The organism is Caballeronia catudaia (assembly GCF_001544755.2).
GTDB lineage: Bacteria > Pseudomonadota > Gammaproteobacteria > Burkholderiales > Burkholderiaceae > Caballeronia > Caballeronia catudaia.
Genome location: NZ_FCOF02000027.1, coordinates 1 through 57,671, shown reverse-complemented (window position 1 = coordinate 57,671; position 57,671 = coordinate 1). Strand labels below are relative to the sequence as shown.

At 63.7% G+C, this 57,671-nt stretch carries 44 protein-coding genes, 1 tRNA gene and 1 pseudogene (1 of these 46 running past the window's edge); 18 read left to right on the top strand and 28 right to left on the bottom strand.

Annotated elements, in window-relative coordinates:
- Positions 1–939: the beginning of an excinuclease ABC subunit UvrB gene (uvrB, locus tag AWB75_RS24475; protein ID WP_061126624.1), read on the bottom strand. Its footprint begins 1,158 nt before the window's first position; the window shows 939 of its 2,097 coding nt (coding positions 1–939); its start codon is at positions 937–939; its stop codon lies beyond the left edge, outside the window.
- Positions 940–1,346: 407 nt separating this feature from the next.
- On the opposite strand from uvrB, the gene AWB75_RS24470 reads away from it, so the two are divergent.
- A complete protein-coding gene (locus tag AWB75_RS24470) occupies positions 1,347–2,546 on the top strand; it encodes an amino acid aminotransferase (RefSeq protein WP_061126623.1) in 1,200 nt (399 codons plus the stop codon).
- 73 nt (positions 2,547–2,619) lie between these two features.
- On the opposite strand, the gene AWB75_RS24465 is transcribed toward AWB75_RS24470, so the two are convergent.
- On the bottom strand, positions 2,620–2,838 hold the full coding sequence (locus AWB75_RS24465) for a hypothetical protein (RefSeq protein ID WP_061126622.1): 219 nt from the start codon (positions 2,836–2,838) through the stop codon (positions 2,620–2,622).
- Between the two features lie 251 nt (positions 2,839–3,089).
- Here AWB75_RS24465 and AWB75_RS24460 point away from each other — a divergent pair, with 251 nt between their 5' ends.
- Complete coding sequence (locus tag AWB75_RS24460; RefSeq protein ID WP_061126621.1) at positions 3,090–3,653, top strand: hypothetical protein; 564 nt, start codon at positions 3,090–3,092, stop codon at positions 3,651–3,653.
- A gap of 78 nt (positions 3,654–3,731) precedes the next feature.
- Here AWB75_RS24460 and AWB75_RS24455 read toward each other — a convergent pair.
- Both AWB75_RS24455 and AWB75_RS24450 read right to left on the bottom strand, forming a co-directional pair.
- Positions 3,732–5,144: pseudogene (locus AWB75_RS24455) on the bottom strand (LutB/LldF family L-lactate oxidation iron-sulfur protein).
- Positions 5,145–5,155: 11 nt separating this feature from the next.
- On the bottom strand, positions 5,156–5,890 hold the full coding sequence (locus tag AWB75_RS24450) for a (Fe-S)-binding protein (protein WP_061126620.1): 735 nt from the start codon (positions 5,888–5,890) through the stop codon (positions 5,156–5,158).
- 192 nt (positions 5,891–6,082) lie between these two features.
- Between AWB75_RS24450 and AWB75_RS24445 the strand changes: the two genes are divergently transcribed.
- Positions 6,083–6,898 carry an IclR family transcriptional regulator gene (locus AWB75_RS24445; RefSeq protein WP_061126619.1) on the top strand — a complete coding sequence of 272 codons (816 nt, stop codon included), beginning with the start codon at positions 6,083–6,085 and terminating at the stop codon, positions 6,896–6,898.
- A 77-nt stretch (positions 6,899–6,975) separates the two neighbouring features.
- Here the strand turns inward: AWB75_RS24445 and pbpG are convergent, their stop codons facing one another.
- A complete protein-coding gene (pbpG, locus tag AWB75_RS24440) occupies positions 6,976–8,169 on the bottom strand; it encodes a D-alanyl-D-alanine endopeptidase (protein WP_061126618.1) in 1,194 nt (397 codons plus the stop codon).
- Between the two features lie 761 nt (positions 8,170–8,930).
- Between pbpG and AWB75_RS24435 the strand changes: the two genes are divergently transcribed.
- Positions 8,931–9,506: a phasin family protein gene (locus AWB75_RS24435; RefSeq protein ID WP_014190976.1), complete on the top strand. Its 576-nt coding sequence runs from the start codon at positions 8,931–8,933 to the stop codon at positions 9,504–9,506.
- Between the two features lie 171 nt (positions 9,507–9,677).
- On the opposite strand, the gene lpdA is transcribed toward AWB75_RS24435, so the two are convergent.
- The 4 genes from lpdA to AWB75_RS37755 all read right to left on the bottom strand — a co-directional run bounded on the left by lpdA (position 9,678) and on the right by AWB75_RS37755 (position 16,532).
- Positions 9,678–11,729: a dihydrolipoyl dehydrogenase gene (lpdA, locus tag AWB75_RS24430; RefSeq protein ID WP_087086801.1), complete on the bottom strand. Its 2,052-nt coding sequence runs from the start codon at positions 11,727–11,729 to the stop codon at positions 9,678–9,680.
- Positions 11,730–11,803: 74 nt separating this feature from the next.
- Complete coding sequence (gene aceF / locus AWB75_RS24425) at positions 11,804–13,429, bottom strand: dihydrolipoyllysine-residue acetyltransferase (RefSeq protein WP_061126617.1); 1,626 nt, start codon at positions 13,427–13,429, stop codon at positions 11,804–11,806.
- A 79-nt stretch (positions 13,430–13,508) separates the two neighbouring features.
- Positions 13,509–16,202 carry a pyruvate dehydrogenase (acetyl-transferring), homodimeric type gene (aceE, locus tag AWB75_RS24420; protein ID WP_061126616.1) on the bottom strand — a complete coding sequence of 898 codons (2,694 nt, stop codon included), beginning with the start codon at positions 16,200–16,202 and terminating at the stop codon, positions 13,509–13,511.
- 141 nt (positions 16,203–16,343) lie between these two features.
- Entirely contained in the window at positions 16,344–16,532 is a 189-nt protein-coding gene (locus AWB75_RS37755) for a hypothetical protein (RefSeq protein WP_235012217.1), read from the bottom strand.
- Here AWB75_RS37755 and fixL point away from each other — a divergent pair.
- The 7 genes from fixL (at position 16,486) to AWB75_RS24385 (ending at position 26,497) form a co-directional block, all read left to right on the top strand.
- Positions 16,486–19,020, top strand: coding sequence for an oxygen sensor histidine kinase FixL (gene fixL, locus AWB75_RS24415; protein ID WP_061126615.1), 2,535 nt, complete (start codon positions 16,486–16,488; stop codon positions 19,018–19,020). The genes AWB75_RS37755 and fixL overlap by 47 nt on opposite strands.
- The gene (gene fixJ / locus AWB75_RS24410) at positions 19,017–19,652 is read left to right on the top strand and encodes an oxygen response regulator transcription factor FixJ (protein WP_014190971.1); all 636 of its coding nucleotides are present in this window, start codon (positions 19,017–19,019) and stop codon (positions 19,650–19,652) included. Before fixL ends, fixJ begins: the two co-directional genes overlap by 4 nt.
- 221 nt (positions 19,653–19,873) lie before the next feature.
- The gene (locus AWB75_RS24405; RefSeq protein WP_407642160.1) at positions 19,874–21,250 is read left to right on the top strand and encodes a DUF3300 domain-containing protein; all 1,377 of its coding nucleotides are present in this window, start codon (positions 19,874–19,876) and stop codon (positions 21,248–21,250) included.
- Positions 21,251–21,308: 58 nt separating this feature from the next.
- Positions 21,309–22,220, top strand: a complete 912-nt coding sequence (locus tag AWB75_RS24400; protein WP_061126650.1) for a DUF2950 domain-containing protein — start codon at positions 21,309–21,311, stop codon at positions 22,218–22,220.
- A gap of 220 nt (positions 22,221–22,440) precedes the next feature.
- Positions 22,441–23,295 carry a bifunctional methylenetetrahydrofolate dehydrogenase/methenyltetrahydrofolate cyclohydrolase FolD gene (folD, locus tag AWB75_RS24395; protein ID WP_061126613.1) on the top strand — a complete coding sequence of 285 codons (855 nt, stop codon included), beginning with the start codon at positions 22,441–22,443 and terminating at the stop codon, positions 23,293–23,295.
- Positions 23,296–23,463: 168 nt separating this feature from the next.
- A complete protein-coding gene (locus AWB75_RS24390; protein ID WP_061126612.1) occupies positions 23,464–25,587 on the top strand; it encodes a M3 family metallopeptidase in 2,124 nt (707 codons plus the stop codon).
- A 139-nt stretch (positions 25,588–25,726) separates the two neighbouring features.
- Positions 25,727–26,497, top strand: a complete 771-nt coding sequence (locus AWB75_RS24385) for a hypothetical protein (RefSeq protein WP_061126611.1) — start codon at positions 25,727–25,729, stop codon at positions 26,495–26,497.
- Positions 26,498–26,524: 27 nt separating this feature from the next.
- On the opposite strand, the gene AWB75_RS24380 is transcribed toward AWB75_RS24385, so the two are convergent.
- The 8 genes from AWB75_RS24380 to kdpF form a co-directional block, all read right to left on the bottom strand.
- Positions 26,525–27,802, bottom strand: a complete 1,278-nt coding sequence (locus AWB75_RS24380; RefSeq protein WP_061126610.1) for an amidohydrolase family protein — start codon at positions 27,800–27,802, stop codon at positions 26,525–26,527.
- Positions 27,803–27,879: 77 nt separating this feature from the next.
- Positions 27,880–28,575: a nitrilase-related carbon-nitrogen hydrolase gene (locus tag AWB75_RS24375; protein ID WP_087086799.1), complete on the bottom strand. Its 696-nt coding sequence runs from the start codon at positions 28,573–28,575 to the stop codon at positions 27,880–27,882.
- Positions 28,553–29,248: a response regulator gene (locus AWB75_RS24370; protein ID WP_061126609.1), complete on the bottom strand. Its 696-nt coding sequence runs from the start codon at positions 29,246–29,248 to the stop codon at positions 28,553–28,555. Before AWB75_RS24370 ends, AWB75_RS24375 begins: the two co-directional genes overlap by 23 nt.
- Complete coding sequence (locus tag AWB75_RS24365) at positions 29,241–32,018, bottom strand: sensor histidine kinase (protein ID WP_061126608.1); 2,778 nt, start codon at positions 32,016–32,018, stop codon at positions 29,241–29,243. The genes AWB75_RS24370 and AWB75_RS24365 overlap by 8 nt, the downstream gene beginning before the upstream one ends.
- A 703-nt stretch (positions 32,019–32,721) precedes the next feature.
- Positions 32,722–33,306 carry a potassium-transporting ATPase subunit KdpC gene (gene kdpC, locus AWB75_RS24360; RefSeq protein ID WP_061126649.1) on the bottom strand — a complete coding sequence of 195 codons (585 nt, stop codon included), beginning with the start codon at positions 33,304–33,306 and terminating at the stop codon, positions 32,722–32,724.
- A 4-nt stretch (positions 33,307–33,310) separates the two neighbouring features.
- Positions 33,311–35,440, bottom strand: coding sequence for a potassium-transporting ATPase subunit KdpB (kdpB, locus tag AWB75_RS24355; protein WP_061126607.1), 2,130 nt, complete (start codon positions 35,438–35,440; stop codon positions 33,311–33,313).
- Between the two features lie 14 nt (positions 35,441–35,454).
- Positions 35,455–37,263: a potassium-transporting ATPase subunit KdpA gene (gene kdpA / locus AWB75_RS24350; protein WP_061126606.1), complete on the bottom strand. Its 1,809-nt coding sequence runs from the start codon at positions 37,261–37,263 to the stop codon at positions 35,455–35,457.
- A complete protein-coding gene (gene kdpF, locus AWB75_RS24345) occupies positions 37,260–37,355 on the bottom strand; it encodes a K(+)-transporting ATPase subunit F (RefSeq protein ID WP_061126605.1) in 96 nt (31 codons plus the stop codon). The genes kdpA and kdpF overlap by 4 nt, the downstream gene beginning before the upstream one ends.
- A 301-nt stretch (positions 37,356–37,656) precedes the next feature.
- On the opposite strand from kdpF, the gene xth reads away from it, so the two are divergent.
- Positions 37,657–38,439 carry an exodeoxyribonuclease III gene (xth, locus tag AWB75_RS24340; RefSeq protein ID WP_061126604.1) on the top strand — a complete coding sequence of 261 codons (783 nt, stop codon included), beginning with the start codon at positions 37,657–37,659 and terminating at the stop codon, positions 38,437–38,439.
- An 18-nt stretch (positions 38,440–38,457) separates the two neighbouring features.
- Here the strand turns inward: xth and ntrC are convergent, their stop codons facing one another.
- From ntrC to AWB75_RS37195, 4 genes are all read right to left on the bottom strand, one after another.
- Positions 38,458–39,933: a nitrogen regulation protein NR(I) gene (ntrC, locus tag AWB75_RS24335; protein WP_061126603.1), complete on the bottom strand. Its 1,476-nt coding sequence runs from the start codon at positions 39,931–39,933 to the stop codon at positions 38,458–38,460.
- Positions 39,934–40,039: 106 nt separating this feature from the next.
- A complete protein-coding gene (glnL, locus tag AWB75_RS24330) occupies positions 40,040–41,182 on the bottom strand; it encodes a nitrogen regulation protein NR(II) (RefSeq protein ID WP_061126602.1) in 1,143 nt (380 codons plus the stop codon).
- A gap of 129 nt (positions 41,183–41,311) precedes the next feature.
- Complete coding sequence (gene glnA / locus AWB75_RS24325; RefSeq protein ID WP_061126601.1) at positions 41,312–42,727, bottom strand: type I glutamate--ammonia ligase; 1,416 nt, start codon at positions 42,725–42,727, stop codon at positions 41,312–41,314.
- Between the two features lie 67 nt (positions 42,728–42,794).
- Positions 42,795–42,998, bottom strand: a complete 204-nt coding sequence (locus tag AWB75_RS37195) for a hypothetical protein (RefSeq protein ID WP_143746486.1) — start codon at positions 42,996–42,998, stop codon at positions 42,795–42,797.
- 84 nt (positions 42,999–43,082) lie between these two features.
- On the opposite strand from AWB75_RS37195, the gene AWB75_RS24320 reads away from it, so the two are divergent.
- Positions 43,083–43,547: a rhodanese-like domain-containing protein gene (locus AWB75_RS24320; RefSeq protein WP_061126600.1), complete on the top strand. Its 465-nt coding sequence runs from the start codon at positions 43,083–43,085 to the stop codon at positions 43,545–43,547.
- Between the two features lie 9 nt (positions 43,548–43,556).
- Here the strand turns inward: AWB75_RS24320 and AWB75_RS24315 are convergent, their stop codons facing one another.
- From AWB75_RS24315 to hrpA, 6 genes are all read right to left on the bottom strand, one after another.
- Positions 43,557–44,252: a copper homeostasis protein CutC gene (locus AWB75_RS24315; RefSeq protein ID WP_061126599.1), complete on the bottom strand. Its 696-nt coding sequence runs from the start codon at positions 44,250–44,252 to the stop codon at positions 43,557–43,559.
- Positions 44,249–45,067: a competence/damage-inducible protein A gene (locus tag AWB75_RS24310; RefSeq protein WP_061126598.1), complete on the bottom strand. Its 819-nt coding sequence runs from the start codon at positions 45,065–45,067 to the stop codon at positions 44,249–44,251. The genes AWB75_RS24315 and AWB75_RS24310 overlap by 4 nt, the downstream gene beginning before the upstream one ends.
- A gap of 10 nt (positions 45,068–45,077) precedes the next feature.
- Positions 45,078–45,935: an EI24 domain-containing protein gene (locus AWB75_RS24305; RefSeq protein WP_061126597.1), complete on the bottom strand. Its 858-nt coding sequence runs from the start codon at positions 45,933–45,935 to the stop codon at positions 45,078–45,080.
- Between the two features lie 90 nt (positions 45,936–46,025).
- Positions 46,026–47,045, bottom strand: coding sequence for a sterol desaturase family protein (locus AWB75_RS24300; protein WP_061126596.1), 1,020 nt, complete (start codon positions 47,043–47,045; stop codon positions 46,026–46,028).
- A gap of 111 nt (positions 47,046–47,156) precedes the next feature.
- Complete coding sequence (locus tag AWB75_RS24295; RefSeq protein WP_200823024.1) at positions 47,157–48,182, bottom strand: YVTN family beta-propeller repeat protein; 1,026 nt, start codon at positions 48,180–48,182, stop codon at positions 47,157–47,159.
- A gap of 126 nt (positions 48,183–48,308) precedes the next feature.
- Positions 48,309–52,748, bottom strand: coding sequence for an ATP-dependent RNA helicase HrpA (gene hrpA / locus AWB75_RS24290; protein ID WP_235012215.1), 4,440 nt, complete (start codon positions 52,746–52,748; stop codon positions 48,309–48,311).
- Positions 52,749–52,770: 22 nt separating this feature from the next.
- Here hrpA and argA point away from each other — a divergent pair, with 22 nt between their 5' ends.
- From argA to proP, 3 genes are all read left to right on the top strand, one after another.
- Positions 52,771–54,153 carry an amino-acid N-acetyltransferase gene (argA, locus tag AWB75_RS24285; protein WP_061126595.1) on the top strand — a complete coding sequence of 461 codons (1,383 nt, stop codon included), beginning with the start codon at positions 52,771–52,773 and terminating at the stop codon, positions 54,151–54,153.
- Between the two features lie 61 nt (positions 54,154–54,214).
- Complete coding sequence (locus AWB75_RS24280; protein WP_008350541.1) at positions 54,215–54,487, top strand: oxidative damage protection protein; 273 nt, start codon at positions 54,215–54,217, stop codon at positions 54,485–54,487.
- Positions 54,488–55,136: 649 nt separating this feature from the next.
- The gene (gene proP, locus AWB75_RS24275; protein ID WP_061126594.1) at positions 55,137–56,612 is read left to right on the top strand and encodes a glycine betaine/L-proline transporter ProP; all 1,476 of its coding nucleotides are present in this window, start codon (positions 55,137–55,139) and stop codon (positions 56,610–56,612) included.
- A 48-nt stretch (positions 56,613–56,660) separates the two neighbouring features.
- On the opposite strand, the gene AWB75_RS24270 is transcribed toward proP, so the two are convergent.
- Positions 56,661–57,113, bottom strand: coding sequence for a metallophosphoesterase family protein (locus tag AWB75_RS24270; protein WP_061126593.1), 453 nt, complete (start codon positions 57,111–57,113; stop codon positions 56,661–56,663).
- 72 nt (positions 57,114–57,185) lie between these two features.
- Between AWB75_RS24270 and AWB75_RS24265 the strand changes: the two genes are divergently transcribed.
- Both AWB75_RS24265 and AWB75_RS24260 read left to right on the top strand, forming a co-directional pair.
- A tRNA-Leu gene (locus AWB75_RS24265) sits at positions 57,186–57,270 on the top strand.
- A gap of 183 nt (positions 57,271–57,453) precedes the next feature.
- Positions 57,454–57,671: Arm DNA-binding domain-containing protein (locus AWB75_RS24260; RefSeq protein ID WP_143746485.1), on the top strand; the 218-nt coding region annotated here is incomplete at its 3' end.

Sequence of the window (57,671 nt, the reverse complement as noted above, 5' to 3'; positions counted from 1 at the left end):
ATCGAAGCGCGTGCGCTGCTCGAGCCGCTGCGCCTCGACGAGCTTGCCGTCGCCATGAAAGAACTCGAGCCGCTCGCGCAGTTCCAGCTTGATGGTTTCGATCGCGCGCATCACGGTGCCGCGGGGCGTCACGTAATGCGACGACGGATACACGGTAAAGCGCGGGATCTTGTTGCGCACGCGGCCGGTGAGCGGATCGAAGAGCATCATCGATTCGACTTCATCGTCGAACAGCTCGACGCGCACCGCCATTTCCGCGTGCTCCGCCGGGAAAATATCGATGGTGTCGCCACGCACGCGGAACGAGCCGCGCTGGAAGTCGGCTTCGTTGCGCGTGTACTGCATCGCGATCAGGCGCGCGATGACATCACGCTGGCCGAGCTTGTCGCCCGTGCGCAGCGTAAGGATCATCCGGTGATACTCGGACGGATTGCCGATACCGTAGATCGCGGAAACCGTCGCGACGATCACCACGTCGCGCCGCTCGAGCAGGCTCTTCGTAGCGGAAAGCCGCATCTGCTCGATGTGCTCGTTGATCGACGAATCCTTCTCGATGAAGAGATCGCGCTGCGGGACATACGCTTCCGGCTGGTAATAGTCGTAGTACGAGACGAAGTACTCGACGGCATTGCGCGGAAAGAACTCGCGGAACTCGGCGTAGAGCTGCGCGGCGAGCGTCTTGTTCGGGGCGAAGACGATCGCGGGACGGCCTAGGCGCGCGATCACGTTGGCCATCGTGAAGGTCTTGCCAGAGCCGGTCACGCCGAGCAGCGTCTGGAACGAGAGGCCATCCTCGACACCTTCGACGAGCGTCGAAATGGCGCCGGGCTGATCGCCCGCGGGCGGATACGGCTGATAAAGCTGGAACGGCGAACCTTCGAACGTGGCGAATTTCGATTCGTCCAGTTCTTCGGGAGATTCGATGAGAGTATCGGACATGAGAACCTGAAGACCTGAGTCTGCGCCGGGCAAACACCTATTCTAGCGGCTGGCGGAAAACACGCGCGGCGCCGGCGACGGAGAGCGGATCGAATGCAGATTGGGACCGCGCCGCCGATCTCAAGCGCGCGTCTTGCGGCCCTTTTTGCGCGTTCAGACCGGATCGGTCCAAATGACGCTGAAGCGAAAAACCCGCGCCTTCGCGCTCGCAGCGGCGAAAAAGCCCGTGCGGATTCGTTACAATGGGCGACTGCGCTCGACGGCGGCATCGAAGCAACATGGCGATGCGTACCGCATCGGCGCCGCCGAAACCGCCGCGCGGGCATTGCCCCGCATGGTGCTCCCCGCGCGCTCCACTTTGCGAGCGCAATCCTGCCGCACCGTCTTTTTCTCACTGCCGATAGATCATGTCTCTTTTCTCTGCCGTCGAACTCGCTCCCCGCGACCCGATCCTGGGCCTCAACGAAGCCTTCAACGCCGACACGCGCACGACCAAAGTCAATCTGGGCGTCGGCGTGTACACCAACGAGGAAGGCAAGATTCCGCTGCTGCGCGCCGTGCGCGATGCCGAGAAAGCGCGCGTCGACGCCGCGCTGCCGCGCGGCTATCTGCCGATCGACGGCATCGCCGCCTATGACGCCGCCGTGCAGAAGCTGCTGCTCGGCGAGAGCTCGCCGCTCATCGCCGCGGGCCGCGTCGTGACCGCGCAGGCGCTCGGCGGCACGGGCGCGCTCAAGATCGGCGCGGATTTCCTGAAGCGCGTGAATCCGAACGCCAAGGTCGCGATCAGCGACCCGAGCTGGGAAAACCACCGCGCGCTGTTCGAAAGCGCCGGTTTCGACGTGGTCGCGTATCCCTACTACGACGCCGCCACGCACGGCGTGAACTTCGACGGCATGCTCGCGGCCCTCGACGGCTACGCGGCGGGCACGATCGTCGTGCTGCACGCGTGCTGCCACAACCCGACGGGCGTCGATCTCTCGGAAGATCAGTGGAAGCAGATCGTCGAAGTCGTGAAGGCGAAGAATCTCGTGCCGTTCCTCGACATGGCGTATCAGGGCTTCGCGGAAAACATCGATGCCGATTCGGCCGCCGTGCGTCTTTTCGCCGCCGCCGAACTGAGCGCGTTCGTGTCGTCGTCTTTCTCGAAGTCGTTCTCGCTGTACGGCGAGCGCGTCGGCGCGCTGTCGATCATCACGACGGGCAAGGAAGAGTCGGCGCGCGTGCTGTCGCAACTGAAGCGCGTCATTCGCACCAACTATTCGAACCCGCCGACGCATGGCGGCTCGATCGTCGCGGCCGTGCTGGCTTCGCCGGAACTGCGCGCGACGTGGGAACAAGAGCTCGGCGAAATGCGCGACCGCATTCGCGCGATGCGCAACGGTCTCGTCGAGCGCCTGAAGGCGAGCGGCGTCGATCGCGATTTTTCCTTCGTCAGCAAGCAGCGCGGCATGTTCTCGTACTCGGGCCTGACTGCGGCGCAAGTCGACCGTCTGCGTGACGAGTTCGGCATCTACGCCGTCAGCACCGGCCGCATCTGCGTGGCCGCGCTCAATACGCGCAACCTTGATGTCGTCGCGAACGCCGTCGCCGCCGTCCTGAAGTAAGCTGCTCCGGCCATTTCTGTAAACGAAAATGGCGCCTTCGAGGCGCCATTTTTTGTGCGCGTCGCCGGGCGATTCAGAGCGTCTTTTGCGCGGGAAGCACGTCCGGCACAGCGGCTTCGTCTTCGACGAAACCGAGCGAAATTGCGCGGGCGAGTTCCGCGCTCACGTCGGCGACGCCGGTTTGCTCGTGTCGCAACGCCGCGCCGCCACCTTCACCGACGTGCATGCAGAACGTCAATGCGACAGGAAGCAGTATGGCGACCGGCCAGTAGGTCGATATTGTCTTTTTCATGGGACTGCCTTGGTTTCATATGTCGCAGCGGACGAAGACCCACTGACGGACGCTTCGAATGTTACGCAAGCGTCCCAATCTTAAAAAGATATTGAAAAGCAAAGCTTTGTTGCGCTGGCGACAACAAGCGCCAGTTGCTTACTCGCTCGCGTCGGCGCGGCGTCGTCATAAAGGCTTACAAAGTTGTTGGGACAACGCAGCGCCGGTGTTGTCTCATTGGAATAATCGATCAACGAATCGCCCCTACGATCATGAAATCCGCAGTTGCTGGTCTTTTGATTGCCTCGTCCGCCGCGCTCCTCGGCGGCTGCGCGGCGTATCCCGACGCGTCGGCCTACGGCGGTTATCCGGCGGGCGTCTATGACGATCCGGGTTATGGCTACTACGGCGGGCCGCCCGTCGTGCAACCGGGTGTCGTGGTTGGCGGCGGTTATTACAGCGGCCCGGGCGGCTACTATGGTCCCGGGCCTTATTACGGACCTGGACCACGTCGTTACTGGGACGACGGCCCCGGCTGGCGGCGCCAGCCGCCTCAGGGCGGCTGGAACAACAACAGGCCGCCCAATGGCGGCCATGGCGGCCCGCCGCCGCAAGCCGGTGGAGGACGTCCATCTGGCGGTCCACCGCCGCAGCAGGCGGGCGGCGGCGCGCCGCTGCCTAAGGCGGTCGGCGGTCCTCCGATGCGGCCTCCCGCCGCTGCCGCCCCGCCGCCGCCGCCGCCGCCGCCAAATTCTGGCGGCAACCGCGGCAGCAACTACGGCAGCGGCTACGGTGGCGGCCCCAATAAATGGCATACCGGTCCGACCGGAAACTGAGCGGCTCGGCTTCCTCTGCCCGAAAAAACGGCGCTGGAACACGAGTTCCAGCGCCGTTTTCGTTCGTGAACGCGATGCTCAGCCTAGATGCGAATGCTGCGCCTTGTACAACTCCCTGAAGGTGCGTCCCACCGGCGCGGGCATGTCGCGCGTGCTGGTCCATCCTGCGCCGAACGGCAGACGCGAAATCGCCTTCCGGTTGCCGCCCATGCGCTCGAGCACGCGCACCGCGAGCTTCGTGAAGAGCGCATATGCAGCCGGACGTTTCGCGAGATAGCCTCACGCCGCGAGCGCCGCGCGCTCGTTCCACGGCCGCAGCCGCCGCTCCATTTGTTTCTCGCGTAACTTGCGTAACAAATCCGACAGCGGAATGCCGACGGGACAGACGCTGTTGCATTCGCCGCAGAGGGTCGCGGCTTGCGGCAGATCCAGCGCCTTGTCGATACCGACATACGCCGGCGTGAGCACCGAACCCATCGGGCCCGGATACACCCAGCCGTACGCATGACCGCCGATCTTCTGATAGACCGGACAATGGTTCATGCACGCACCGCAGCGGATGCAGCGCAACATCTCCTGGAATTCGCCGCCGATGAGCCCCGTGCGCCCGCCATCGACGAGCACGAAGTACATATGCTGCGGCCCGTCCGTTTCGCCGGCCGCGCGCGGGCCGGTCAGCAGCGAAAAGTAGTTGGAGATCGTCTGCCCGGTCGCGGAACGTGGCAGCAGGCGCATCGCTGTGGCGAGATCGTCGAGCGTCGGCAGCACCTTCTCGATGCCCGTCACCGCGACATGCACGCGCGGCATCACGGTGCACATGCCTTCGTTGCCCTCGTTCGTGACGACGGCCACCGAACCGGTCTCCGCAATCAGGAAGTTGCCGCCCGTCACGCCCATATCCGCCGACATGAAATGCGGACGCAGCACCTCGCGCGCCTCGCGCGTCATCTCGGGGATGTCCGTCAGGCGCGGCTTCTTGTGCGTCTTCGCGAAGAGATCGGCGATCTGCTCCTTGTCCTTGTGCACGACCGGCGCGATGATGTGGCTCGGCGGCTCGTTGTCGTTGATCTGCAGGATGTATTCGCCGAGGTCGGTTTCGATCGACTGCACGCCCATCTCGGCGAGCACGCGGTTCAACTGCATCTCTTCGGAGACCATCGACTTAGTCTTGATGACCTTCTTCACGTCGTGCTTGCGGGCGATGTCCGCGACGAGCTTCGCCGCGTCCTGCGTCGATTCGGCGTACAGCACCGTGGCGCCGCGCCGAGTCGCCTCACGTTCGAAGGTTTCGAGCCACACGTCGAGGTTGTCGAGCGCGCGATTGCGGCGCTCCTTCAACGCGGCGCGAGTCGCCTCGAAGTCGATGTCGCCCACGGCGATCGCTCGCGCGCTCACGAACTTGGTCGAGAGCTTAGTGAGATTCTGCTGCAAGCGCTCGTCGGCGAGTTTCGATGAAGCGCGCGCCTTGAAGTGCATCGTCTGGACTTGCATGAGTCGCTCCTTCAGGCGTTGCTGGTCACGTCGCCCGCAAGCACCTGCGCGATATGCAGCACGCGCGTGCTCGTGTCGCCGGTGCGGCGCAGGCGCCCTTCGATGTTCAGCATGCAGCCGAGATCGCCGAGCACGACGGTATCCACCCCGCTTGCCTTAATGTTCGCGCATTTCTCGTCGACGATCGCCGTCGAGATGTCGCCGTACTTCACCGCGAACGTGCCGCCGAAGCCGCAGCAATGTTCGCAGCCCGCCATCTCGGTCACCGGCACGCCCGCTTGCGCGAGCAGTGCGCGCGGCTGCGCTTTGACGCCGAGCTCGCGCAGGCCGGAGCAGGAATCGTGATACGTCACCATGCCGTCGAACGCGCCCGGCTCCATGCGCGCTTTCGCGACGGTCACGAGGAAATCGGTGAGTTCGAACACGCGCGGCTGCAGACGCGCGAAGCGGTTCATCAGTTGCGGATCGTCGCGAAAGAGATCGCCGTAATGCGCGCGGATCATGCCGCCGCACGATCCCGAGGGCACGACTACGTAATCGAAGTGCTCGAATTCGCCCAGCGTTTTCTCGGCGAGATCACGGGCGAGCGGCCGGTCGCCGGAGTTGTAGGCGGGCTGGCCGCAGCACGTCTGCGACGGCGGCACGATGACTTCGAAACCCGCGCGCTCGATCAGCTTGATGACCGAGAAGCCGATTTCAGGACGCATCATGTCGATGAGACACGTCACGAAAAGTCCGACTCGCATTGGGGGCGTTTTCCTGTTTTGTAGAAGTGATCTGAACGCACGCCGATTATCCGCGAAAGTTCCGCGCGGCGGCGTTCGCGGCAGCGACGCGTGTCCTCAACGCGATCAGTGTTTCTTGGCAGCGTTCGCTTTTTTCACATTATGAGATACAATTGCGGTTCCGCTGTTTGACGCATCAACCGATTTTTCACGATGAGCGATACGAACCCGGAATCCAAGACCTCCATTCAGGTGATCGAGCGAATGATGCGTCTTCTCGACGCCCTCGCCGGCCACACTGATCCCGTCAGCCTGAAAGAACTCGCGCAGAACACCGACCTGCACCCGTCCACCGCGCATCGCATTTTGAACGACATGGTGCTGTGCCGGCTCGTGGACCGGTCCGATCCCGGTACGTACCGGCTCGGCATGCGGCTGCTGGAACTCGGCAATCTTGTGAAAGCGCGACTCTCGGTGCGCGAAGCCGCGATGCCGCCAATGCGCGAACTGCATCGGCAGACCGGGCAAACCGTCAATCTGTCCGTCCGTCAGGGCGATGAGATCGTCTATATCGAGCGCGCCTATTCCGAGCGTTCGGGCATGCAGGTCGTGCGGGCGATCGGCGGGCGGGCGCCCTTGCATCTGACCTCGGTCGGCAAGCTCTTCCTTGCCGCCGACGAAGCCTCGCGCGTGCGCGCCTACGCGATGCGCACCGGCCTGTCGGGTCACACGCAGAACAGCATCACCGATCTCGCGAAGCTCGAACGCGAACTCTCGCACGTGCGCCAGCAAGCGTGCGCGCGCGACAACGAAGAGCTGGAATTGGGCGTGCGCTGCATCGCGGCCGGCATCTACGACGACACCGGGCGGCTCGTCGCCGGCCTGTCGCTCTCCGCGCCCGCCGATCGTCTGCAGGACGCGTGGCTCAAGCAACTCAGCCATACCGCGCTCGAAATCTCACGCTCGCTGGGCTATCGCCCGGAAGAAGCGGCAGTGGAAGCGCAGCAGGCTCAACACGCGCATCGCTGACCCGCGACGCACAAAAAGAAACGGGATTCGTCTTTCGACGAATCCCGTTTGCTTTTACGTCAGCGTAAAACCGGCGCTCAAGGATTCGCGCCGCTGCTCATGTCGGCGCTCATGATGTGCGGCTCGCCGAGCGTATCGAGATACGAACGCAGGCGGCCCGCATCAGCGAAGCGCGAGTACTTGCCATACGAGTCGAGCAGCACGATCACGACCGGGCGGCCGTTCACGTTCGCCTGCATCACCAGGCACTCGCCCGCTTCGTTGATGAAGCCGGTCTTCTGCAAGCCGATATCCCACGACGCATTGCGAATCAGCGCGTTCGTGCTGTTGTACGCGAGATTGCGCTTGCCTGTGAAGACGTCGTAGCTGCGGTCGGTGGAGAACTTGCGAATCAGCGGATATTGATACGCCGCGTTCACCATCTTCACGAGATCACGCGCGCTCGATACGTTCTGGCTCGTGAGACCCGTGGAATTCTCGAAGTGCGTGTCGGTCATCCCGAGCGACTTCGCCTTCGCGTTCATCGCGGCAATGAAGGCCGGACGGCCGCCGGGGTAATAGCGCGAGAGTGCCGCCGCCGCGCGATTCTCGGATGCCATCAGCGCGATGTGCAGCATGTCTTCGCGATTGAGCTCCGAGCCGACCGCGAGGCGCGAGCCGGTGAACTTCTCGTAGTCGCGGTCTTCGTCGGTGACGGCAAGCTCGTCGGTGAGCGGCATGTGCGAATCGAGCACGACCATCGCCGTCATCAGCTTGGTGATCGACGCGATCGGCACGACGGCGCGCGAGTTCTTGTCGAAGAGCGTCTCAGACGTGTTCTGGTCGACGACATAGGCAACGCTCGAGCGCAGCGCGAGGCTGTCGGGCGTGTCATGCAGGCCGAACGCCTGACCAGCGGACGTGGCGCGCGGCTGGAACGCGACCGCGTGCACCGCGCCGCGGCGCGAACGATCCATGCGATAGCTCACGCGATGCTTCTTCGAGGCGCGGGGCGCGTCGTCGCCGTCATCGGCGGCGACTTTTGCGGCCTTCGCCGGCTTCGGTGCCCTGAGCGAGGTTTTTGCCACGCGCGCCGGCTTTTCAGCGTTGGCCGTGGCTTGGGCGGACTTCTTCGTGGTCTTGCTTGCGGTGGCGGTTGAGGTCTTCGCGAGGGCTTCAGCCGGAACCGCTGCGAAGGACGTCGCGACTGCGATGGAGACGGCGAGGGACAATGCGGAGCGCATCGCCACGCCGTGCACCACCTTCAACGACGAAAACATTTCGGTTTTCATTAGTGTTCTGTTGGGCGGCTGGAGAGTACCGCCAAGTGTAGTGAAGCTACGAAATTTAAGCAATATTAAGTACTTATGGGCACTCGTTAAACCGAGTTATAAGCCCTGCATGCTTATTACTGATCGACAACACGCCACGATCGGAAAAAACGATCGTTCCGGGGAAACAGTGCTGCCGACAGCGTGCTCTTCTGCCCGACGACAAAACGCACTATCGGCAAAACTTTCCAAAACTTTAGACAGACTGGGGTATCAGTTCGGACAACACGCAGCGTTTCGAATCGAGGGGATCGGTCTTTCCGGCGCCCGCTTGGTTCAGTTTGGATCGGCAGCCGAAATGTTAACGTTTCTGCCACATTTTGGTGTACGGCAACGTCTTAAAAAATAAGACAGCCATAAGACGAAGTCCGAGTTGCGTCGCGGCAAAAATAGCCCAGTTCGTGCGCGCAACATCAAAGGTTCATCGAGCCGTGCTCTCATTGAACGATGCATCGCATTCGGGGCGACCCACCCGGCGTCGGTACATAGGGTTTCCCCGCACGAATTTCAGCTCGTTGCTTCAAAAGTAAGCCGTTGTTTAACAAGCGTTTTTCCTCATTGTGCGGCGCACAAAAAATGCTTGACAACCATAGGAATATCTCTAAAATGGCCTTCATGTTGCGACGCACCAATCGCAGTTGCACCTAGCCGGCACGTTCGCCGCGCCGGATCTACCCAAACCACGACCCGCGTTTTGATGGGTCGGCCATCAGGAGCCTGAGATGACGCTGTTGACCCCCGAGCAAATCGCCGCTGCACAAAAAGCCAACTTCGACACGCTGTTCGGCCTCACGAACAAGGCGTTCGAAGGCGTTGAAAAGCTCGTCGAACTGAACCTGCAAGTCGTGAAGTCCACGCTGGCCGAAAGCCAGGAAAACGCCCAGCGCGCGCTGTCGGTGAAGGACGCACAAGAACTGCTCGCGCTGCAAGCCAGCCTGACCCAGCCGGTCGCGGAAAAGGTGCTGTCGTATGGCCGTCACCTGTATGAAATCGCATCGGCTACGCAAGCTGAATTCGCCCGCGTCGCGGAAGCTCAGTACGAAGAGCAAAACCGCAAGGTGCAAACGCTCGTCGACAACGTCGCGAAGAACGCACCGGCCGGTTCGGAAACCGCTGTCGCCGTGATGAAGTCGGCCATCACCGCCGCCAACACGACGTACGAAACGGTTCACAAGGCAACGAAGCAAGCTGTCGAAATCGCTGAAAGCAACTTCAACGCTGCCGCTACGGCTGCGACGAAGGCTGCTACGCAGGCTACGGAACAAGCTTCGCGCGTCGCGAAGAAGTCGGTTGCCTAAGTTTGCTGCCGGGTTCCGCCCGGTGTAGTGCAGCACGCATCACGAAAAACCCGGCCATTGCGCCGGGTTTTTTGCGTCTGCGTCCGCCGTCCGCCGCGCGAATAAGCGCGAATAAAAAAGGCGCGCTCCCGTGAAGGAGCGCGCCTTTTGCGCTTTCAGCCAACAGGAAACTTACTTCTTGCGCTGCGGCGGCAAGTCCGTGCAAACGCCTTCGTACAACTCGGCGGCCATGCCGACCGATTCACCGAGCGTCGGGTGCGGGTGGATCGTCTTGCCGATGTCGGTCGCATCCGCGCCCATCTCGATCGCGAGACATACTTCGCTGATCAGATCGCCCGCATTCAGACCGACAATGCCGCCGCCGATCACGCGATGCGTCTCTTCATCGAAAATGAGCTTGGTGAAGCCTTCGTCGCGGCCATTGGCGATCGCGCGGCCCGACGCGGCCCAGGGAAACACTGCCTTGCCGAACTTGATGCCTTCGGCCTTGCACTGGTCTTCCGTCTTGCCGGCCCATGCCACTTCCGGGTCCGTATAAGCGACGGACGGAATCTGCATCGCGTCGAAATACGCCTTCTCACCGTGCGCCACTTCCGCCGCGACGTGGCCTTCGTGCACGGCCTTGTGCGCGAGCATCGGCTGGCCGACGAGATCGCCGATCGCGAAAATGTGCGGCACGTTGGTACGCATCTGCTTGTCGACGTCGATGAAGCCGCGATCCGTCACCGCCACGCCCGCCTTGTCCGCGCCGACCTTCCCGCCGTTCGGGCTGCGGCCGACCGCGAGCAGCACGAGGTCGTAGCGCTGCGGCTCGGCCGGCGCCTTCTCGCCTTCGAACGTCACGTAGATGCCGTCTGCCTTCGCTTCCGCCTTGGTCGTCTTGGTCTTCAGCATGACGTTCGTGAAGCGCTTGGAGTTGTACTTCTCCCAGACCTTCACGAGATCGCGGTCCGCACCGAGCATGAGGCCATCGAGCATTTCGACGACATCGATGTCCGCGCCGAGCGTCGAATACACCGTCGCCATTTCCAGGCCGATGATGCCGCCGCCGACCACGAGCATGCGCTTCGGAATCTGACGCAGTTCGAGCGCGCCGGTCGAATCGACGACGCGCGGATCGTCCGGGAAGAACGGCAGCTTCACCGCCTGCGAGCCCGCCGCGATGATCGCCTGCTTGAACTTCACGACCTTCTTGCCGTCCGGGCCGTTCACTTCCATGTGATACGGATCGACGAAGCTGCCGACGCCCGTCACCACCGTCACCTTACGCGCCTTCGCCATGCCCGCGAGACCGCCGGTCAGCTTCTTGACGACGCCTTCCTTGAATCCGCGCAGTTTGTCGAGATCGATCTTCGGCTCGCCGAAGCTGATGCCGTGCGCGGCCAGTTCCTTCGTTTCATCCATGACGAGCGCGGTGTGCAGCAGCGCCTTCGACGGAATGCAGCCGACGTTCAGACACACGCCGCCGAGCGTCGAATAACGCTCGACGAGCACGGTCTTCATGCCGAGGTCGGCGGAACGGAACGCCGCCGAGTAACCGCCGGGGCCGGCGCCGATCACGAGCATGTCGCATTCGACGTCCGCCGCGCCGGAATAGCTGCCCGCTTGCGGCGCGGGCGTCGGGGCTGCGGCAGGCGACGGAGCCGCTTTCTGAGCCGCAGGCGCAGCGGCGGCAGCACCGCCTTCGAGCGTCAGGATCAGCGTGCCTTCCGACACGTTGTCGCCGACCTTGACCTTCAGTTCCCTCACCGTGCCCGCCGCGGGCGACGGCACGTCCATCGTCGCCTTGTCGGATTCGAGCGTGACGAGCGACTGCTCCTTCTCGACCGTATCGCCCGGCTTGACGTGGATTTCGATGACCGGAATGTCCTTGAAGTCGCCGATATCCGGGACCTTCACGTCCTGCACGCCACCGCCCGAAGCCGGTGCAGCAGCAGCCGGCGCGGGCGCAGCGGCCGGCGCGGGCGACGGAGCAGCAGCGGCCCCCGCGGTTTCGATCATGGCGATAACCGAGCCCTGCGAGACCTTGTCGCCCTGCTTGACCTTCACTTCCTTGATCGTGCCCGCGACATCGGCGGGCACTTCCATCGTGGCCTTGTCGGTTTCGAGCGTGATGACGCCCTGTTCCTTTTCGATGGCGTCGCCGGGCTTGATATTGACTTCGATGACATCGACATCGGAGAAGTCGCCGATGTCGGGTACTTTTAGTTCGACGAGACTCATGTTGTCCCCTAAGAGATGTGCGGATGGAACCTCAGGCTTGCGCCCGAGGTTCCGCCGTCGGCCGGATCAGAAGATCAAAGAATGACGCGACGGAAATCCGCCAGAATCGCCGACAGATACGCGTTGAAGCGGGCAGCGGCCGCACCGTCGATGACGCGATGGTCATACGACAGCGACATCGGCAGCGTGAGGCGCGGCAGGAACTGCTTGCCGTCCCACACGGGCTTCTGATAACCGCGCGACAGGCCGAGGATCGCGACTTCGGGCGCGTTGATGATCGGCGTGAAGTGCGTTCCGCCGATGCCGCCCAGCGACGAGATCGAGAAGCAGCCGCCCTGCATCTGATCGGGCTTCAACTTGCCGTCGCGTGCGAGCTTCGACAGTTCCGCCATTTCCTTGGCGATATCGACGAGGCCCTTCTTGTCGGCGTCGCGGATCACCGGAACGACGAGGCCGTTCGGCGTATCGGCCGCGAAACCGACGTGGTAGTACTTCTTGAAGACGAGGTTGTCGCCGTCCAGGCTCGCATTGAAGTCCGGGAACTTCTTGAGCGCCGAGACCACGGCCTTGATGACGAACGCGAGCATCGTGAACTTCACGCCCGCCTTCTCGTGCTCCTTGTTGAGCTTCACGCGCAGTTCTTCGAGCTCGGTGATGTCGGCTTCGTCGTTGTTCGTGACGTGCGGGATCATCACCCAGTTGCGATGCAGGTTCGCGCCCGAGATCTTCTTGATGCGCGACAGCGGCTTCGGATCGACCGGACCGAACTTCGTGAAGTCGATCTTCGGCCACGGCAGGAGACCCAGCTCGCCGCCGCCACCGCCGGCGGGAGCCGCCGCGGCAGGCGCCGCGCCCTGACCCGACATGACGCCCTTCACGAACGCGGTGATGTCGCCTTGCGTGATGCGGTTCTTCGGACCGGTGCCGCGCACGCGCGACACATCGACGCCGAGCTCACGCGCGAACTTGCGCACCGACGGCGACGCATGGCTCGACGTGCGCGTGCCGTCGCCGGCGGGCATCACGGGCGCCTGCGCGAGCGCGGACGGCGCTTCCTTCTGCGGAGCCGGTTTCGCGGGCGCATCCGGCGGCACTTCCTTCTGCGCGGCCGGTGAGGGCGACGGAGCCGGAGCGGCGCCACCCTCGCCGCCTTCCAGCACGAGAATCAGCGAGCCTTCGGAGACCGTGTCGCCGATCTTGACCTTCAGTTCCTTCACGGTGCCGGCGGCGGGCGAAGGAACGTCCATCGTCGCCTTGTCGGATTCGAGTGTGACGAGCGACTGTTCCTTCTCGACCTTGTCGCCCACTTTCACGGCGATCTCGATGACCGGAATGTCCTTGAAGTCGCCGATGTCCGGCACCTTCACGTCGACGGAACCGCCACCGGCTGCAGCGGCAGGCGCGGGTGCAGCGGCCGGCGCCGGTGCGGGCGCGGCAGCCGGAGCCGGCGCAGCAGCAGCGCCGCCTTCCAGCACGACGATGAGCGAGCCTTCCGACACGCTATCGCCCACCTTGACCTTGATTTCCTTCACGACGCCCGCTGCCGAGCTCGGCACGTCCATCGTGGCTTTGTCGGATTCGAGCGTGACGAGCGACTGCTCGGGCTCCACCGTGTCGCCCACCTTGACCAGCACTTCGATCACGGGGACGTCCTTGTAATCGCCGATGTCCGGCACTTTGACTTCGATCGCTTGACTCATTATTAGTGTCTCCTGGGTTGCACACGGCCTCTTTCCGCTTCGGAAAGAGGCCGCGTCACAACACACGGGGGCGATGCCTTTAGACGGTCATCGGGTTGGGTTTGGACGGGTCGAGGTTGTACTTCCGGATCGCCTCAGCGACGACCTTGCGCTCGATCGTGCCTTCGTCGGCCAGCGCGTTCAGCGCGGCCAGCGTGACCCAGTAGCGGTCGACTTCGAAGAAGTGGCGCAGCGCTTCGCGCGTGTCCGAGCGGCCGTAGCCGTCGGTGCCGAGCACCACGAACTTCTGTGGCACGAACGCGCGGATCTGATCGGTCAGCGCGCGGATGTAATCCGTCGATGCGATCACCGGACCCTTCGCGCCCGTGAGCAGCTTCGTGACGTGCGCGACCTTCTTCTCTTCCGTCGGATGCAGCAGGTTGTAACGCTCGACGGCCTGGCCTTCGCGCGCCAGTTCGGTGAAGCTCGGCACGCTCCACAGGTCGGCGGACACGCCCCAGTCGTCCTTCAGCAGCGCAGCGGCGGCGATGACTTCGTTGAAGATCGTGCCCGCGCCCATCAGCTGGACGTGCGCCTTGGCTGGCGCATCGGACTTCTTGAACGAGTACATGCCCTTGATGATGTCCGAAGCAACGGCATCGCCTTGCGGGATCGCCGGATGCTCGTAGTTCTCGTTCATCACGGTAATGTAGTAGTACACGTCTTCCTGATCCGCGACCATGCGGCGCAGGCCGTCCTGCATGATGACGGCGAGTTCGTAGCCGAACGTCGGGTCATAGCTCACGCAGTTCGGGACCGACGCGGCCCACAGGAGCGAGTGGCCGTCTTCGTGCTGCAGGCCTTCGCCGTTGAGCGTCGTGCGGCCCGCGGTGCCGCCGAGCAGGAAGCCGCGCGAACGCATGTCGCCCGCCGCCCATGCCAGATCGCCGATGCGCTGGAAGCCGAACATCGAATAGAAGATGTAAAACGGAATCATGATCTCGCCGTGCGTCGAATACGACGTCGCGGCCGCGATCCAGTCACACATGCCACCGGCTTCGTTGATGCCTTCCTGCAGAATCTGACCCGTCTCCGATTCCTTGTAGAACATCAGCTGGTCGGAGTCTTCCGGAATGTACTTCTGGCCGTCCTGATTCCAGATACCGATCTGGCGGAAGAGACCTTCCATGCCGAAGGTGCGCGACTCGTCCGGGACGATCGGCACGACGCGCTTGCCGAGCGCCTTGTCCTTCAGAAGGATGTTGAGAATCCGCACAAAGGCCATCGTCGTGGAGATTTCGCGGCCTTCGCCCGTGCCCTTCAGGAGCGGCTCGAACGCGGCGAGCGCCGGCACCGGCAGCGACTCTGCCTTTTCGCGGCGCGCCGGCAGATAGCCGCCCAGGTCCATGCGCTTCTGGCGCATGTACTCGAGTTCCTTCGAGCCTTCCTCGAACGTCAGATACGGCACGTCGGCGATTTGCTCGTCGCTGAGCGGCAGGCGGAACTGGTCGCGGAATTTCTTCAGCGTGTCGATCGGCAGCTTCTTCTGCTGGTGCGTGATGTTCATCGCCTGACCGTGCTCGCCCATGCCATAGCCCTTGATGGTCTTGGCGAGGATGACGGTCGGCGCGCCCTTCGTGCGGGTGGCTGCGTCGAAGGCCGCGTAGATCTTGTGCGGATCGTGGCCGCCGCGGTTCAGGTTCCAGATGTCGTCATCGGACCAGTCTGCGACGAGCGCCTTCAGTTCCGGCGTGTTGAAGAAGTGCTCGCGCACGAATGCGCCCGACTCCGACTTGTACGTCTGGTACTCGCCATCGACGACCTCCATCATGCGGCGCATCAGCGCGCCGGTCTTGTCGCGCGCGAAGAGCGCATCCCAGCGGCTGCCCCAGATGACCTTGATGACGTTCCAGCCCGCGCCGCGGAATTCGCTTTCCAGTTCCTGGATGATCTTGCCGTTGCCGCGCACCGGACCGTCCAGACGCTGCAGATTGCAGTTGATCACGAACACGAGGTTGTCCAGACGCTCGCGCCCGGCCATGCCGATCGCGCCGAGCGATTCCGGCTCGTCCGTCTCGCCGTCGCCGAGGAACGCCCAGACCTTGCGGCCTTCGGTCTTCGCCATGCCGCGCGCCTGCATGTACTTCATGAAGCGCGCCTGATAGATGGCCATGATCGGGCCGAGGCCCATCGAGACGGTCGGGAATTGCCAGAAGTCCGGCATCAGCCACGGATGAGGATACGACGAAATGCCCTCGCCGCCCACTTCCTGACGGAAGTTGTCGAGCTGCTTGTCGGTCAGGCGGCCGAGCAGGAACGCGCGCGAGTAGACGCCCGGCGACGAGTGGCCCTGCACGAACACGAGATCGCCGCCGTGCTCTTTCGACGGCGCGTGCCAGAAGTGATTGAAGCCGACGTCATAGAGCGTCGCGGCAGACGCGAACGAAGCGATATGCCCGCCGACGTTCGTGTCCTTGCCCGCGCGCAGCACCATTGCGATGGCGTTCCAGCGGGTGTACGAGCGGATACGGTGTTCGATGTCCTGATCGCCAGGAATCTTGGACTGCGACGCGACGGGGATCGTGTTGATGTACGGCGTGTTCGCCGAAAACGGCAGATGCTCGCCGTGCACGCGAGCAAATTCGATCTGTTTCTCGATCAGGTAGTGCGCGCGATCAGGACCGACCGCGGAAATCACGCCGTCGAGCGCGTCCAGCCACTCGGCGGTTTCCTGAGGATCGTCGTCCTTGGCGTTGGCGACATATTTGAGAACTTCGTCGGGTACAGCGGACATGCTCGTCTCCTGATGTGAGGAACACTCTCTGAAAACCGCCGGCGCACGCCCGCAAAAAGGCGGGCACTGGCCGCGTGCCGGCAATTCTAAAGAGGGTCGCGATCATGACGCAAGGAATTTTTCAAATCATGAGAGGTCATCTCACCATGCGAAAAATTGCTGCAACGCACCGTCCGATAAGACTTTTTTGTTCAGATGTTTCTCCTCCTTTTCCCGCAATCGAGCCTGCTCAACCGTCTTTTTACGCCATTTAACAATCAGGTGGTGCGTTACAATCGCTTCCATGTTGACCGAACGGCTGATCAAACGCTCGGCGAGGTCCGCGCGCAAGCCGACCGACGCCTCGCCCTCTCGCTGGCACCACGGACCGTGGTGGTCGAACTCCTATTTACTCACGCCGCTCATTTCCATCCTGGTATTTCTGGTGGTGATGAGTCTCATCCTGTGGAGCCTGAACCGGCGCGAGCAGCAGCAGCAGGAAGACACGCTGTATCGCAACGTCGCATGGGCCCAACAACAAATACGCCTGTCAATGACGGGCGCGCAAGAACAGATTCAGGCCCTCGCGCGCGACATCGCGACCGGTCACGGCGACCCGCAAAACTTCCAGACTTCGTCCACGGACATCATGCAGGGGCATCCCGAGATCCTCTACATGAACTGGTACACGAGCGAGCATAAGCCGCGCTGGCCCAATACGCCGTTGCCCGTGCTCGGATCGCGCCTCGCGAAGCCGAACGAAACACAGATGGACGAGGCCGTGCAGGCCGCCTTCGACGAAGCGCGCACCAGCCGCCGCCAAGTCTACTCGCCGCTGCTCTACGACGATCTCGGCAACGGCTATATCACGCTCCAGACGCCCGTCTTCCGCGAGCGCGAGTTTCTGGGCTCGATCGCGGCGGTGTTCTCGATCGAGGGCATCCTCAAGCACGACATTCCGAGCGAACTGTCGGCGAAGTACAAAATCTCCATCACCGACCTGAACAACCGCGAGCTCGCGACGACGTCGAGCCGGCCGCGCCTGCCGCGCGACATGTTCTACGACCTGCCGCTCGATCCGCCAGGCCAAGGGCTGTCGGTGCGCGTGTATTCGTATCCGCAACTCACGAACTTCACTAACAACACGCTCGTTTGGCTCGTCGCCGGTTTGTCGTGCTTCGTGCTGTGGAGCTTGTGGAGCCTCTGGAAGCACACGCGCCAGCGCTTCGAGGCGCAGCAGGCCCTCTATGCCGAAGCGTTTTTCCGCCGCGCGATGGAAAACTCCGTGCTGATCGGCATGCGCGTGCTCGACATGCACGGCCGCATCACGCACGTGAATCCGGCGTTCTGCCGCATGACGGGCTGGGACGAAAGCGATCTCGTCGGCAAGAATGCACCGTTCCCCTACTGGCCGCGCGACGCGTACCCCGAAATGCAGCGCCAGCTCGACATGACCTTGCGCGGCAAGGCGCCCTCTTCCGGGTTCGAGCTGCGCGTGCGCCGCAAGGACGGCTCGTTCTTCCACGCGCGCCTGTACGTCTCGCCGCTGATCGACAGTTCGGGGCGTCAGACCGGCTGGATGTCGTCGATGACGGACATCACGGAGCCGAAGCGCGCGCGCGAAGAACTCGCCGCCGCGCACGAGCGCTTCACGACCGTGCTCGAAAGCCTCGACGCGGCCGTCTCCGTGCTCGCCGCCGACGAAGCCGAGCTGCTCTTCGCGAACCGCTATTACCGGCATCTCTTCGGCATCCGTCCGGACGGCCACCTGGAGCTCGCGGGCGCCGCATTCGACGGCGGCTCGCAAAGCTCGTCCGACACCATCGACATGGTCGATACCTACGCCGGCCTTCCCGCCACCGCGCTCACCGAAAGCTCCGCGGACGCGCAGGAAGTCTACGTCGACGGCATCCAGAAGTGGTTCGAAGTGCGCCGCCAGTACATCCAGTGGGTCGACGGCCATCTCGCCCAGATGCAGATCGCGACCGACATCACGCAGCGCAAGCAGGCGCAGGAACTCGCGCATCAGCAGGAAGAAAAGCTGCAGTTCACGAGCCGCCTGATGACGATGGGCGAAATGGCTTCGTCTCTCGCGCACGAACTGAATCAGCCGCTCGCCGCGATCAACAACTACTGCTCGGGCTGCGTCGCGCTGGTCAAATCCGGCCGCATGACGCAGGAAACGCTCCTTCCCGTGCTCGAAAAGACCGCGCAGCAGGCCGTGCGCGCGGGCATGATCATCAAGCGCATCCGCGAATTCGTGAAGCGCAGCGAGCCCAAGCGCCAGGCGGCGCGCGTCGCGGATATCGTCGCGGACGCGGTCGGCCTCGCGGAGATCGAGGCGCGCAAACGCAAGATCCGCATCGTCACGGAAATCCGCTCGCGCATGCCGGTGATCTACGTCGACCCGGTTTTGATCGAACAAGTGTTGGTCAACCTGTTGAAAAACGCCGCGGAAGCAATGCATGATGCGAAACCGAACGCCGTCGATCCTGTGATACGCGTCGTCGTGATGCGCATGGACGGCGGCTTCGTGTGCATCAGCGTGGTCGATCAGGGTCCGGGCGTCGACGAAGCAACCGCCGAGCGTCTGTTCGAGCCGTTCTACAGCACCAAATCGGACGGCATGGGGATGGGCCTGAATATTTGCCGCTCGATCATCGAGTCGCATCGCGGACGCCTTTGGGTGGTCAACAACGTCGAAGCGGACGGCCACGTGACCGGCGCCACTTTCCACTGCAGCCTGCCGATCGGCGAAGTGGAAGGATCGTCGGGCACGGGCGGCACGGATGCGCACGACGAACATACGAGACAACAAACAGTTACGGGAGAACTATGAGCACAGTCACCACTCAGGAAACCGTCTTCGTCGTCGACGATGACGAAGCCGTGCGTGATTCCTTGCGCTGGCTGCTCGAAGCAAACGGCTATCGCGTTCAGTGTTTCTCCAGCGCGGAATCGTTCCTCGACGTCTATTTGCCGATTTCCCATTCCGGCGCGATCTCCTGCCTGATTCTCGACGTGCGCATGGCCGGCATGACGGGCCTCGAATTGCAGGAGAAGCTGATCGCCGAGAATTCGCTGCTGCCGATCATTTTCGTCACGGGTCACGGCGACGTGCCGATGGCCGTCTCGACCATGAAAAAAGGCGCGATGGACTTCATCGAAAAGCCTTTCGACGAAGCGGAGTTGCGCAAGCTCGTGGAGCGCATGTTGGAGAAGGCGCGCAGCGAGAGTACGAGCGTGCAGCAGCAGCGCGCCGCCGCCGAGCGCCTGGGCAAGCTGACGGCGCGTGAGCATCAGGTGCTCGAGCGCATCATCGCTGGCCGCCTGAACAAGCAGATCGCCGACGATCTCGGCATCAGCATCAAGACGGTGGAAGCGCATCGCGCGAACATCATGGAGAAGCTCTCCGTGAATACCGTTGCCGATCTGCTGCGCCTCGCGCTGTCGAACAAGCCGCAACAGTAACGGTTCATCCCTCCAGGCGGCCGGCATCTTCCGCCGGCCGCGCCTCTCGCAGCGCGCCTTCATGGCGACTGCCTCCGCTCCTCCCTCCGAAGCCCCGTTGTCTGCCGAACTGAAAAGTGATATTGGCTGAATCACGCCGCTTCACAGCCTGATTCCTTCGCTTCAAACCGGCAACGCGCAACGGGCAACGGGCAATGCAACGTCTTGCACGGGGGGACTCGATGTCGAAACGAATTCGTGTCATTGATTCGCGTATCGGCACGGTGAGAGCGATCATGCTCGCCGCCGCGCTCGCCGCGACGCCGCTTCTCACGCCGTATTCGGGAGACGCGCACGCGCAGACCGCCGCGCCAGCTGCGCAAAAACTCACGAACCAGCAACTCGACGCGCTCACCGCTCCCGTCGCGCTCTATCCCGACGCGCTGCTCGCGCAGGTGCTGATGGCGTCGACGTACCCGTCGCAAGTCACCGACGCGGAGGCCTGGTCGAAGTCGAATCCGAACGTCAAGGGCGACGACGCGGTGAAAGCCGTGCAGTCCGAGCCCTGGGACCCGAGCGTGCAATCGCTCGTCGCGTTCCCGCAGGCGCTCGCGACGATGGCCTCCAAGATCGACTGGGTGACGCAGCTCGGCAACGCCTTCATCGCGCAGCCCAGCGACGTGATGGACTCGGTGCAACGTCTGCGGAGCGCCGCGCAAAAGGCGGGCAATCTCAAGACGACCGAGCAGCAGAAAGTCACGACGGCGCCGCCGCCGCCCGGCAGCACGACCACCAGCACGACGGTGATCCAGATCGAGCCGGCCAATCCGCAGGTCGTCTATGTGCCGACCTACAACCCGACCGTCGTCTACGGCACATGGCCGTATCCGGCGTATCCGCCGGTCTATGTGCCGCCGCCGCCCGGCTACGCGATCGCGACGGGATTCATGTCGGGCCTCGCGTTCGGCGCGGGCGTCGCGGTCGTGAATTCGCTGTGGGGCAACTGCAACTGGGGTCACGGCGATGTAAATGTCAACGTGAACCGCTACAACAACATCAACACGAACAATCGCATCAACGCGAACAGCAACAACGTGCGCTGGAACCGCAACGATCCGCAGTTCAACCGGACCAATGTCGCCGCGAACCGGCAGAACACGTTGAACAACGCCAATCGCGGCGCGAACGCCAACCAGTATCGCGGACGCGAGGACGCGCGCGCACAGGCCGCGCAGACGCTGCAGCAGCGTACCGGGCAAAACCTCAATGAATCGGCGAGCCAGCGGGCGCAGAGCATCCGTCAGGGCGGCGGGCCTAACGCGCGCGACACGAGCAACCTGCGGCAGAGTTCGCAGAACGTGAACCGCGACAACGCGCTGCGCGGGGCCGGCGACGGCAACGGCGCGCGGCAGGACGCGCAGCGTGGACAGGCGAGCCGCGAGTCGTTCGCCAATCAGTCGCAGAACCGTGTCGGCGGGGGCGGCGGCGGCACGCAGCGTCAGGCCGGTGCGGGCGGCGGAGGATTCGGGGGAGGTGGCGGTGGAGGAGGATTCGACCGCGGCGGCGGCGGCGGTGGTGGCGGGTTCCACCGAGGGGGAGGCGGAGGCTTTCGCCGTTGATGATCGATCCAACGCCCGGCGCCGCGCAGGCGGCGAACGCCAGATTGAGGAGCCCCAGATGACCGCTACCCAAGCATTCGCCTCATACAGAAAGTCGTTGCTGCGCGCCTGCGTCGCCGTGTCGCTCGCACTCGGCGCATCGGCAGTACAAGCGCAGGCCGTCTATCCGACCGCGGAAGCCGCGGCGCAGGCGCTCACCGACGCCATCGCGACCAACGACGAAACCGCGCTCGCCAAAGTGCTCGGCAAGGACCACCGGCGTTACGTGCCCGAGGGCACCATCGGCGAGGAGGACATCTATGCGTATCTTGGCGCGTGGGCGCAGCAGCATCGCATCGTCGAGGATGCGCAGCCGCTGAATGGGCATCCGGCCGCGCATATCGAGGCGGGCACGAGCGGCTGGACGCTGCCGATTCCGCTCGTGAAGGTCGCGAAGGGCTGGCGCTTCGACATGCCCGCCGCGCGCGACGAGATGGCCACGCGGCGCATCGGCCGCAACGAGCTCTCGGCGATGCAGGTCGCGCTCGCGTATGTCGCCGCGCAAAACGACTATCAGAAGGCGACGGACCACTACGCCGACCGCTTCGTCAGCACGCCCGGCAAGCACGACGGCCTCTACTGGGACACCGCGCCCGGCGAGCCCGAAAGCCCGCTCGGCCCGCTCGCCGCGACGATGCCGAACAAGCCGAGCGCCGCCGACGGCTATTACGGCTATCACTACCGCATCCTGACGGCGCAGGGCTCGCACGCGCAAGGCGGCGCGAAGAACTACATGCAGGGCGGCCGGATCAAACAGGGTTTCGGCCTGATCGCGACACCCGCGCACTACGGCCAGACGGGCGTGATGACGTTCATCGTCAATCAGGACGGGCAGATCTACGAGAAGGATCTCGGCCCCGCGTCGATCCAGCGCTCGGCCGCGATCAAGTCGTTCGACCCCGATTCGTCCTGGAAAGCCGTCTCGCCATAAGAAGCGGCGGCATTGGCGGATTGGCGGCAATGGCGACTCAAAACGCGGGAAAGCCCCCGGCGGTATAATTTCGCCCTTTCCCAAGGGCGCGTTCGCCGAAGAAGCGCCCAGCAACTTGCGCGAGCGCCGCGCACCGCAGCCGGAGAGAGCAGCGGGCACGGCGTCGGCCATGAGCCATCTCACGCCCTCGCGCCCTCGCCCATCCTCGATCCGATTCGCCATGACCGCCCAACTCATCGACGGCAACGCCCTTTCCAAGACTCTTCGCGCCGATGTCGCCACGCGCGCCGCCGCCCTCACCGCTCGTGGCCACAAGCCGGGCCTTGCCGTCGTGCTCGTCGGCGACAACCCGGCGAGCGAAGTCTATGTGCGCAACAAGGTGAAAGCGTGCCACGACAACGGCCTACACTCGGTGATGGACCGCTTCCCCGCGACGCTCACGCAAAGCGAACTGCTCGCGCACATCGCGAAGCTCAACGCCGATCCGTCGATCCACGGCATTCTCGTGCAACTGCCGCTCCCCGCGCACATCGACAGCCACAAGGTCATCGAGGCGATCGCGCCCGAAAAGGACGTCGATGGCTTTCACGTCGCGAATGCCGGCGCGCTTCTGACCGGCAAGCCGCTCTTTCGCCCGTGTACGCCCTACGGCGTGATGAAGATGTTCGAGGCGCACAAGATCGATCTGAAAGGCGCGAACGCGGTGGTGATCGGCCGCTCGAACATCGTCGGCAAGCCGATGGCGCTCCTGCTGCTCGAAGCCGGCGCGACCGTCACGATCTGCCATAGCAAGACGCGCGACATCGCCAGGCACACGCGCGACGCCGATGTGATCGTCGCGGCGGTCGGGCGCCGCAACATCGTCACCGCCGACATGGTGAAGCCCGGCGCGACGGTGATCGACGTCGGCATGAACCGCAACGACGAAGGCAAGCTGTGCGGCGACGTCGATTTCGCCGCGGTGAAGGAAGTGGCCGGCTACATCACGCCGGTGCCGGGCGGCGTCGGCCCGATGACCATCACGATGCTGCTCGTCAACACGATCGAGGCGGCCGAGCGCGCGGCGCGGGCCTGAATGTGCCTGATCGCCGGCGCGGGGCGTTATTCGACCCCTTAATCGGCCCCTTAAAAACAATCGATTGGAATTTGCCCCGCCCGCCCCAATAATCTCGGAACGAGCCGGCGCGGGGCGCGTGTTCCACTGCCCCGCCCGGGCTTCACCCAACACCAGAACGGGAGAGCCATGAGCGATACCACGTCAGCCATCACGTCCGATGCGGCAGCGGCCAATCCGCTGCTCGATTTTTCCGATCTCCCGCGCTTCGGCGAAATCCAGCCCGCGCACGTCACGCCGGCGCTCGACGTGCTGCTCGCCAATGCCAAAGCCGCCGTCGACCGCGCGGCCGCGCCCGACACACCCGCCACATGGAAGGACGTCGTGGAGACGGTCGAACAGGAATCCGAGAAACTGTCGCGCGCGTGGGGCGTCATCGGTCATCTGAACGCCGTCGCCGATACCCCGGAACTGCGCGCCGCCCACGCCGAAAATCTGCCGCGCGTCACCGAATTTTCCGCGAGCGTCGGCCAGAATCTCGCGCTCTACGAAAAGTACAAGGCGATCGCCGCCGGGACGGAATTCGCCGGGCTGTCCGCGGAGCGCAAAAAAATCCTCGAAAACTCGCTGCGCGATTTCCGCCTTTCCGGCGCCGAATTGCCCGAAGACCGCAAGCCGCGTTTCGCGCAACTTCAGGAAGAACAGGCGGCGCTTGCGAAGGCGTTCTCCGATCACGTGCTCGATTCGACGAACGCCTACGCGTACATCGTCACGCAGGAGCGCGATCTCGCCGGCCTGCCCGATGACGTGATCGAAGCGGCCCGCGAAGCCGCCCAGCGCGAGGGCAAGGGCGGCTGGAAATTCACGCTGCATTTCCCGTCGTATTTCCCGGTGCTGCAGTACGCCGAACATCGCCCGATGCGCGAAGCGATGTACCGCGCGTACGTCACGCGCGCGTCCGAGCTCGGCGCAACCTACGGCGACGGCAAACCCGAATGGGACAACACGGCGAACGTCGTCGAGAATCTGAAGCTGCGCGAGGAAGAAGCGAAGACGCTCGGGTATCGGAATTTCGCGGAAGTGTCGCTCGCGCCGAAGATGGCCGAATCGCCCGCGCAGGTCATCGCGTTCCTCGAAGACCTGGCCACGCGCGCGCGTCCCTACGCCGAAAACGACTGGATGGAACTGCGCGCGTTCGCCGCGACCGAGCTCGGCATGCCGGAGCTGCAGCCGTGGGACATCGCGTATGCGGCCGAGAAGCTGCGTCAGAAGCGCTATTCGTTCTCCGAGAACGAAGTGAAGCAGTACTTCCCGCAGGAAGCCGTGCTGAAGGGCCTGTTCAAGGTCACGGAGACGCTCTTCAACGTGTCGATCCGCCGCGACGAAGCCGCCGTGTGGAATCCGGACGTGCGCTTCTTCCGCGTCGAAAACAAGGACGGCACGCTCGTCGCGCAGTTCTATCTCGATCTCTACGCGCGCGAGGGCAAGCGCGGCGGCGCCTGGATGGACGATGCGCGTTCGCGTCACAAGCGCACGCAGGGCGGCGTGCAGACGCCGGTCGCGTATCTCACCTGCAACTTCTCCGCGCCGGTGGGCGGCAAGCCCGCATGCTTCACGCACGACGAAGTCATTACGCTGTTCCACGAGTTCGGGCACGGGCTGCATCACATGCTAACGCGCGTCGATGAGCTGGGCGTGTCGGGCATCAACGGCGTCGAGTGGGATGCGGTCGAGCTGCCGTCGCAGTTCATGGAGAACTTCTGCTGGGAGTGGGACGTGCTCACCGACATGTCCGCGCACGTCGATACCGGCGCGCCGCTGCCGCGCGAGCTCTTCGACAAGATGCTCGCCGCGAAGAACTTCCAGAGCGGTCTCGGCACGCTGCGTCAGATCGTCTTCTCGATGTTCGACATGGTGCTGCACACGTCCTACGATCCGGCGAACACGACGCAGAACGTGAATGACCTCGCGCGCGAGATCAACGAGAAATTCCATGTGATTCCGCAGACGCCGTTCTCGCGCTGGCCGAACACGTTCAGCCATATTTTCGCGGGCGGATATGCGGCGGGCTACTACAGCTACAAGTGGGCGGAAGTGCTTTCGGCCGATGCCTACGCCGCGTTCGAGGAAGCTGCCAAGGCGGGCAACGGGTCGGTGCTGGATGCGGCCACGGGCACGCGCTATCGACGCGAGATTCTGGAAGTCGGCGGCAGCCGGCCGGCGATGGATTCGTTCAAGGCGTTTCGCGGACGGGAGCCGGATATCGATGCGTTGTTGAGGCATAACGGCATGTCGGGTCAGGCGGTGAACTGACCCGCGCTTCGCTCGAGCAAAACCCCGGTCGTTGCGACCGGGGTTTTTTTCGCTAAAGATTTCATGCTTGCGTTCCGTTATCCCGTTGTCGGCGCGCCTCAGGGAAGGCGCTGCAATCAATCGGAACGCAAAAAAAGACATGAAACTGCTCCAGAAACTGATGCTGCTCGCTCTGCCCATTCTTGCCGCGTGCGGAGGCGGCGGCAGCGACGACAAAACCTGTGTGTCCGACCTGAGCAATCTCACGAAAACATGCGTTCCGACGACGTCGCATGCGCTGCCGGAAGGCATCTGGTACGGTGCGGTGAATTCGTCGCAGTCGGTGGCGGCGCAGACGATCGTGCTGGAAAACGGGCAGTACTTCAGCATCTTCACGCGGGGCGGCTCGTTCGTCTGGCTGATCGAAGGCATCATGAGCGCGACCGACGGCGCGTTCACCGATTCCGCGACGAACGGCTTCCACTCGCTCGGCGCGATCCGTGGCGGCTCGCTGACTGGCAACTTCACCGCGAAGAGCACGCTTTCCGCGACGACCAGCCTCTTCGTCAGCCCGGACACCACGGCCACGAGCTTCAACGGCAACTACAACTCGACGTACGACACCCCGATTTCGATCAATGACGTCGCGCGCACGTGGACGAGCGCAGCCGGCGTGTCGCCCGCATCGACGATCACCTTCGCCGCCGACGGCACCGCCAGGGGCGTGCAGATCGCGTGCACGTTCACCGGCACGTTCAAGCCGCGCGCGAGCGGCAAGCATCTGCTCGACGGCACGCTCAATTTCACCGGCACGGCGTGCTCGCTCGCTAACGTGTCGATGTCCGTCGAAGCGACGGTCGTGAACGGCCAGCTCACTGTCGTCGGTGTCACGCCGCAGCGCGATCAGGCGTTCTATCTGTCGGCGCAGTGACGGAAAGCCGGCCGGCAACGTCGAGAGTCATTGCCGGTCGATGCGGAAATCGACTTGCGAGGGCCGGCCTTCCAGCGACAACGCCGCGCGCACCGCCGGGCTGCGGCTCACCACCTTGCCTTTTCGCACGACCGCGATGCGCGCCGCGCGCAGCCGAATCGCTTCGATGGCATCACGCGCATCGAGCACGACACAATCCGCATTGCATCCCACCTCGATGCCGTAGCCTTCCAGCCCGAGAATCCGCGCAGGATTCTTCGTCACCGCATCGAAGCACGAACGCATCGCATCGACGCCCGTCATCTGCGCGACGTGCAACCCCATATGCGCGACTTCGAGCATGTCGCCGGAGCCTAAGCTGTACCACGGGTCCATCACGCAGTCGTGGCCGAACGCGACCGTGATACCCGCCGCCATCAGTTCCGGCACACGCGTCATGCCGCGCCGCTTAGGATACGTGTCCGAGCGCCCCTGAAGCGTGATGTTGATGAGCGGATTCGCGATCGCATTCACGCCCGCCTCGCGCATCAGCGGAATGAGCTTGCTGACGTAGTAATTGTCCATCGAATGCATCGACGTGAGATGCGAGCCCGTCACGCGCCCATGCAATCCGAGCCGATGCGTTTCCGCTGCCAGCGTTTCGATGTGACGCGACATCGGATCGTCGGACTCGTCGCAATGCATGTCCACGCGCAAGCCCCGCTCCGCCGCGTATTCGCACAGAAGTTTCACCGATGCCGCGCCGTCCGCCATCGTGCGCTCGAAGTGCGGAATGCCGCCGACGACATCGACGCCCAGTTCGATCGCGCGCTTCAGGTTCTCGAACGCGCCCGCGCTGCGCAACACGCCGTCCTGCGGGAACGCGACGAGCTGCAGATCGAGATACGGCTTAACGCGCCGCTTCACTTCGACGAGCGCTTCGACGGCGAGCAGGCGCGGATCGCAGACATCGACGTGAGAACGAATCGCCAGCAACCCGCGCGCGACGGCCCAGTCGCAATACTGCAACGCGCGCTCGACGAGCGCTTCCTGCGTGAGATCGGGCTTCAGTTCGCCCCAGAGCGCGATGCCTTCGAGCAGCGTGCCCGACGCGTTCACGCGCGGCAGGCCGTAGGAAAGCGTCGCGTCCATGTGGAAATGGGCATCGACGAAAGGCGCGGTGACGAGCGAGCCGTTCGCATCGATTTCCTCGCGCGCGGTGGCGGCGAGCCGCGGCTCGATCGCGGCGATACGCCCCGCTTCCATGCCGATATCGACGAGTTCGCGCGAATCCACGAGCGCCGCGCGGCGAATGATCAAATCCATGTGCGAAACCTCCGTCCCGGTCCGAATCGTCCGAATCGTCCGATTGTATCGGGACAGAAATGCCGTGCGCGTTCGCTTCAGCGCATCACGCGGTTTCGGCCGACGATCGCGAAGCTCAGCGGCAACGCGCCGCGTGGCGCCGGGCGCTCGGTTTCCATCGCGAGCGGATACGCATTGCCCCGATGCGCGAGCGGCGCGTAGAGATCGGGCCGGCGCGCGGCCAGCGCTTGCCTTGCGCTGCTCGCCTCGGCAAGCGACGGCAACACTCGCGCGACGATCAAGCCGTCATTCGCCCTCGAATGACGCGCAAGCACGCGGCCATCGGGGCCGACGATCATCGCCTGATCGCTCGATGTATGAGCGTAGGCGATATACATGCCGTTGTCGGCGGCGCGCGCAGCGAGCGTCGCGCGACGCGAACGGTCGCCGCGCATCGGCGCGATGAGCAGCGTCGCGCCCATCAGCGCCGTCATCCGCACGTTCTCGACGACGTCGTTGTCCTCGCCGATCAGAATGCCTAAGCGCATACCGAACGGCGCATCGAACACGGTGAAGCCGCTGCCGCCGTGAAATCTGCGATGCGTCGCGTGCAGCTTGCGATGACGCGCGCGCCCGCCGCCCGGAAAGCAGAGCGCGTAGGTGTCGTAGAGGCGTCCGTCTTCCGTGCGCTCGACCCAGCCGACGCCCGCTGAGACGCCCGCTGCATCACGTTCGCGGTTTTCTCGTGAGCGAACATCATAAAGCGCGGCGCTAAACGACGCCGGACAGCCGATAGCCGACGCCCGTCTCCGTCACGAAATGCGCGGGCTGCGCGGGATCGCGTTCGAGCTTCTGCCGCAGATGCCCCATGTACACGCGCAGATAGTGCGCGTCCCCGACGTGCTCCGGTCCCCACACTTCACGCAGCAATTGCCGATGCGTGAGCACACAGCCCGCGTGCCGTATCAGCACGGTCAAGAGCGTGTATTCGATCGGCGTGAGACGCACCGGCTGCCCTTCGCGCGTGACTTGCCGCTTGCCGAGATCGACGGAAATATCGCCGAAGCGGATCATCGGCGACGCTTGCTGAGATTGCACGTTGCGCCGCAATTGCGCACGCAAACGCGCGAGCAGTTCGGGCAAGCCGAAGGGCTTGGTCAGATAATCGTCCGCGCCCGCATCGAGCGCGGCGACCTTCGCCTGCTCGCTCGTGCGCGCGGACAGCACGATGATGGGCGTCTTCGTCCAGCCGCGCAGCTCGCGTATCACGTCGATGCCGTCCGCATCGGGCAAGCCGAGGTCCATCACGATGAGATCGGGCTTGCGCGTCGCGGCTTCCGAGAGACCCGCCGCGGCCGTGGCGGCTTCGATCGCCGTTATGCCGTGCGCATGGAGCGTGGCGCGCAGCACGCGGCTGATGTGCGGATCGTCCTCGATGACGACCACCGACGCGCGCAGCTCAGACATCGCCTGCCGCCTTCGATTCGATATCTTCGTCCGGCGGCACGTCTACCGGCGGTGCATCGTTCGCGGGCAGCGTGAACCAGAAACGCGCGCCTTCGATGCGTCCATTCGCGTCCGCGCGATTCTCGACGCCGATCTGCCCGCCATGCGCCTCGACGATCGCGCGGCAGATCGCGAGACCCAGCCCGATGCCCGGTTGCGCCGACTCTTTCTCGCCCCGCGTGAACTTGTCGAAGAGACGGTTTTGCATGCCGGACGGCACGCCCGGCCCTTCATCGTCGATACACACGCGCACGAAGCGCGCATCGCCGTCATGTTCCAGCGCCGCGCCGATCCGGATCGGCGTGCCGGGCGGCGTGTACTTCGCGGCGTTTTCCAGCAGATTGGCGAAGAGGCGTTCCATCAGCACGGCGTCGAGTTCGAGAAGCGGCAGGTTCGCTGGCACGCGCGTCTGCACGGCGCGCCCGGCGAGCACGCGACGCGACGTGGCGAGCGCCGCGCCGACGGTTTCCTCGAGCATCGACCATTGGCGATTCAGGCGTATCGCGCCCGCTTGCAGACGCGCCATGTCGAGCAGATTGGTGACGAGCCCGCTCATGCGCAGCGCTTCCTCGTGAATCGCGTGCACGAGTTCCTTCGACGCTTCCGGGCTGCCGCCCGCTTCGCGCGCCTGTTCCTCAAGCACCGAAGCGAAGCCGACGATCGATGTGAGCGGCGTGCGCAGATCGTGCGAAATCGCCGACAGCAGCGAATTGCGCAGCCGCTCCGATTCCATGTTGACGAGCGCGTCCTGCGCGATCTCGACGTAATGCACGCGCTCCAGCGCAAGCGCGATCTGCGACGCGAACGTCTCGATCATGCGGCGCTGTTCGGGCACCGCAAGCTCGGCTTCGCGCCCGGTCGCAAGCGCGAGCACACCGCGCGTGCGCATCGGCGCTTTCAGCGGCAGATAGAGCGCCTGGCTCGCCGGCAAGGTTTCCGTGCCGCGTCCGGCGGGCCGCTGCTGGTCGTAGACCCATTGCGCGATATCGAGATCGAGACGCGCGGCGTCGAGCGTCACATCCGGATTCGGTTCGCCCACTTTCTGGCGGACTTTCTCGGCGGCGTCGGGCAGCAGGATCGCGACCTTTGCCTGAAAGATCTCGGCGACATGCCGCGTGCCGATCTCGATGATCTGCTCGGTCATCAGCGCGGCGGCGAGTTCTTTCGTCATCGCATACATGGCGCCGGTGCGGCGCTCGCGCTGCGACGCGATGCGCGCCTCGCGCCGCAGGCTCGACGTAAGATGGCTGATCGTGAGCGAGGTCAGCAGCATCACGACGAAGGTCAGCAGATATTGCGTGTCCGTCACGGAGAACGAAAGCTCGGGCGCCACGAAGAAGAAATCGAACGCTGCGACCGACAGGAACGACAGCATCACGCCCGGCCCGCGCCCGAGCCGCACCGCCGCGAAGATCACGCCGAGCAGATAGAGCATCACGAGATTCGTGATCGCGATCTGGCGCGTGGCCAGCAGTTGCGCGACGAGCGTGATGCCCGCGCCGATCGCGAGCGCGTAGAGATACGCGCGCGGCGACGAGTGCGCGCCGTCGCGCCACGTGCCGAAGGCTTCGGCGAGCGTGCGGCGGTCTGCATCGCGCGCACCGGTCGACACGAGCGTCACGTCGATATCCGAGCCTTGCCGGATGATGCGCTCGCTAACAGGCCGCTCGATGAACCGCCGCCATCCGGCGCTTACCCGTGCGCCCGCCACCAGCTTCGACACGTTGCGCATGTGCGCATAGTCGATGAGCGTCGCGGCGGCATCGGCGCCGTCGAGCGTCACGGTTTCCGCGCCGAGTTCGGAGGCGAGCTTGAGGGCGTCGAGGGTGCGTTTTCTGATGTCGTCGGAGAGCCGCTGCAGCTTCGGCGTTTCGACGTAGACCGCGAGCCAGTCGGCCTTGAGCGCGGCGGCGAGCCGGGCGGCCGCGCGCACGAGCGTCGCGCTTTCCGGCCCCGGCCCGATGCACGCGATCAACCGTTCGCGCGCGCGCCAGATGCGTTCGATCGACTGATCGGCGCGGTACTCGCGCATTTGCGCATCGACGCGGTCGGCGGTGCGGCGCAGGGCGAGCTCGCGCAGCGCGATGAGATTGCCTTTGCGGAAGAAGTTGCGCACGGCGTGCTCGGCTTGCTGCGGCAGATAGACCTTGCCTTCGCGCAGGCGGTCGAGCAGTTCTTCGGGCGGCAGATCGACGAGCGTAACTTCGTCGGCGAGATCGAACACGCGGTCGGGCACGGTTTCCCAGACCCGGATGCCCGTGATGCGGCCAACGATATCGTTGAGGCTTTCCAGGTGCTGGACGTTGACGGTCGTGTAGACGTCGATGTTCGCATCGAGAAGCTCTTGTACGTCCTGCCAGCGTTTCATGTGGCGCGAGCCTTGCACGTTCGAGTGTGCGAGTTCGTCGACGAGGATCAGTTGGGGTTTTCTTTGTAACGCGGCGTCGAGGTTGAATTCTGCCAGCAGGCGGTTCTTGTATTCGATGCGCGCTGGTGGGAGGGTTTCGAAACCTTCCAGGAGCGCGAGGGTTTCCTTGCGGCCATGCGTTTCCGCCACGCCTATGACCATGTCGATGCCCTCGTCGCGGCGGCGGCGCGCGGCTTGCAACATCGCGAAGGTCTTGCCTACGCCGGCAGAAGCGCCGAAAAAGATTTTTAGTCTTCCGCGGTGGCGTTTTTCTTCTTCTCGATGGAGTTTGTCGAGGAGTTCGTCAGGGGTTGGGCGAGGCATTTCGTTCTTGTCTTCTGGTTCGGGTGCTGGCTTGTGCTTCTACGGAATCCTGATTTCGTGTCGGTCTATTTGCTTCGCCCCTGTGCGGGGCGGCAGTCACTTTCTTTGCTGCTGCAAAGAAAGTAACCAAAGAAACAGCTATCCCCAGCCTAAGCACTTCATGCCGGCCGCGGCACAGAACTACTCTCGTGGTCCGGCAGTAGCGAGTGCCCTCGTAGGTCTCGCCGGGCTTGGATCGCGCACGGTCCGTCACATCGCACCGCACTACTGACTGGTTCAGCACCAATAGCTCCAGCCCGCTTCGCGGCCGACGGGTACAGCCTGTCTGCGCGTGCTTCTTTGCTGACGCTTCCGTCTCACCGCAAATGCCTGCCTACCGTTGGTTTCTCTTGCAGACCCGGCGGCAGCGCGTAGCGCTGTGCCGGAACTCTTTCGTGCTGAACCAGCGCGCTTAATGTTATCGGGCGGCAGACCGTGCGCGGTCCACGCCCGGTACAACAATGGGAACACTCGCTACTCCGGGTTCCATTCAGCCAATCGCCTGTGCCGCGGCCGGTGTGAAGTGCTTAGGCTGGGGAGAGCTGCTTTCTTTGCCTACTTTCTTTGCAGCAGCAAAGAAAGTAGGTGCCGCCCCGCACAGGGGCAACGCCAATAAACCAACACGAAAACGGGATCCGGCGAAAGCGAAAACCCACCCCATCCGCTACTTCAAACCACCCGCAGCATCCAAAGCAAGGTTCAATTTAAGCACATTCACCCTGGGCTCTCCGAGCAGACCAAACTGCCGCCCGGTGGTGGCCCGAGCCACAAGCGCTTCGACTTGCCCCGCCGACATCCCCCGCGCCTTAGCAACCCTTTCCACCTGATACAAAGCCGCCGCCGGACTAATCTCCGGATCGAGCCCGCTTCCGGAGGAAGTCACAAGATCCACCGGCACGTCAGCAGCGGATCGACCAGAATCCGCCCCACGCAATGCGGCAACCCGAGCCGCCACTTCATCGGCAAGCGCAGAATTCGTCGGCCCGAGATTCGAGCCGCCGGAACTCCCGGCGTTATAAGGATTCGGCGTCGTAGCCGACAACCGCCCCCAGAAATAACGAGGCGCATCGAACTGTTGACCGATGATCTCCGACCCGACGACTTTCCCATCGCGCTCGATCAGACTGCCATTCGCCTCGCGATGAAACGCCGCCTGCCCGACCGCCGTCACGATCGCCGGATAAACAAGCCCGGTCACGATCGTCAGCGCGACGAACATCACGATGACGGGACGCAAGATGTTCTTCATCATTTCAACTCCATCCAAGTGCGGTAATGACCATATCGATCAGCTTGATGATGGGAAACGGCAGCAGAATGCCGCCCAACCCATAAACCAGCAGATTGCGCCGCAAGAGCGTCGCCGCACCCAGCGCGCGATACTTCACGCCCTTCAACGCGAGCGGAATCAGAAACACGATGATCAGCGCATTGAAGATCACCGCCGACAGAATCGCCGACGACGGCGACGCCAGATGCATCACGTCCACCACGCGCAATTGCGGATACGTCGTCGCGAACGCGGCCGGGATGATCGCGAAGTACTTCGCCACATCGTTCGCAATCGAAAACGTCGTCAGCGAACCGCGTGTCATCAACATCTGCTTGCCGATCTCGACGATCTCGATCAGCTTCGTCGGGTTCGAATCGAGATCGACCATGTTGCCCGCTTCCTTCGCGGCCTGCGTGCCCGTGTTCATCGCGACCGCGACGTCGGCCTGCGCGAGCGCGGGCGCATCGTTGGTGCCGTCGCCCGTCATCGCGACGAGCCGCCCTTCGGCCTGATGCGCGCGGATGGTCGACAGCTTCGCTTCGGGCGTCGCTTCGGCGAGGAAGTCGTCGACGCCCGCTTCGGCCGCGATCGCCGCCGCGGTCAGACGATTGTCCCCCGTCACCATCACCGTCTTGATGCCCATCTTGCGCAATTCCGCAAAGCGCTCGCGAATGCCGCCCTTCACGATGTCCTTAAGCTCGATCACGCCCAACGCGCGAGTCTTGCCTTCGACGCTTTCCGCGACCACGAGCGGCGTGCTGCCGCGACGCGCGATCTCGTCGACGGCGCTCTGCACGTCCTGCGGAAAGCGCCCGCCGCGTTCCTCGACGTACTTCTTCACGGTCTCGGCCGCGCCCTTGCGGATTTCCCGATTGGGCAGGTCGACGCCGCTCATGCGCGATTGCGCCGAGAACGCCAGAAAGTTCGCATGCAGCACGGCCATGTCGCGCTCGCGGATATTGAAACGCTGCTTCGCCAGCACGACGATGCTGCGGCCTTCCGGCGTCTCGTCGGCGAGCGACGCGAGTTGCGCCGCATCGGCGAGATCGCGCTCCGCGATGCCCGGCGCCGGCACGAACGTCGACGCCTGACGATTGCCGAGCGTGATCGTGCCCGTCTTGTCGAGCAGCAGCACGTCGACGTCGCCGGCCGCTTCGACCGCGCGGCCCGACGTGGCGATCACGTTCGCCTGCATCATGCGGCTCATGCCCGCGACGCCGATCGCGGAAAGCAGACCGCCGATGGTCGTCGGAATCAGGCACACGAGCAGCGCGACGAGCGCCGTGATCGTCACGACATGGCCCTGCTTCGCCGCGTCGACCGCGAACATCGAGAACGGCAGCAAGGTCGCGGTCGCGAACAGCAGCACGAGCGTGAGCGCCACGAGCAGGATCGTCAGCGCGATTTCATTGGGCGTCTTCTGACGTTTGGCGCCTTCGACCATCGCGATCATGCGATCGAGAAACGCCTCGCCGGGATTCACCGACACGCGCACCACGATCCAGTCCGACAGCACGCGCGTGCCGCCCGTCACCGACGAGAAGTCACCGCCCGACTCGCGGATCACCGGCGCGGATTCGCCCGTGATCGCGGATTCGTCGACGGACGCAACGCCTTCGATCACTTCGCCATCGGCGGGAATGACATCGCCCGCTTCGACGAGCACGACATCGCCCTTCACGAGATCGGTCGACGTCGTGATGCGGATCGGCGACTTCGGATGCGGCTCGTTGAGCTTCTTCGCCATCACGTTGTGCTTCGCCTCGCGCAGCGACGCGGCCTGCGCCTTCGAGCGCCCTTCCGCGAGCGCCTCGGCGAAGTTCGCGAAGAGCACCGTGAACCACAGCCACAGCGCAATCGCGAGGATGAAGCCCGCGGGCGCTTCGGCCTGGCCCACGAGCGCGGCGATCCAGAGCACCGTCGTCAGAATGCTGCCGACGTAGACGCAGAACATCACCGGATTGCGCAGCTGCGTGCGCGGCGCGAGCTTTTTGAACGCATCGGCGATCGCGGGCTTGACGAGCGACGGATCGAACATCGAGCGCGCCGCCGTGCGCGCCTGCCCGAGATTCTCCGGGCGATGCAACGGCGCTTGATTCAATTGAGTCATGCTGTCCTCGAGATTCAGTGGCCTGCGATCATGGTGAGATGCTCGACGATGGGGCCGAGCGCGAGCGCAGGTACATACGTGAGCGCGCCGACGAGCAGCAGCGTGCCGAGCAGCAGCACCACGAAGAGCGGACCGTGCGTCGGCAGCGTGCCCGCGTTCACGGCGAGGCGCTTTTTCGCGGCGAGCGAGCCCGCGATCGCGAGGATCGGCACGATGGTGCCGAAGCGCCCGAACCACATCGCGATGGCGAGCATCGTGTTGTAGAACGGCGTGTTCACCGAAAGACCCGCGAACGCGCTGCCGTTGTTGTTGGCAGCCGAGCTGAACGCGTACAGGATTTCGGAGAAGCCGTGCGCGCCCGGATTGGCGATGCCCGCCCTGCCCGCTTCCGTGAGCACGGCGATGGACGTGCCCAGCAGCACGAGCAAAGGCGTGAGCAGAATGACGATGGAAACCATCTTCATGTCGAACGCCTCGATCTTCTTGCCGACATACTCGGGCGTGCGTCCGATCATCAACCCAGCGACGAACACCGCCAGCAAGGCGAACGCGAGCATGCCGTAGAGACCGGAGCCGACCCCGCCGAAGATCACTTCGCCGAGCTGGATGAGCAGCATCGGGATGAGCCCGCCGAGCGGCGTCAGCGAATCGTGCGTGTTGGCGACCGCGCCGCAGGAAGCCGCCGTCGTCACCACCGTGAAGATGCCCGACTGCGCGATGCCGAGCCGCGTTTCCTTGCCTTCCATGTTGCCGCCGGCTTGCAGCGCGGACGCATGGGTATCGACGTGAAGCGACGTGAAGAGCGGATTGCCCGCCTGCTCCGCCGATATCTCGCCGACGCACGCCACCGCGAACGCGATGGTCATCGCCGCGAGCACGGCATAGCCCTGACGCCCGTCGCCGACCATGCGCCCGAAGGTGATGCACAGGCCCGCGGGAATGATCAGGATTGCGAGCATCTGCATGAAGTTGGAGAACGGCGTCGGGTTCTCGAACGGATGCGCCGAGTTCGCGTTGAAGAAGCCACCGCCGTTGGTGCCGAGCATCTTGATGGATTCCTGCGATGCGACCGGGCCCATCGGCAGGGATTGCTTGTCGACCTTGACGTCCTGCATCACCGGATTGCCTTTCGCGTCCTTCACGGCGTTGCCTTGCGCGTCGGTCTTCGGCGCCTGATACGTCGTCGCCTGGAGCGTGGGCACATCTTCGTAGGCCTTGAAGTTCTGGATCGCGCCCTGGCTCACGAAGACCAGTGCGAACACGATCGCGAGCGGCATGAGCACGTAGAGCGTCGAGCGCGTGAGGTCGACCCAGAAGTTGCCGATGGTCTGCGCGCTATGACGTTTGAAGCCGCGGATCAGCGCGATCACGACGGCGATGCCCGTCGCCGCCGACAGAAAGTTCTGCACCGTGAGGCCGAGCATTTGCGCGAGATAGCCGAGCGTGCTTTCGCCGCCGTAGTCCTGCCAGTTCGTGTTCGCGACGAAGCTGATGGCGGTGTTGAACGCGGCGTCGGGCGTCATGCCGCTCATGCCTTGCGGGTTGAGCGGCAGCAGGCCTTGCAGACGCAGGATCGCGTACAGCACGATTGCGCCGAGCACGTTGAAGAGCAGGACGGCGAGCGCGTATTGCTTCCACGACATCTCGGCTTCCGGATCGACGCCCGCGATGCGATAGAGCATCGACTCGATGGGACGCCCGATCTTGCGAACGATGGCCGACGTGCCTTCGAACACGCTGGCCATATAGCGCCCGAGCGGAATCGCAAGCGCGATCAGCACGACGAGGAAGATCGCCGTCTGCGTGAAGGTATTCGCGTTCATTCGAGATCCTCCGCGCGCAGGAGCGCGTACACGAGGTACACGAAGAGCAGCAGCGTCGAGGCCGCGGCGAGCCACATCATCCATGCGTTCATGGGCGGCCTCCTGTCACGCGGCGGCGCAAGTGATCGCAACCGCTCGTGAGCGCCACGCAAACGCCCCAGAAAAGGACGATGCCGGCGAGGTAAAACAGGTCCATTGTCGTGTTCTCCCCTTGTGTGGTTCAGGACAAGGTGGAGATTACGAAGATCGGCGTAAAGGGCGGGATAAAGGTGGGGGTTGGGGTGTAAAAATGGCGTAAAGAGGCCGAGGCGAGCGAAGCGGGGCTAGGCTCGCGGCTCCGATAGAATCGAGCATTCAGCGCACGGCCGCGCACCACGAAGAAGATCGAGATTCATGAAAATCGCCACCTGGAACGTCAATTCCCTCAAAGTCCGCCAGCAGCACGTCATCGACTGGCTCGCACAAACGCGGGTCGACGTCCTGTGTCTTCAGGAACTCAAACTTCCCGACGAAAAATTCCCCCGCGCAGAACTCGAAGCCGCCGGCTACAAAAGCTGGTTCGCGGGTCAGAAGACGTACAACGGCGTGGGCATCCTGGTGCGCGCCGAATCGAACTTCGAAGTCGATGAAATCAACGTCGTGCGCAACATCCCCGGCTTCGAGGATTTGCAGCAGCGCGTGATCGCCGCGACGGTCAACGGCGTGCGCATCATCTCCGCGTATTTTCCCAACGGCCAGGCGCCCGGTTCCGAGAAATTCGCCTACAAGATGCGCTGGCTGGATGCGCTGCGCGTATGGCTGCGCGAGGACATGGCGCGTCATCCGCAGCTCGCGCTCTGCGGCGATTACAACATCGCCCCGGACGACCGCGACGTCCACGATGCGAAGGCCTGGGAAGGACAAAATCTCGTGTCGCCGGAAGAGCGCGCGCACTTCGTGCAGCTCATCGAGCTGGGCCTCATCGATGCCTTCCGCAAGTTCGAACAGGCCGAGAAGCTCTTCACGTGGTGGGATTATCGGATGCTGGCGTTTCGACGCAACGCGGGACTGCGCATCGATCACATTCTTCTGTCGCCGGAACTCGCGGCGCGCTGCACCTCGTGCGAAGTCGACAAGGTGCCGCGCAAATGGGATCAGCCGTCGGACCACGCGCCCGTGATCGCGACGATCGGCTGATCCGCATTCGATCGACGATCACGCGTCGAGATGCAATTCCTGGATCTTGCGCGTGATCGTATTGCGGCCGATGCCCAAGCGCTCCGCCGCTTCCACCTTGCGCCCGCGCGTGAAATCGAGCGCCTCGCGGATCACCGCAGCCTCGAAGCGGCGCGCGAGTTCGTCCATCACATCGGCGGAATTCTCACGCAGCATGCGCGCCACTTCGGTGCGCAAGCCGTTTTCCCAAACTCCCGCCGTGCCCGCCACCGGCACGGCCGCCGCTCCGTTGGCGGCAACGGGAGCAAGCGCAACCGCGCCATCCGTCGACACCGCAATGCTCTCCGGCGTGTAGTCCTGATGCGGCACGAGATCGGGCGGCAGATCCTTCCGCTCGATCACCTGCGCGGGCGCCATCACCGTGAGCCAGTTGCACAGGTTTTCGAGCTGACGCACGTTGCCCGGAAACGGCAACGACGCGAGATACGCGAGCGCGTCGTCGGACACGCGCTTGGGCTCGACGCCCAGATCGCGCGCGCTCTTCTGCAGAAAGTGCCGCGTGAGGAGAGGAATGTCTTCGCTGCGCTCGCGCAACGCCGGCAGGCGCAGGCGAATCACGTTGAGACGGTGATACAAGTCCTCGCGAAACAGGCCTTGCCGCACGCGCGCATCGAGATTCTGATGCGTCGCCGCGATCACGCGCACATTCGCCTTCAACGGGTTATGGCCGCCCACGCGATAAAACTGTCCATCCGACAGCACGCGCAGCAGACGCGTCTGCAAATCGAACGGCATGTCGCCGATTTCATCGAGAAAGAGCGTGCCGTTCTCGGCCTGCTCGAAGCGGCCCTGCCGCATCGCCTGCGCGCCGGTGAACGCGCCGCGCTCGTGGCCAAATAGTTCGGACTCCAGCAGATCCTTCGGAATCGCCGCCGTGTTCAGCGCGATGAACGGTCCGTTCGCGCGTGGGCTATGTCGGTGCAAGGCGCGCGCGACAAGCTCCTTTCCGGTGCCTGATTCGCCCGTGATGAGCACCGTCGCCGCCGAATGCGACAGGCGCCCGATCGCGCGAAACATGTCCTGCATCGCCGGGGCCTGGCCAAGCATTTCGGGTGTTTCCGTCACGCGTTCGTCATGCGTCGCTTCACCGCGCATGCTTTCGTCGACGGCGCGGCGGATCAGCTCGACCGCCTTGTCGACGTCGAACGGCTTGGCGAGATATTCGAACGCGCCGCCCTGAAACGCGGCAACCGCGCTATCGAGGTCCGAAAACGCCGTCATGATGATGACCGGCAAGCCCGGCATGCGGTCGCGCACCGTCTGCAAGAGTTCGAGCCCGGAGCCGCCCGGCATGCGGATGTCGGAAACCAGGACTTGCGGGCTTTCCTGTTCGAGGGCGGCGAGCGCATCGCGCACGCCGGAGAAGCTGCGCGTCGTGAAGTTTTCTCGGGCGAGGGCCTTTTCCAGCACCCAGCGGATGGATTGGTCGTCGTCTACTATCCAGATCGGCTTCATATCGTTCGGCGAGAAGTCTTCGTGTGGTTCGGAGTGAGCCCGTCGAAACGGTCAGGCATCAAAGCGTCGGTTGCGTTCTTGGCGTGAAGTCGATGGTCGGTGATAGTCAATTCCCGAAAGGCAACAGGATGGCGAACTCGGTGCAGCCCGGCCGGCTTTCTACTTCGATCAAGCCCTCGTGCTGATGCACGAACGATTGCGCGAGCGTGAGTCCGAGGCCGCTGCCGTCTTCCCGCCCCGACACGAGTGGAAAGAAGATCCGGTCGCGGATTTCGTCGGGAATGCCGGGACCGTTGTCAGTGATATGCAAGTCCAGTGCCAGTTTGTGCAGCTTCTTGCCGATCGTCACCTTGCGCGCGATACGCGTGCGCAGCTCGATCTTCGCATCGCCTTGCGAGATGCGTTCCTTCAGCGCTTCCGCCGCGTTGCGGACGATATTCAACAACGCCTGGATCAACTGTTCCTTGTCGCCGCGCAAGTCAGGCACGCTCACGTCGTAATCGCGCTCGATCGTGAGGCCGCGCGGAAACTCCGCGAGGATCACCGCGCGCACGCGCTCGCACACTTCGTGGATGTTCACATCGCCGACGATATGCGGATGCCGGTGCGGCTCCAGCAATCGATCGACGAGCGTCTGCAAGCGATCCGATTCCTTGATGATCACCTGTGTGTATTCGCGCAACTCGTCGCGTTCGCGCTCGCCGAGCTCGAATTCGAGCAGTTGCGCCGCGCCACGAATGCCGCCGAGCGGGTTCTTGATTTCGTGCGCGAGATTGCGGATCAGTTGCTTGTTGACCGCGGTGAGATCGTGGATGCGCTCTTCGCGATCGGTGCGCAGATGCCGCTCGTTCTCGAACAATTCGAGCAGCACATAGTCCGGCGCGGCTTCGAGATAACCGACGATCGCGTGCACATGCACCGGCTCGCGGTTCTGACGTTCGAGCACCGCGTCGAGCCGCGTCGCGTTGAAGCGGTTCTCCGCGATCGATGCGATCGTGGCAGCCATGTCGTCCGCGTTGGCGAACAGTTCGGGCCAGTTCGTCTGCGTCAATTGCTTGCGCGACATCTCCAGCATCGATTCGGCCGAAGGGTTCGCGTAGGCAATCCGCAGATTGCGCATGTCGAGCACGAGCACGACCGTGGGCAGCGCTTCCAGTCCCGGCAGGAGCCCAGTGCCCGAGAGTTGCGCGTCGTCGGAGAGCGCATCGGGATGGCCCTTGCGCGCCTTGATGAGATTCTTTAGCACCATCGTGCAATGAGTGAGGCCGTTCGTAACACCGATCTTCTTATTGATTCATGACACTCGACAGCGATTAAAAAAGGGACGGCGCGCCGTCCCTTTTTCATCACCGCATCACATGCGTCGCGCGCATGTCGCTTACAGCGAGTAGTACATCTCGAACTCGATCGGATGCACCGCCTGACGATAACGCTGCAACTCTTGCGTCTTCAGTTCGATGTAGGCGTCGAGCATCGAATCCGTGAACACGCCGCCGCGCGTCAGGAACTCGCGATCCGCGTCGAGCGCGTCGAGTGCCTGGTCGAGGCCCGCGCACACGGTCGGGATCTTCTTGTCTTCTTCCGGCGGCAGGTCGTACAGATTCTTGTCCGCGGCTTCGCCCGGATGAATCTTGTTCTGCACGCCGTCGAGACCCGCCATCATCAGCGCGGAGAAGCACAGGTACGGGTTCGCCAGCGGGTCCGGGAAGCGCGTTTCGATACGGCGGCCCTTCGGATTGCTCACGTGCGGAATACGGATCGACGCCGAGCGGTTGCGCGCCGAGTAAGCCAGCTTCACGGGCGCTTCGAAGTGCGGCACGAGACGCTTGTACGAGTTCGTACCCGGGTTCGTGATCGCGTTCAGCGCGCGCGCGTGCTTGATGATGCCGCCGATGTAGAACAGCGCGAATTCCGACAGACCGGCGTAGCCGTTGCCCGCGAACAGGTTCTGACCGTCCTTCCAGATCGACTGGTGAACGTGCATGCCCGAGCCGTTGTCGCCGACGATCGGCTTCGGCATGAAGGTCGCCGTCTTGCCGTACGTGTGCGCCACGTTATGGATGATGTACTTCATCTGCTGCAGCCAGTCCGCGCGCTGAACCAGCGTCGAGAACTTGGTGCCGATTTCGTTCTGGCCCTGGCCCGCCACTTCGTGGTGATGCACTTCGACCGGAATGCCGATCTGTTCGAGCAGCAAACACATTTCCGAGCGGATGTCCTGGAACGTGTCGACGGGAGCGACCGGGAAGTAGCCGCCCTTCGTGCCCGGACGGTGGCCGGTGTTGCCGCCTTCGAATTCCTTCGCCGACGACCACGGCGCTTCTTCCGAGCCGATCTTCAGGAACGTGCCCGACTGGTCCGTGTTCCACTGCACCGAGTCGAAAATGAAGAATTCCGGCTCCGGACCGAAGAACGCGGTGTCGCCCAGGCCCGAGCTCTTGAGATAGGCTTCAGCGCGGCGTGCGAGCGAACGCGGGTCGCGCTCGTAGCCCTTGCCGTCGGCGGGTTCGACGACGTCGCAGGTCAGCACGAGCGTGGCTTCTTCATAGAACGGGTCGATGAAGGCGGTGTCCGCATCCGGGACGAGCAGCATGTCCGACGCTTCGATGCCCTTCCAGCCGGCGATGGACGAACCGTCGAAAGCGTGGCCGCTTTCAAATTTGTCTTCGTCGAATGCCGAAACCGGCACGGAAACGTGTTGTTCTTTGCCGCGCGTGTCGGTGAAACGGAAGTCGACGAACTTGACGTCCTCGTCCTTGACGAGTTGCATGACGTCGGCCACGGATTTACTCATTACCTATCTCCTGATTAACAAAAGTCGGCGAATCGCTTCGCCGCCCCGACCAATCCTGTACATCGATTCAATCGAGGATGGAAAGCAGCTTCCGTGCCAAGCGCAACAACCTTGCGCTAAGCGCTTGAAGCAGCGCGCGTTTTGAAAGATGCCGCCGCGTGTTGCGATGCGGCTGCTCGTTTGCTGCTTCGACGATCGCACCTTTTTGGTGCTGACGTCTTTGTCCAGATTTATCGAAGCACATTTTCAGTGCATTGACACTTTTCTGCACCAGATTTGCGCATTCCGTCTACGCTCTTCGGCGCTTGTCGCGCACGCTAAAATGATTCTTTGCGCCTACGGAGACAGATTCGCCATGAGCACGCTCGAGCAACTCTATAGCCAGGCCGCCCAGCGCGCCGCGGAAAACAAGCTGACCTACGCGGGCGCCTTCTCGCCCGCCGAGGCGTTCGAACTGTTGCAGCTCGATCCGCGCGTCCGCCTGATCGATGTCCGCACTCGCGCCGAGCTGGACTGGGTCGGCCGCCCGGCAATCGACGGAGCGCAATACGCGCACATCGAATGGATTCGATACCCCGGCTCCGTGCCGAATGCCGAGTTTATCGAACAATTGCGACAGGTCGCCACCCCGGATACGCCGGTCGTGTTTCTATGCCGCAGCGCGGCGCGCTCGAAACTGGCGGCAGTCGCGGCGCAAAAGGAAGGATACGCGCACGCGTATGACCTGCTCGAAGGGTTCGAAGGCGACAAGGATGGGCAGGGGCATCGAAAAACGGTCGCGGGGTGGTGTTTTCGGAAGCTGCCTTGGATTGGGGCTTGAGCGGCTCGTCTAGTTCTGCTGATCGAGTAACGCCCGCACGCGCCTGACTCTTTCCTCATCGACAGGCGCGAGCGCTTGGCCGTCGACTCTCACGCCGGAGCCGAAATGCACCGCGCGCACGCCCGTCGACGCGACGAACGCCGCGACCGCATCGACGGTCAGTCCCGCGCCCGCCAGCACCGTGCAGCGCGTTCCCGCAGCCTTCCCGACGAGCGTCGCGATCGACGCCTGCGCCTCCAGCACCGACGGCCTGCCGCCCGACGTCAGCACGTTCGTCACGGCATCGAATCGCAGCAGCGTATCGAATGCGGCGAACAGATCGCGCGCTGCATCGAATGCGCGATGGAACGTCAGCGGCAAGCCATCGGCGGCTTCGATCACGCGCGCGAGACCATCCGTGTCGACATCGCCATCGGCTCGCAGCATGCCGGTCACGATCGCGTTCGCGCCCGTTTTCGCGATCGTCCGCACGTCGCGCAGCATGACGGCGTAGTCGTCGGCATCGTAGACGAACGAGCGGCTGTGCGGCCGCACGATCACGTTCACCGGAATGCCGACCGCATCGACCACGGATTCGATCAACCCGATGCTCGGCGTCAGGCCGCCTTCGCCCATCGCAGTGATGAGCTCCAGCCGGTCCGCGCCGGCGCGTTCGGCCGCGCGCGCGTCGGCGGCGGTCGTCGCGATCACTTCCAGCAGCGTCACTTCGCTTCCTCCGGCGGCACTTCCACGACTTCACCGCCCAGCGCGATCACCCCTTCGCGCAGCACCTCGAATGCGGCGTTCGCCTTCTCCGGATCGCCCTTCACGCCCAGATCGATATGCGAGCGCGCGTAAAGCGCCCCGCGCGCCGCATCGCCGACGCTCGGCAGGCTGAACGCGCGCACGCCGTCGAAATCACGCTCGATCGTCACCATCAGCGGCGTGATGCGCGATTCCGGCAAACCGAACACGAGCAGCGAGCGCTCGACGTGCGGCACCGCGTGATGCAGATGCGCGTACTTCGTGTCGAGCACCCATTCGATCATCGGCCAGGCCATCACCGGAAAGCCGGGCACGAAGTGATGATCGCCGACAGAAAAGCCCGGAATCTTGTTGTAGCTGTTCGGGATGATCGCCGCGCCCCGCGGATACGTGCCCATGTTCAGCCGATGCAGATTCTCGGGCGATTCCAGATCGACCGGTTTGCCGGCTTCGGCCGCCGTGTCGCGGATACGCGCGCGAATCAGCTCCGCGGCCTCCGGATGCAGTGCGAGCGGCACGCCCAGCGCCTTCGCCGCGCACTGACGCGTGTGATCGTCCGGCGTCGCACCGATGCCGCCCGTCGAAAACACGATATCGCCCGATGCGAAGGTGCGCGCGAGCGTCGCGGTGATGCGCGCGGGATCGTCGCCGACGTATTCCGCCCAGTCGAGCGACAGACCACGTGCGCCCAGCAATTCGATGATTTTTGGCAAATGCTTGTCGGTGCGGCGGCCGGACAAGATTTCGTCGCCGATGATGATGACGCCAATGCCCATGAATGCCCCTCTAATCTTTCAGTGATACGTCGCGGGTTTCGACCGTGATCGCGTCGTAGCGCGGCTCGTTCGCGCGCAGACGCTCCAGCGCGTGCAGGCAGTAATGTGCGAACCAGAGCGCCGAAAACACGAGGATGAACGCATACGCCCAGATCGTCACCACGGCGACGACCGGAAACAGCGGCAGCAGCCAGACGGACCACGCCCAGAGCATCGTCGGCACCGAACTCAGGAGGCCGCTCACGATGCCGATGCCAAGCAAGGGCCAGCGCGCGTCGCGTACGATCGCGCGGCGCTCGTCGACGCTGGCGTGCAGCGCGAGCGCGTCGTAAGTCATCACGCGATAGGTCAGCCAGCCCCACAGCAGCGGCGGAATCAGCGCGAAGAACGGCGGAATGAGCCACAAAGGCAGCGTCACGACGAGCAGCACGAGGCACACGACGGTGGTCACGACCGAATGCCCGAGACTTCCGTACCACGAGCCGCCGCGCCGCTCTTCCAGCGACGCGTAATGACCCTTTGGCCGGCGCGTGAGCAGCTTGACGACGCCCGGCATCGAAATGGTCGCGATGAGCAGCAGCACCGTCACGACGATCAGCGGCACCGTCATGATGACGACGAGAAACGGCGCGATCACCGCATGCAGCGACGAGAAGCCGACCGCATCGAACAGACGGTACATCGCGGAGGTGAGCGCCCAGGCGTCGAGCCAGTTGTTCGCGGCGCCCGTGAGCGTCTGCCAGAAGAACCAGAGGAGCGCGCCCCAGACCACGGTGGCGACGCCGAACGGCATCAGCGTCAGCCACAGCATGCGCGGATGAAAGACGTTCGCAAGCGCGCGCACGAACGAACGCAGCAAATCACTCATGCGTGAGTCGTCGAAGAGAAAGAGGAACCGACAGGATAAACCAGCGCCGTGGGCGGGCGCCGGTCCGGAGGGCGCGGCAAAGGAAAGCGGTCAGACGGCCGCCGAGTTGTCCGAAGCGGATGCGCCCGCGCGACGCGCGGAAAGACGCGCGGCGATGCGCCTGAACGCCAGCCAGTGCTGTTCGATGAAGCCGTCGCCGTAATGGACAGGCGCCACGCCCGGCGCACCGAGCTGGTCGCGGATGCCGGTGGGCTCGACGGTGCGGTCGAACGAGGCCGAGCGGAACAGGATGTCCCAGAAGGAAAACAGCACGCCGAAATTGCAGCCGTAGGTCGTGCCTTCGTGACCGAAACCGATCGCGTGATGACGCCGATGAAACGCCGGGCTGACGACGATCCGCTCGCCGAGCCAGCCGAAATGCAGACGGATGTTCGCGTGCTGCACGCTCTGCATGAAATTGGTGATGGCAACGAGCACGACGAACTGCGACGGCTCCACGCCGATCACGAGCGCGACGCATGCGAAGAAGCTCGCTTGAAGGATATCGTCGAGCAGATGGTTGCGGTCGTCCGTCCAGAGCGACATTTTCTGCTGGCTGTGATGCACCGCGTGCAGTTCCCACCAGATGCCGAAACGATGCTCCAGCCGGTGATACCAGTAACCCGCGAAATCGAGGATCAGCAGATAGATGACGAACGTGACGAGCGGCTGCGTCGTTACGCCCGGCCACAGATTGTCGATCTCCAGATTCGGCACGCTATGGATGCGCAGCCAGCTTTGCATCGAATCGAACAGCGGCTGGAACGTGAAGAAGAAAAACAGATTGAGGATGCCGAGTTTGACGATCCACGTGTAGAGCACGTCCACGCGCACGCCCTTGCGGTCCTTCCATGTTTCCGCGGGACGGAACGCTTCGAGCGGGCGCAGGATCGCGTACATCGTGAGGACTTCCAGCACGCCGACGATCACCCAGTAGAGCGCGTCGTAGGTGTCCTCGTCGTAGTCCATCATGCCGAGCTTGAACAGCGCCGGCTGGACGACATCGACGTAAAGAAGCGTCTGCAGCGACGAAACGAAACTGTCGAGGACCGAGAGAATGGAATGAAACATGGTGCTCCGTGGTGCTTGCGGCGGCCCGACTCAACACTCCGGGCCTTCCTCAATCGTAGTACACGGCGCGAATCCGCGCCCTTCCCGCTTACGCCCCTGCTTATGCCCCGCTTACGCCCCATTCGGCGCCGTCACCGGCGCGCGATTGTAGAAGTAGATGCCGTGCGGCGAACGGCCCACCTTGATCGTCTCGATAAGCTTACGATTCGCAAGGTCGATCACGCCGACATGCTTCGCGAAGCGGAACGTAACCCACAGATACTTCTTGTCCGCGGAAAGTTCCATGTCGTCCGGTCCCGGCAGCAGGCCAGTGATATCGCCGACGTTCGTGAGCGATTCTTCGTCGATGATGCTGATGGTGTTCGCGACGCGGTTCGACACCAGCACGTGGCGGCCATCGACCATCGAGCGGAAGTTGTGCGCGCCCTTGCCCGTCGTGATGGTCTTGACGACCTTCTGGTTGCGCCAGTCGACCACGGCCACGTAATCCGCGCCCGTCATGCCGACGAGCAGGAATTTATCGCCCGGCGTGAGCCAGACGCCCGCCGGCACCTTGCCGACCTTCATCTTCCATTTGACGGTCTGCGTCGCCAGGTCGATCGCGGCGATTTCGCCCGACACCTGCAGCGAGATGAACGCCGTCGAGCTGTCGTTGGTGAACGCGATGTGGCTCGGCATCGTCGCGAGCGGCATGCGTTTCGCGATGCTCAGGTTCTTGCCGTCGAAATGATAGATGTCGAGGCGGTCGAGGCGCAGGCCGGTGGACACGAACCATTTCTTGTCCGGCGAAAAGCCGATCTGGTACGGATCTTCGATGTCCTGCACCCAGCGCTGTAACGCGCCGGTTTTCGGGTCGACGAACATCAGATTGTTCGACACCGAATTCGCGACGATCAGCGACGATGCGTCCGGCGTCGGCATCAGGTGGTGCGGTTCCTTGCCGGTCGGCACGGTGCCGACGACCTGACGCGTGTTTTCGTCGATGAGGCTCAGCGTGGCTTCCGCCGAATTGAGCACGATGACGTTGTTGGCAAGCGCCGCGGTGGCGACGAGCGCTGCGCCGGCGGCGAGCGCTACGCGTGCGGCAGCCGCACGGAAACGGCCGGAAGAACGGCCGGAACGGAAAATATTGCGCATGGGAATCGGGTTTCGGAGGGCAGGCGTCATTGTAGAACGTTTGCTTCGCGCGGCGGGTTGACGGGGTGCGGCTTTTTGCGCAATGGGCTGCTTCGGCGCAAGAAATGGCGACCTTTCAGCCGCGCTTCAGCGCTGCATCGATTCCCAGACCTTGTACAGGCGCTTCACCGAAACCGGCATCGGCGTGCGCAATTCCTGCGCGAAAAGCGACACACGCAATTCCTCCAGCAGCCAGCGATACTCCGCCAGCCGCGCATCCGCGACGCTGCCGCGTTGCGACAGCGCGCGCTGATAATGCTGCGCGAGCGGCTGAAGTTCGGCGAAAAGGCGTGCGTCGCGGGCCGGATCGGCCTTCAGCTTGTCGATGCGCAGCGCGATGCCCTTCAGATAGCGCGCAAAGTGCGCGAGCTGCGCATAAGGCGTGTCGATGATGAAGCGCTTGCCGATCAGCGCGCTCGATTGCGCCTGCATGTCCGCAAAAGCCGATGCGAACGATTTCGCCTGCGCGAGCTTTTTCGCGAGCGCGGCATGCTCTGCGAGAATCGTGCCGACGAGCCGCGCGATTTCATTGGCGAGCAGCGTCAGGCGCCCTTTCGCGGCGTCGCGGCGGGCGTGGAAGCTGGCGTCGTCGTCGGGAAGCGGGTCTTGCAGGCATGCGCGATCGAGCGCCGTCTCGACGATCTGGTCGCGCAGTTCGTCCGCCGTGCCGAGCGCCATGTACTGCATCGACATTTCGCGCAGGCCCGGCAGGTTCTTCTCCAGATAGCGGATCGGCTCGCGCAGTTGCAGCGCGAAAAGCCGCCGCAAACCCGCGCGATGAATCCGCGCCGCTTCCTCGGGCGAATCGAACACTTCGACGTCGCAATGCGTGCCGCGATCCACCAACGCCGGATAGCCGAACAGCGTCTGCCCGCGACGGCGGATTTCGAGCAGCTCGGGCAGCTTGCCGAAATTCCACGTCGTGAGGTTTTCGTAGAGCGCGGTGCCTTCGCTCGCCGGTTGCGCCTGCGGTGCGCTCGTTTCACCGGTAAGGGCATCGAGCGCGGCGACGGACGTCAGCTTCTGAAACTGCTGCTGCGCCTGGCCGCCAAGTTCCGCGCGCAGTTGCGCAAGATTGCGGCCCATCGCGAGCTGGCGGCCGTGCTCGTCGATCACCTTGAAGTTCATGAACAGGTGCGCGGGCAACGTTTCGAGCTTGAAGTCCGCGCCCTTCACCGCGACCTGCGTTTGCTCCCGAATATCGGCGATGAGCGTATCGACGAGCGCGCCCGCGCCGAATTTCGGCCCCGCGTGACGCCCGGCGAATCCCGCCGCGTATTCCGGCAACGGTACGACGTGACGGCGCAGCTTCTGCGGCAGCGACTTCAGCAGCAATTGCGCCTTCTCCTTGATCATGCCCGGCACGAGCCATTCGACGCGCCGCGCGTCGATCTGATTCAGCCCGTAGAGCGGCACTTGCAGCGTCACGCCATCGCGCGGCGCACCTGGCTCGAAGTGATACGTGAGCGACATCTCGATACCCGACATCGTCATGCGCTTCGGGAACAGGTCGGTCGTGACGCCGGCGGCTTCGTGGCGCATCAGGTCGTCGCGCGAGAGGAACAGGAGCTTGTCGTTGCCCTCTTTCTTTTGCTCGTCGCGATACCAGCGCTCGAACGCCGCCCCCGTCCAGATGCCCTCGGGGATCAGCGAATCGTAGAAACCGTGGATGAGCTCATCGTCGACGAGCACGTCCTGGCGGCGCGACTTGTGCTCCAGTTGCTCGATGTCGGCGACCAGCTTGCGGTTGTGCGCGAAGAACGGCAGACGCGTATCGAATTCACCCTCGACGAGCGCGCCGCGGATGAACAGCTCGCGCGCGTATTTCGGGTCCTGCTTGCCGAAGCTCACGCGCCGGCGCGCGTAAACGGTCAGGCCGTACAGCGTCGCGCGCTCGTAGGCTGCGACCTGCGCCGCTTTCTTCTCCCAATGCGCATCCGAAAGCGATGTCTTCAGCAAATGCGCGCCGACCGTTTCGAGCCATTCCGGTTCGATTTTCGCGATCGTGCGCGCATACAGCCGGCTCGTCTCGATGAGCTCGCCCGCCATCACCCAGCGCCCCGCTTTCTTCAGCAGCGCCGAGCCCGGCCACAAATGAAACTTGATGCCGCGCGCGCCGAGATAATGCGGCTCGTCATCGGCTTTCAGACCGACGTTGCCGAGCAGGCCCGTCAGGAGCGACAGATGCACCTGTTCGAACGTCGCATCGGATTCGTTAAGCCGCCAGCCGTGCTCGCGCACGACCGTCAGCAACTGCGAATGCACGTCGCGCCATTCGCGCAGCCGCAGATGCGACAGAAAGTTCGCGCGACACGCATCGGCGAGCTGCTTGTTCGACTTCTTGTGCGCGACGGCGTCCTCGAACCACTTCCAGATGCGCGTCCATTGCAGGAATTCGGAGCGCTCGTCGACGAACTGCCGATGGGCCTGATCCGCCTGCTCCTGCGCTTCGATCGGCCGGTCGCGCGGGTCCTGCACCGACAAGGCGGAGGCGATGACCAGGACTTCCGTCAGCGCGTGATGATCGCGCGCGGCGAGGATCATCCGTCCGACGCGCGGATCGAGCGGCAGGCGCGCGAGTTCGCGACCGAGCGGCGTGAGCGCGTTGTCGTCATCGACGGCGCCGAGTTCGTTCAGCAGCTGATAGCCATCGGCGATCGCGCGGCCCGGCGGCGGCTCGATGAACGGAAAGGTTTCGATCGCCGTCAGATGCAGCGACTTCATGCGCAGGATCACGGCCGCGAGCGACGAGCGCAGGATTTCCGGATCGGTGAAGCGTGGCCGCGCCTGGAAATCGGCTTCGTCGTAGAGACGGATGCACACGCCGTCGGCAACGCGCCCGCAGCGCCCCGCGCGCTGGTTCGCCGCCGCCTGCGACACCGGCTCGATCTGCAACTGCTCGACCTTGTTGCGATACGAATAGCGCTTCACGCGCGCCATGCCGGTATCGACGACATAGCGGATGCCCGGCACCGTCAGCGACGTTTCCGCGACGTTGGTCGCGAGCACGATACGCCGCGCGTTCGACGGCTTGAACACGCGTTCCTGCTCCTGCGCGGACAGGCGCGCGAAGAGCGGCAGGATTTCGGTGTGCGGCGGATGGTGCTTGCGCAGCGCTTCGGCCGCGTCGCGGATTTCGCGCTCGCCGGGCAGGAACACGAGCACGTCGCCGGGGCCGACGCGGCACAGCTCGTCGACGGCATCGACGATGCCTTCCATCAGATCGCGGTCGGTCTTGCGGTCGCCCCGCTTCGGAGCGGTGCCCTGCGCGTTCTTGATCGCCTCGCTTTCCTCTTCGATCGGCCGATAACGCACTTCCACCGGATACAGCCGCCCGCTGACTTCGATCACCGGCGCGGGTTTTTCATCGCTGCCGAAATGGCGCGCGAAGCGCTCGGCGTCGATGGTCGCGGACGTGACGATCAGCTTGAGATTCGGGCGCTTCGGCAGGATTTCCTTCAGATAGCCGAGCAGAAAGTCAATGTTGAGACTGCGCTCGTGCGCCTCGTCGATGATGATCGTGTCATACGCGTTCAGCAGCGGATCGGTCTGCGTTTCCGCGAGCAGAATGCCGTCCGTCATCAGCTTGACGGATGCGCCCGGCGCGAGATTGTCCGTGAAGCGCACCTTGTAACCGACCACTTCGCCGAAGGGCGTGCCGAGCTCCTCCGCGATGCGCCGGCCCGTCGCCGATGCCGCGATACGCCGCGGCTGCGTGTGTCCGATGAGCCCGCTGCCGCCCGCCCCGAGGCCGCGCCCGAGCGCGAGGCAGATTTTCGGAAGCTGCGTGGTCTTGCCCGAGCCGGTTTCGCCGCTGACGATCACCACCTGATTCGCTTCGATCGCGCGCGCGATCTCGTCGCGCCGGGCTGAAACCGGCAGCGCTTCGGGAAAGGTGATCGGCGGAACGGGATTCGGCGTGACGACACGCGGCGCGCGGGGCGGACGCGGTTCGCGCGGCTCGCGTGTTTCGGACGGGCGTTCCGATTTCGGCGCTTCGTTTCGCCGTTCGGTGACGCGCGATGGGCGTGGCGTCGCGTCCGGTTTGCGCGCTTCGGCAGGCGTGTTCTCGACTGCGCGTCGCGGACGATCAGTCTGCTCGCGGCGGGCATCGCTCCGTTTGGCTTGCGGCTGTGAAGAACGCTGCGCCGATGTGCGCGCGTCATCGCGCGGTTTGCGCGGACGCTGATCCGGTTGCGCCGGCGCTGTTTTCGCGGCGGGCTGCGGAGAATGCACGGATGGCGGCGGCGCTGTCGTCGCGGGCTCCGAACGCTGCGGCTCTTTCAGCTCCGCTCGTTTCGAAACCGCAGCAGCACCCGCTTTCGCCCCCGCGAATCGCCGGGCGGCGAGTTCCTTCTTGCTCAATCCTGCCGACTCGCCGGAAGCGCCCGCGCCGTCGCCTTCCCGCGCTTCGCGCAGCAGGTTTTCACGCAGCTTCTTCAGCTGGTCCTGAGTGTCGGTGGCTTTATCGGCGGATTGGGGCTTGCCCGGCTGGCCGGGGCGTGCGGGTCGGAAAACATTCGGCATAGCGTCGCATTATAATCCCGGGATGAATTCCCAAACCGACCTCACGATGAGCACACAGGCGGCCTCGCAGCCAGATGTACTGGAGCCGGAAGCGCCGAATCCGCTCGCCCAGTTCGTCGACTGGATGCGCTCCGTCGCACCCTATATCCACGCGTTCCGAAACAAGACCTTCGTCGTCGCGTTCGGCGGCGAACTGGTGCAGGAAGGACGCCTGAACGCGCTCGTACAGGACGTCGGCCTGCTGCACGCGATGGGCATCCACGTCGTGCTCGTGCACGGCTCGCGACCGCAGCTCGACGAGCAGTTGAGCCTGCACGGCGTCGAATCGTCGTTTTCGCACGGCTTGCGCATCACGGACGCCCGCGCGCTCGAATCCGCGAAGGAAGCGGCCGGCGAAGTGCGCCTCGACATCGAGGCCGCGATCAGCCAGGGCTTGCCGAACACGCCGATGGCCCACGCGCACATCAGCGTCGTATCGGGCAATTTCGTGACGGCGCGTCCGGTCGGCATTCTGGATGGCGTCGATTTCCAGCACACGGGCGTCGTGCGCAAGATCGACGGCGATTCGATCCGCCAGTCGCTGGCGTCGAACAAGCTCGTGCTGCTGTCGTCACTCGGTTTTTCGCCGACCGGCGAAGCGTTCAATCTGTCGATGGAAGATGTCGCGTCGGCCGCGGCCATCGCGCTGCGCGCTGACAAGATCATTTTCGTAACGGAAATCCCCGGCCTCGTCGACTCGGAAAACGAACTGATCCGCGAATTGTCGCTGGATGACGCGTATCGCCTGCAGGAAAGCGGCGAGCTGCAAGGCGACACGGCGTTCTATCTGAAGCACACCGTGCGCGCATGCCGCGGCGGCGTCGCGCGCGGGCACATCATTCCGTATTCGCTCGACGGCAGCGTGCTGCTCGAACTGTTCCTGCACGATGGCGTCGGCACGATGATCTCGTACGAGAACCTCGAAAGCCTGCGCGAAGCGACGCCGGACGACGTCGGCGGCATTCTCACGCTGATCGAGCCGCTCGAAAGCGACGGCACGCTCGTGCGGCGCGGGCGGCACCAGATCGAGCGCGATATCGACCACTTCTCGGTCATCGAGCACGACGGCGTGCTGTTCGGCTGCGCGGCGCTCTATCCGTACACGCAGGAGCGCATCGGCGAGATGGCGTGCCTCACGGTCGCGCCGGAAGCGCAAGGTTCGGGCGACGGCGAGCGGCTCCTGAAGCGCATCGAGCAACGCGCCCGCGCGCGCGGCCTGACGCGCATCTTCGTGCTGACGACGCGCACCGAGCACTGGTTCCTGAAGCGCGGCTTCGTGAAGGTGACGGTCGACGACCTGCCGGAAGACCGCAGGCGGCTCTACAACTGGCAGCGCAAGTCGCTCGTCCTGATGAAACAGCTTTGAACATGAATCAACGAGGCGCGAAAGCATCGCGCTGAAGTCCCCGACACAGGAGAAACTCACAATGGCCCGAATGGTTCAATGCGCGAAGCTCGGCAAGGAAGCCGAAGGACTGGATTTCCCGCCGCTGCCCGGCGAGCTCGGCAAGCGCATCTACGAAACGATCTCGAAGGAAGCCTGGCAAGGCTGGCTCAAGCAGCAGACGATGCTCATCAACGAGAATCGCCTGAATATGGCCGATCCGCGCGCGCGACAGTACCTCATCAAGCAGACCGAGAAGTACTTCTTCGGCGAGGGCGCCGATACGGCTTCGGGCTACGTGCCGCCGCAAAGCTGATACGCGCTGCATCGATGTGCAAGAACCGGCCCATGCGGCCGGTTTTTTTGCCCGCGCGCGCCGCAAAATGGTCTGTCTGGTACATCGCAAAATTCAGCGGAATCCTATATCGGACAAGGGATTGAGCCGATCCCAATGCACCGCATGAAGTAAGCGGTTTGCACATCGTCTGTCATCGTGATATTATCTTGCTCGTTATCAACAGCAACTCACCATCATTCACGCGCAATTGTTTCCGAAGCGTACTTCGGTCTCTTGCGCGGTAGTGACAGTTTTTATACAAAGAGGCGCGTCGGTTTCTGAGCAACAACGCCGGCCTTTTTCGTCTCAAGCTTTTTTCGCCGACGTCGCGGCCCACCCGCGGCAGTTCACGTTCACCGTGGAACTTGCCGTCCGCACGTCAAATTCGTTGGTTTCATCCGAGTGCAATTTCGCGACTACACCCGCGCGAGGCACCGGCACCGTGTTTCTTTTCGCTTATCAGCTTCGTGCCGCCCGGCCCGAGCTGTGGGAAGCCTTTGCTTTCGTCTCAAGCGTTCGCGGCGCCGTCTCGAAACTGCACTATCCCGGCAATTTGCGTCCGTCCTCCGCGGCGACGCACCCGAGGTTCTTTTGAGCTTTCGGGATCGAATACGGAGTTTTTCGAATTATGTCTTCTCTTCACGAGGGCCTTTGGCACAACAGCGAATCATCGAGTCCGAAGTCCGATCTCACCCTCGACGACATCACCATCGTCGATCAATCCCTGCTGAAGCGCGCCGTCGGCGCCATGGCCATCGGTAACGCGATGGAGTGGTTCGACTTCGGCGTGTACAGCTACATCGCCGTGACGCTCGGCAAGGTGTTCTTCCCGTCGTCGAGCCCTGCGGCGCAGCTTCTCGCGACCTTCGGCACGTTCGCCGCGGCGTTTCTCGTGCGCCCGATCGGCGGCATGGTGTTCGGGCCGCTCGGCGACCGCATCGGCCGCAAGCGCGTGCTCGCGATGACGATGATCATGATGGCCGTCGGCACCTTCTGTATCGGCCTGATTCCGAGCTACGACAGCATCGGCGTGATGGCGCCCGTGCTTCTGCTCGTCGCGCGTCTCGTGCAAGGCTTTTCGACGGGCGGCGAGTACGGCGGCGCGGCGACCTTCATCGCCGAATTCTCGCCGGACAAGAAGCGCGGCTTCATGTCGAGCTTCCTCGAATGCGGCACGCTCGTGGGTTACGTGCTCGGCGCGGGCGTTGTCGCGGTGATGACGTCCGTCATGTCGCAGGAGACGCTGCTCGGCTGGGGCTGGCGCATTCCATTCATCATCGCCGGTCCGCTCGGTCTGATCGGTCTCTACATCCGGATGAAGCTCGAAGAGACGCCGGCGTTCCAGCGTGAAGCCGAGAAGGCCGAAGCCGTTTCGCACGAGACGACCAAGCAGCAGTTCCGCGAGACGCTGCTCCAGCAATGGAAGCCGCTGCTGCAATGCGTCGGCCTCGTGCTGATCTTCAACGTGACCGACTACATGGCGCTGTCGTATCTGCCGAGCTATCTGTCGGCGACGCTCAAGTTCAACGAGTCGCACGGCCTGTTCATCGTGCTCGCCGTAATGGTGCTGATGATTCCGCTGACGATCTTCGCGGGCCGCCTGTCGGATACGATCGGCCGCAAGCCGGTAATGCTCGCGGGTTGTATCGGCTTGCTGGTGCTGGCGATTCCGGCGCTTTCGCTGATCCGCATGGGCACGGTTCCGTCGATTTTCGCGGGCATGATGATTCTCGGCGCGCTTTTGTCGACGTTTACGGGCGTGATGCCGTCGTCGCTGCCGGCCCTCTTCCCGACGAAGATCCGCTACGGCGCGCTCGCGATCGGCTTCAACGTGTCGGTGTCGCTGTTCGGCGGCACGACGCCGCTCGTCACGGCATGGCTCGTCGACACGACCGGCAATCTGATGATGCCCGCGTACTATCTGATGGGCGCATCGCTGATCGGTATCGTGTCGGTGCTCGCGCTGCAAGAGACGGCGAAGAAGCCGCTGAAGGGCTCGCCGCCGGCGGTGGCGTCGAAATCGGAAGCGCACGCGATTTTGCGCGGTCATCGCGAAGCCACCGAGATGGACGATGTATTCCCGGAAGGCACCGTGCGCGCGTGATATCGGTGTGACCAGGAAAGGGCCGGCGCTCGACGCGCCGGCCCTTTTTTATGTCACGATCGCGACGATATGCGCTTCCAGCTTGCCTTCGTCGATATCGAGCAGCGCGAGCGTGACCGGCAACTTGAAACGGCGCGGCCCCGCGCTGCCGGGATTCACGAAAAGCATGCCGCTGCGCTTTTCGACGAGCGGCTTGTGCGAGTGACCGGTGACGACGACATCGATGCCGTCGAGCTGCTTCGGTACATCGGCGATATCGTGCACGAGGTAGATCGTCGCGGCGCCGAGTTCGATGCGCGCATGTTCGGGCAAGTGCGCGACGTCATCGCCAATATCGTTGTTGCCGCGCACGACCGTAAGCGGCGCGACGGCGGCGAGCGTATCGAGCACGTCGCGCCGGCAGATATCGCCGGCATGGATGATGTGCACAACGCCGCGCAAGGCATCGAGCGCTTCGGGGCGCACGAGGTTGTGAGTGTCGGAGATGACGCCGATGCGCATTCGCAGAGTTCCCTTGGTCAAGTCAAGCGTTTTTGGTGCGCGCGAGGGCAATGGTAGAATCGCGTCCGCCCTGCCGGGGTGATGAAATTGGTAAACATAGCGGACTTAAAATCCGCCGCCTCACGGCTTGCCGGTTCGAGTCCGGTCCCCGGCACCAAGTAGTTTGCAAGCATCGCCCAAGTTTGACCAGAAACCCCGACAGCGGAAGGCTCTCGGGTTTTTTATCGCCTACTGACGCCTACGTCTCACCATTGACAGCGGGGGCACATCGGGGGCATTTTTGGGGGCATCAGGGTATTTCGCGAGATGCCCCCGGATTTATGCCCCCACAGGTGCCCCCATGCCACTCACCGATACCGCCGCGCGCAATGCAGCGCCGCGTGAAAAGACCTACCGCCTTGCCGACAGCGGCGGCATGTATCTCGAAGTCACGCCGGCGGGCGGCAAGTATTGGCGGATGAAGTACCGATTCGCGGGCAGAGAGAAGCGCCTCGCGCTCGGCGTGTATCCCGACGTATCACTGGCGGCGGCGCGCAAGAAGCGCGACGACGCGCGCGA

What these genes read in the sequence shown, in the direction of transcription:
- AWB75_RS24470 (WP_061126623.1), top strand. Translation starts at nt 1,347, where the DNA reads ATGTCTCTTTTCTCTGCCGTCGAACTCGCTCCCCGCGACCCGATCCTG.
- AWB75_RS24365 (WP_061126608.1), bottom strand. Translation starts at nt 32,018, where the DNA reads ATGCCTCGCCCAACCCCTGACGAACTCCTCGACAAACTCCATCGAGAA.
- glnA (WP_061126601.1), bottom strand. Translation starts at nt 42,727, where the DNA reads ATGAGTAAATCCGTGGCCGACGTCATGCAACTCGTCAAGGACGAGGAC.
- kdpA (WP_061126606.1), bottom strand. Translation starts at nt 37,263, where the DNA reads ATGAACGCGAATACCTTCACGCAGACGGCGATCTTCCTCGTCGTGCTG.
- aceF (WP_061126617.1), bottom strand. Translation starts at nt 13,429, where the DNA reads ATGAGTCAAGCGATCGAAGTCAAAGTGCCGGACATCGGCGATTACAAG.
- AWB75_RS24305 (WP_061126597.1), bottom strand. Translation starts at nt 45,935, where the DNA reads ATGAGTGATTTGCTGCGTTCGTTCGTGCGCGCGCTTGCGAACGTCTTT.
- AWB75_RS24370 (WP_061126609.1), bottom strand. Translation starts at nt 29,248, where the DNA reads ATGTCTGAGCTGCGCGCGTCGGTGGTCGTCATCGAGGACGATCCGCAC.
- pbpG (WP_061126618.1), bottom strand. Translation starts at nt 8,169, where the DNA reads ATGAAAACCGAAATGTTTTCGTCGTTGAAGGTGGTGCACGGCGTGGCG.
- AWB75_RS24280 (WP_008350541.1), top strand. Translation starts at nt 54,215, where the DNA reads ATGGCCCGAATGGTTCAATGCGCGAAGCTCGGCAAGGAAGCCGAAGGA.
- AWB75_RS24460 (WP_061126621.1), top strand. Translation starts at nt 3,090, where the DNA reads ATGAAATCCGCAGTTGCTGGTCTTTTGATTGCCTCGTCCGCCGCGCTC.
- AWB75_RS24270 (WP_061126593.1), bottom strand. Translation starts at nt 57,113, where the DNA reads ATGCGCATCGGCGTCATCTCCGACACTCACAACCTCGTGCGCCCCGAA.
- hrpA (WP_235012215.1), bottom strand. Translation starts at nt 52,748, where the DNA reads ATGCCGAATGTTTTCCGACCCGCACGCCCCGGCCAGCCGGGCAAGCCC.
- ntrC (WP_061126603.1), bottom strand. Translation starts at nt 39,933, where the DNA reads ATGAAGCCGATCTGGATAGTAGACGACGACCAATCCATCCGCTGGGTG.
- AWB75_RS24435 (WP_014190976.1), top strand. Translation starts at nt 8,931, where the DNA reads ATGACGCTGTTGACCCCCGAGCAAATCGCCGCTGCACAAAAAGCCAAC.
- proP (WP_061126594.1), top strand. Translation starts at nt 55,137, where the DNA reads ATGTCTTCTCTTCACGAGGGCCTTTGGCACAACAGCGAATCATCGAGT.
- kdpF (WP_061126605.1), bottom strand. Translation starts at nt 37,355, where the DNA reads ATGAACGCATGGATGATGTGGCTCGCCGCGGCCTCGACGCTGCTGCTC.
- AWB75_RS24465 (WP_061126622.1), bottom strand. Translation starts at nt 2,838, where the DNA reads ATGAAAAAGACAATATCGACCTACTGGCCGGTCGCCATACTGCTTCCT.
- fixL (WP_061126615.1), top strand. Translation starts at nt 16,486, where the DNA reads ATGTTGACCGAACGGCTGATCAAACGCTCGGCGAGGTCCGCGCGCAAG.
- aceE (WP_061126616.1), bottom strand. Translation starts at nt 16,202, where the DNA reads ATGTCCGCTGTACCCGACGAAGTTCTCAAATATGTCGCCAACGCCAAG.
- AWB75_RS24400 (WP_061126650.1), top strand. Translation starts at nt 21,309, where the DNA reads ATGACCGCTACCCAAGCATTCGCCTCATACAGAAAGTCGTTGCTGCGC.
- kdpC (WP_061126649.1), bottom strand. Translation starts at nt 33,306, where the DNA reads ATGAAGAACATCTTGCGTCCCGTCATCGTGATGTTCGTCGCGCTGACG.
- xth (WP_061126604.1), top strand. Translation starts at nt 37,657, where the DNA reads ATGAAAATCGCCACCTGGAACGTCAATTCCCTCAAAGTCCGCCAGCAG.
- AWB75_RS24405 (WP_407642160.1), top strand. Translation starts at nt 19,874, where the DNA reads ATGTCGAAACGAATTCGTGTCATTGATTCGCGTATCGGCACGGTGAGA.
- fixJ (WP_014190971.1), top strand. Translation starts at nt 19,017, where the DNA reads ATGAGCACAGTCACCACTCAGGAAACCGTCTTCGTCGTCGACGATGAC.
- AWB75_RS24450 (WP_061126620.1), bottom strand. Translation starts at nt 5,890, where the DNA reads ATGCGAGTCGGACTTTTCGTGACGTGTCTCATCGACATGATGCGTCCT.
- folD (WP_061126613.1), top strand. Translation starts at nt 22,441, where the DNA reads ATGACCGCCCAACTCATCGACGGCAACGCCCTTTCCAAGACTCTTCGC.
- kdpB (WP_061126607.1), bottom strand. Translation starts at nt 35,440, where the DNA reads ATGACTCAATTGAATCAAGCGCCGTTGCATCGCCCGGAGAATCTCGGG.
- AWB75_RS24390 (WP_061126612.1), top strand. Translation starts at nt 23,464, where the DNA reads ATGAGCGATACCACGTCAGCCATCACGTCCGATGCGGCAGCGGCCAAT.
- AWB75_RS24300 (WP_061126596.1), bottom strand. Translation starts at nt 47,045, where the DNA reads ATGTTTCATTCCATTCTCTCGGTCCTCGACAGTTTCGTTTCGTCGCTG.
- AWB75_RS24380 (WP_061126610.1), bottom strand. Translation starts at nt 27,802, where the DNA reads ATGGATTTGATCATTCGCCGCGCGGCGCTCGTGGATTCGCGCGAACTC.
- argA (WP_061126595.1), top strand. Translation starts at nt 52,771, where the DNA reads ATGAATTCCCAAACCGACCTCACGATGAGCACACAGGCGGCCTCGCAG.
- AWB75_RS24385 (WP_061126611.1), top strand. Translation starts at nt 25,727, where the DNA reads ATGAAACTGCTCCAGAAACTGATGCTGCTCGCTCTGCCCATTCTTGCC.
- glnL (WP_061126602.1), bottom strand. Translation starts at nt 41,182, where the DNA reads ATGGTGCTAAAGAATCTCATCAAGGCGCGCAAGGGCCATCCCGATGCG.
- AWB75_RS24295 (WP_200823024.1), bottom strand. Translation starts at nt 48,182, where the DNA reads ATGCGCAATATTTTCCGTTCCGGCCGTTCTTCCGGCCGTTTCCGTGCG.
- lpdA (WP_087086801.1), bottom strand. Translation starts at nt 11,729, where the DNA reads ATGAGTCTCGTCGAACTAAAAGTACCCGACATCGGCGACTTCTCCGAT.
- AWB75_RS24445 (WP_061126619.1), top strand. Translation starts at nt 6,083, where the DNA reads ATGAGCGATACGAACCCGGAATCCAAGACCTCCATTCAGGTGATCGAG.
- AWB75_RS24320 (WP_061126600.1), top strand. Translation starts at nt 43,083, where the DNA reads ATGAGCACGCTCGAGCAACTCTATAGCCAGGCCGCCCAGCGCGCCGCG.
- AWB75_RS24310 (WP_061126598.1), bottom strand. Translation starts at nt 45,067, where the DNA reads ATGGGCATTGGCGTCATCATCATCGGCGACGAAATCTTGTCCGGCCGC.